At 69.4% G+C, this 51,013-nt stretch carries 41 protein-coding genes and 2 pseudogenes; 17 read left to right on the top strand and 26 right to left on the bottom strand.

The window, feature by feature from the left end; translation table 11 throughout:
- The coding region (locus AB0P17_RS22610; RefSeq protein WP_365813592.1) for a S8 family serine peptidase at positions 1–2,583 on the top strand (2,583 nt) is incomplete at its 5' end.
- A gap of 186 nt (positions 2,584–2,769) precedes the next feature.
- Positions 2,770–4,194, top strand: a pseudogene (locus AB0P17_RS22605) (acyltransferase); the annotation flags it as partial.
- 23 nt (positions 4,195–4,217) lie between these two features.
- Here the strand turns inward: AB0P17_RS22605 and AB0P17_RS22600 are convergent.
- From AB0P17_RS22600 to AB0P17_RS22585, 4 genes are all read right to left on the bottom strand, one after another.
- Positions 4,218–5,867 carry a cellulase family glycosylhydrolase gene (locus tag AB0P17_RS22600; RefSeq protein ID WP_365813591.1) on the bottom strand — a complete coding sequence of 550 codons (1,650 nt, stop codon included), beginning with the start codon at positions 5,865–5,867 and terminating at the stop codon, positions 4,218–4,220.
- 32 nt (positions 5,868–5,899) lie between these two features.
- Positions 5,900–6,988, bottom strand: a complete 1,089-nt coding sequence (locus AB0P17_RS22595; protein WP_365813589.1) for a cellulose binding domain-containing protein — start codon at positions 6,986–6,988, stop codon at positions 5,900–5,902.
- 211 nt (positions 6,989–7,199) lie between these two features.
- Entirely contained in the window at positions 7,200–8,132 is a 933-nt protein-coding gene (locus AB0P17_RS22590) for a M56 family metallopeptidase (RefSeq protein WP_365813588.1), read from the bottom strand.
- Positions 8,133–8,369: 237 nt separating this feature from the next.
- The gene (locus tag AB0P17_RS22585; RefSeq protein WP_365813586.1) at positions 8,370–8,963 is read right to left on the bottom strand and encodes a TetR/AcrR family transcriptional regulator; all 594 of its coding nucleotides are present in this window, start codon (positions 8,961–8,963) and stop codon (positions 8,370–8,372) included.
- Between the two features lie 318 nt (positions 8,964–9,281).
- Here AB0P17_RS22585 and AB0P17_RS22580 point away from each other — a divergent pair, with 318 nt between their 5' ends.
- On the top strand, positions 9,282–11,099 hold the full coding sequence (locus tag AB0P17_RS22580; protein ID WP_365813584.1) for a copper resistance protein CopC: 1,818 nt from the start codon (positions 9,282–9,284) through the stop codon (positions 11,097–11,099).
- Positions 11,100–11,705: 606 nt separating this feature from the next.
- On the opposite strand, the gene AB0P17_RS22575 is transcribed toward AB0P17_RS22580, so the two are convergent.
- Positions 11,706–12,230, bottom strand: coding sequence for a CGNR zinc finger domain-containing protein (locus tag AB0P17_RS22575; protein ID WP_365813582.1), 525 nt, complete (start codon positions 12,228–12,230; stop codon positions 11,706–11,708).
- A 108-nt stretch (positions 12,231–12,338) separates the two neighbouring features.
- On the opposite strand from AB0P17_RS22575, the gene AB0P17_RS22570 reads away from it, so the two are divergent.
- Positions 12,339–13,244, top strand: coding sequence for an alpha/beta hydrolase (locus AB0P17_RS22570; protein ID WP_365813580.1), 906 nt, complete (start codon positions 12,339–12,341; stop codon positions 13,242–13,244).
- Between the two features lie 93 nt (positions 13,245–13,337).
- Here the strand turns inward: AB0P17_RS22570 and fdhA are convergent, their stop codons facing one another.
- Together fdhA and AB0P17_RS22560 are read right to left on the bottom strand one after the other, a co-directional pair.
- Positions 13,338–14,567, bottom strand: coding sequence for a formaldehyde dehydrogenase, glutathione-independent (gene fdhA, locus AB0P17_RS22565; protein ID WP_365813578.1), 1,230 nt, complete (start codon positions 14,565–14,567; stop codon positions 13,338–13,340).
- Positions 14,568–14,759: 192 nt separating this feature from the next.
- A complete protein-coding gene (locus AB0P17_RS22560) occupies positions 14,760–15,398 on the bottom strand; it encodes a TetR/AcrR family transcriptional regulator (RefSeq protein WP_365813576.1) in 639 nt (212 codons plus the stop codon).
- 151 nt (positions 15,399–15,549) lie between these two features.
- Here AB0P17_RS22560 and AB0P17_RS22555 point away from each other — a divergent pair, with 151 nt between their 5' ends.
- The gene (locus AB0P17_RS22555) at positions 15,550–17,901 is read left to right on the top strand and encodes an MMPL family transporter (protein ID WP_365813574.1); all 2,352 of its coding nucleotides are present in this window, start codon (positions 15,550–15,552) and stop codon (positions 17,899–17,901) included.
- Between the two features lie 158 nt (positions 17,902–18,059).
- Here AB0P17_RS22555 and AB0P17_RS22550 read toward each other — a convergent pair.
- Positions 18,060–18,221, bottom strand: a pseudogene (locus tag AB0P17_RS22550) (aldehyde dehydrogenase family protein); the annotation flags it as partial.
- Positions 18,222–18,272: 51 nt separating this feature from the next.
- Between AB0P17_RS22550 and AB0P17_RS22545 the strand changes: the two are divergent.
- From AB0P17_RS22545 to cas2e, 10 genes are all read left to right on the top strand, one after another.
- Positions 18,273–18,563, top strand: coding sequence for a transposase (locus AB0P17_RS22545; RefSeq protein WP_365813572.1), 291 nt, complete (start codon positions 18,273–18,275; stop codon positions 18,561–18,563).
- 20 nt (positions 18,564–18,583) lie between these two features.
- Positions 18,584–19,492 carry an IS3 family transposase gene (locus tag AB0P17_RS22540; protein ID WP_365813570.1) on the top strand — a complete coding sequence of 303 codons (909 nt, stop codon included), beginning with the start codon at positions 18,584–18,586 and terminating at the stop codon, positions 19,490–19,492.
- A gap of 1,572 nt (positions 19,493–21,064) precedes the next feature.
- Entirely contained in the window at positions 21,065–24,064 is a 3,000-nt protein-coding gene (gene cas3 / locus AB0P17_RS22535; RefSeq protein ID WP_365813568.1) for a CRISPR-associated helicase Cas3', read from the top strand.
- 162 nt (positions 24,065–24,226) lie between these two features.
- Positions 24,227–25,996, top strand: a complete 1,770-nt coding sequence (gene casA, locus AB0P17_RS22530) for a type I-E CRISPR-associated protein Cse1/CasA (RefSeq protein WP_365813566.1) — start codon at positions 24,227–24,229, stop codon at positions 25,994–25,996.
- Positions 25,997–26,061: 65 nt separating this feature from the next.
- Complete coding sequence (gene casB, locus AB0P17_RS22525; protein WP_365813564.1) at positions 26,062–26,682, top strand: type I-E CRISPR-associated protein Cse2/CasB; 621 nt, start codon at positions 26,062–26,064, stop codon at positions 26,680–26,682.
- Positions 26,683–26,873: 191 nt separating this feature from the next.
- Complete coding sequence (cas7e, locus tag AB0P17_RS22520) at positions 26,874–28,028, top strand: type I-E CRISPR-associated protein Cas7/Cse4/CasC (protein ID WP_365813562.1); 1,155 nt, start codon at positions 26,874–26,876, stop codon at positions 28,026–28,028.
- Positions 28,025–28,909 (top strand): type I-E CRISPR-associated protein Cas5/CasD, encoded by an 885-nt coding sequence (gene cas5e, locus AB0P17_RS22515; RefSeq protein ID WP_365813560.1) that lies wholly within the window; start codon positions 28,025–28,027, stop codon positions 28,907–28,909. Before cas7e ends, cas5e begins: the two co-directional genes overlap by 4 nt.
- Before the next feature lie 5 nt (positions 28,910–28,914).
- Positions 28,915–29,721, top strand: coding sequence for a type I-E CRISPR-associated protein Cas6/Cse3/CasE (gene cas6e / locus AB0P17_RS22510; protein ID WP_365813611.1), 807 nt, complete (start codon positions 28,915–28,917; stop codon positions 29,719–29,721).
- A gap of 3 nt (positions 29,722–29,724) precedes the next feature.
- Positions 29,725–30,879 carry a type I-E CRISPR-associated endonuclease Cas1e gene (cas1e, locus tag AB0P17_RS22505; protein ID WP_365813559.1) on the top strand — a complete coding sequence of 385 codons (1,155 nt, stop codon included), beginning with the start codon at positions 29,725–29,727 and terminating at the stop codon, positions 30,877–30,879.
- Positions 30,876–31,154, top strand: coding sequence for a type I-E CRISPR-associated endoribonuclease Cas2e (gene cas2e, locus AB0P17_RS22500; RefSeq protein ID WP_365813557.1), 279 nt, complete (start codon positions 30,876–30,878; stop codon positions 31,152–31,154). Before cas1e ends, cas2e begins: the two co-directional genes overlap by 4 nt.
- Before the next feature lie 869 nt (positions 31,155–32,023).
- Here the strand turns inward: cas2e and AB0P17_RS22495 are convergent.
- From AB0P17_RS22495 to AB0P17_RS22430, 14 genes are all read right to left on the bottom strand, one after another.
- Entirely contained in the window at positions 32,024–32,833 is an 810-nt protein-coding gene (locus tag AB0P17_RS22495) for a 3-deoxy-manno-octulosonate cytidylyltransferase (protein WP_365813555.1), read from the bottom strand.
- Positions 32,834–32,867: 34 nt separating this feature from the next.
- Positions 32,868–33,428 (bottom strand): NUDIX domain-containing protein, encoded by a 561-nt coding sequence (locus AB0P17_RS22490; protein ID WP_365813553.1) that lies wholly within the window; start codon positions 33,426–33,428, stop codon positions 32,868–32,870.
- The gene (locus tag AB0P17_RS22485) at positions 33,425–34,546 is read right to left on the bottom strand and encodes an adenosylhomocysteinase (RefSeq protein WP_365813551.1); all 1,122 of its coding nucleotides are present in this window, start codon (positions 34,544–34,546) and stop codon (positions 33,425–33,427) included. Before AB0P17_RS22485 ends, AB0P17_RS22490 begins: the two co-directional genes overlap by 4 nt.
- A gap of 31 nt (positions 34,547–34,577) precedes the next feature.
- Entirely contained in the window at positions 34,578–35,615 is a 1,038-nt protein-coding gene (locus tag AB0P17_RS22480) for an NAD-dependent epimerase/dehydratase family protein (RefSeq protein WP_365813549.1), read from the bottom strand.
- Positions 35,612–36,448 carry an aminoglycoside phosphotransferase gene (locus AB0P17_RS22475; protein ID WP_365813547.1) on the bottom strand — a complete coding sequence of 279 codons (837 nt, stop codon included), beginning with the start codon at positions 36,446–36,448 and terminating at the stop codon, positions 35,612–35,614. Before AB0P17_RS22475 ends, AB0P17_RS22480 begins: the two co-directional genes overlap by 4 nt.
- Entirely contained in the window at positions 36,445–37,101 is a 657-nt protein-coding gene (locus tag AB0P17_RS22470; RefSeq protein WP_365813544.1) for a histidine phosphatase family protein, read from the bottom strand. Before AB0P17_RS22470 ends, AB0P17_RS22475 begins: the two co-directional genes overlap by 4 nt.
- On the bottom strand, positions 37,098–37,859 hold the full coding sequence (locus AB0P17_RS22465) for a phosphotransferase (RefSeq protein WP_365813542.1): 762 nt from the start codon (positions 37,857–37,859) through the stop codon (positions 37,098–37,100). Before AB0P17_RS22465 ends, AB0P17_RS22470 begins: the two co-directional genes overlap by 4 nt.
- Positions 37,856–38,704 carry a class I SAM-dependent methyltransferase gene (locus AB0P17_RS22460; protein ID WP_365813540.1) on the bottom strand — a complete coding sequence of 283 codons (849 nt, stop codon included), beginning with the start codon at positions 38,702–38,704 and terminating at the stop codon, positions 37,856–37,858. Before AB0P17_RS22460 ends, AB0P17_RS22465 begins: the two co-directional genes overlap by 4 nt.
- Positions 38,705–38,735: 31 nt before the next feature.
- Positions 38,736–39,245, bottom strand: coding sequence for a topology modulation protein (locus tag AB0P17_RS22455; protein WP_365813538.1), 510 nt, complete (start codon positions 39,243–39,245; stop codon positions 38,736–38,738).
- A gap of 96 nt (positions 39,246–39,341) precedes the next feature.
- Positions 39,342–40,394, bottom strand: a complete 1,053-nt coding sequence (locus AB0P17_RS22450; RefSeq protein ID WP_365813536.1) for a hypothetical protein — start codon at positions 40,392–40,394, stop codon at positions 39,342–39,344.
- Positions 40,391–42,109 (bottom strand): carbamoyltransferase C-terminal domain-containing protein, encoded by a 1,719-nt coding sequence (locus tag AB0P17_RS22445; protein WP_365813533.1) that lies wholly within the window; start codon positions 42,107–42,109, stop codon positions 40,391–40,393. Before AB0P17_RS22445 ends, AB0P17_RS22450 begins: the two co-directional genes overlap by 4 nt.
- A gap of 8 nt (positions 42,110–42,117) precedes the next feature.
- Entirely contained in the window at positions 42,118–43,068 is a 951-nt protein-coding gene (locus AB0P17_RS22440) for a thymidylate synthase (protein ID WP_365813531.1), read from the bottom strand.
- Positions 43,065–44,816 carry a hypothetical protein gene (locus AB0P17_RS22435; protein ID WP_365813528.1) on the bottom strand — a complete coding sequence of 584 codons (1,752 nt, stop codon included), beginning with the start codon at positions 44,814–44,816 and terminating at the stop codon, positions 43,065–43,067. The genes AB0P17_RS22440 and AB0P17_RS22435 overlap by 4 nt, the downstream gene beginning before the upstream one ends.
- A gap of 92 nt (positions 44,817–44,908) precedes the next feature.
- Complete coding sequence (locus AB0P17_RS22430) at positions 44,909–45,616, bottom strand: HAD-IA family hydrolase (protein WP_365813526.1); 708 nt, start codon at positions 45,614–45,616, stop codon at positions 44,909–44,911.
- Here AB0P17_RS22430 and AB0P17_RS22425 point away from each other — a divergent pair.
- Positions 45,549–45,950, top strand: coding sequence for a hypothetical protein (locus tag AB0P17_RS22425; protein ID WP_365813613.1), 402 nt, complete (start codon positions 45,549–45,551; stop codon positions 45,948–45,950). The two genes, AB0P17_RS22430 and AB0P17_RS22425, sit on opposite strands and share 68 nt — an antisense overlap.
- Before the next feature lie 38 nt (positions 45,951–45,988).
- Here AB0P17_RS22425 and AB0P17_RS22420 read toward each other — a convergent pair whose 3' ends face one another.
- Entirely contained in the window at positions 45,989–46,507 is a 519-nt protein-coding gene (locus tag AB0P17_RS22420) for an ATP-binding protein (protein WP_365813524.1), read from the bottom strand.
- A 130-nt stretch (positions 46,508–46,637) separates the two neighbouring features.
- On the opposite strand from AB0P17_RS22420, the gene AB0P17_RS22415 reads away from it, so the two are divergent.
- Positions 46,638–47,882 (top strand): helix-turn-helix transcriptional regulator, encoded by a 1,245-nt coding sequence (locus tag AB0P17_RS22415; protein WP_365813522.1) that lies wholly within the window; start codon positions 46,638–46,640, stop codon positions 47,880–47,882.
- Positions 47,883–47,939: 57 nt separating this feature from the next.
- Here the strand turns inward: AB0P17_RS22415 and cutA are convergent, their stop codons facing one another.
- The 3 genes from cutA to AB0P17_RS22400 form a co-directional block, all read right to left on the bottom strand.
- Positions 47,940–48,266, bottom strand: coding sequence for a divalent-cation tolerance protein CutA (cutA, locus tag AB0P17_RS22410; protein WP_365813520.1), 327 nt, complete (start codon positions 48,264–48,266; stop codon positions 47,940–47,942).
- A gap of 269 nt (positions 48,267–48,535) precedes the next feature.
- A complete protein-coding gene (locus tag AB0P17_RS22405; RefSeq protein ID WP_365813518.1) occupies positions 48,536–50,257 on the bottom strand; it encodes a relaxase/mobilization nuclease domain-containing protein in 1,722 nt (573 codons plus the stop codon).
- Positions 50,254–50,832: a hypothetical protein gene (locus AB0P17_RS22400; protein WP_365813516.1), complete on the bottom strand. Its 579-nt coding sequence runs from the start codon at positions 50,830–50,832 to the stop codon at positions 50,254–50,256. The genes AB0P17_RS22405 and AB0P17_RS22400 overlap by 4 nt, the downstream gene beginning before the upstream one ends.
- Positions 50,833–51,013: the final 181 nt, after the last annotated feature.

The following is a 51,013-nucleotide window of genomic DNA, read 5'->3' as shown; positions in this document are numbered from 1 at the left end:
GGTGTCGAGGTCGCGCAGAAGGACTTCTCCGGGTCGGGCAACACCGTCGACCACGTCGGGCACGGCACGCACGTGGCGTCGACCGCCGCGGGCTCCGGCGCCAAGTCCGGCGGGAAGTACAAGGGCGTCGCGCCCGGCGCCGAGATCCTCGACGGCAAGGTGCTCGACGACAGCGGCTTCGGCGACGACTCCGGCATCATCGCGGGCATGCAGTGGGCCGCCGACCAGGGCGCGAGGATCGCCAACCTCAGCCTCGGCGGCGAGGACACCGTCGAGCACGATCCGCTGGAGGCGGCGGTCGACCGGCTCTCCGCCGAGAAGAACATCCTCTTCGTCATCGCCGCGGGCAACGACGGCCCCGACGCCGGCACGATCGGCTCGCCGGGCAGCGCGGCCTCCGCGCTCACGGTCGGGGCGGTCGACCGCACGGACGCGATCGCCGACTTCTCCAGTGTGGGGCCGACGGCCGACGGGTCGCTCAAGCCCGACATCACGGCCCCCGGCGTGGACATCGTGGCGGCGAAGGCGGCGCAGGGCCAGCTCGGTGATCCGGCCGCCGACGGATACGTGTCGATGTCGGGCACGTCGATGGCGACCCCGCATGTGGCGGGCGCCGCCGCGATCCTCGCGCAGCAGCACCCCGACTGGAGCGGGCAGCGGATCAAGCAGGCGCTGACCGCCTCCGCGAAGCCGGGCACCGGCCTGACGCCGTTCCAGCAGGGCACCGGCCGCGCGGATCTGGCCAAGGCGATCACTCAGAGCGTGGTGAGCGAGCAGACGTCGGTGAACTTCGGTCTCCAGCAGTGGCCGCACACCGACGACAAGCCGGTGACCAGGCAGGTCACCTACCGCAACACCGGCACCAAGGCGGTCACCCTCGACCTGTCGCTGCAGACCACCGGCCCCCAGGGCAAGCCCGCCCCCGCCGGCTTCTTCACCGCCGACGCCGACCGCGTCACCGTCCCCGCCGGTGGCACCGCGAGCGTCGGCGTCACCTCGAACACCCGGACCGGCAGTGTGGACGGCGCGTTCTCCGGCACCCTGGTCGCCAAGGCCACCGCGGGCGGCCAGAGCGTCCGTACCACCTTCGGTGTGATCCGTGAGGTCGAGTCGTACGACCTCACGATGAAGTTCATCGACACCAAGGGCAAGCCCGCCGGCGCGACGGCCACCGTCTACGGGCACGACGGCGACTTCTGGAAGGACGCCTCCGGCGCCGGCAGTGCCAAGATCCGGGTCCCGAAGGGCACCTACCTTCTCGACGTCCCCGTCGAGATCCCGAAGCCGGGCGGCGGCGAACCGGACGTGGCCCTGATGGTCCAGCCCGGGATCTCGGTCACGAAGAACGCGACGGTGACCTTCGACGCCCGCAAGACGAAGCCGGTCGCCATCACCGCGCCGGAGTCCGCGAAGGCGGGCGACGCCTACCTCAACTACCTGCTGGACACCCCGTCCACCTCGCTCGCCAGCACCTACTTCCTGAACACCTTCAAGGGCCTCAGGACCGCGCAGGTCGGCGCCGCGCTGCCCGGCAAGCAATTCTCCACCCAGCTCAGCGGCCTGTGGCAGAAGGGCAGCACCAGCTACAACCTGCTCTACAACCGGCCCGGTTCGATGTACACCGGCTTCACCCACAAGGCGGCCAAGAGTGAACTGGCCCAGGTCAACCTGAAGATCGGCTCGTCCGCCAAGAGCCGCTACGGCACCGTCAACGCCTTCTGGTCCACCCCGCAGGTCGGCCTCGGCACGGTCACCGCGCCGTTCCCGCTGCCCGGCACCGCGAAGACCTACGTCACCACGCCCAAGGGATTCACGTGGGAGTTCGGCGTCGGCCAGCAGGGCCGCACGGAGGAAGACGGCGGTGAGGCGAACTTCACCGACAAGGCCACGACCTACCAGCCGAAGAAGACGTATGACAAGGTCTACAACGTCGGTGTGTTCAGCCCCAAGGTGGACGCGAACAACCTCGCGCAGCGCCTCGGCAACGAAATGGCCGTCTGCGTCGCTCCGTTCGCCGACGGCGCCGGACACCCCGGCAACTCGTCCGTGACCAAGCAGCGGACCGTCATCAGCGCCGACAGCAAGAAGATCGTCGATGTGAACGGCGAACTCTGCCAGTTCACCGACGGGCTGCCCACGAAGTCGTCCCGCTACGTGATCAGCACGGACGCCACGCGCTCCAGCAAGGTCGCGGGCGTCAGCAGCCGCCTCGTCGCCGCCTGGAGCTACACCTCGAAGAAGACCACCGGTGAGTCGCCGGTGAACCTGCCGCTCTCCACCGTCCGCTTCGCCCCGAAGCTGGACCTGGCGAGCACCGCCGCGGCGGGCAAGAAGCTCACCGTCCCGCTGACGATCCAGGGGCCCGCCGCCGGAAAGGGCTTCAAGTCCCTCGCCGTGCAGGTCTCCTACGACGGCGGCGCGAAGTGGGCCAAGGCGCCCGTCACCACCGCGAAGGACGGCAAGAAGAGCCTGTCGCTGAGCCACCCGAAGAAGGCCACCTCGGTCTCCTTCAAGGCGAAGCTCACGGACAAGAACGGCAACACCTACGACGTGACCGTCCTGAAGGCGTACCTGCTCAAGTAGGCGGGCACGCAGGCAGGACTGGGACGTCACAGATCACCGGCCGCGCCCGGGGAACGGACACCGTTCCCCGGGCACGGCCCTGTCTCTCGCCGCCACGGCCACTGAGTACGCGTACTCAGCCACCCGGTACCGGAGTTGAGTACCCGGCGCGTGGCCGTCCGGCCTCCCGGCCGCCAGGCTGACACCATGAAGCCGAACACACGCGTACCCGGCCCCCGGGCCCGCGACGCGGGGTCTCCCGACCCACGGGTCCTCGCGGCCGCGACCCCCGCGGGCCGGGACCGGTACATCGACCTGCTGCGCGTGGCCTCGCTGGGCACCGTCGTGCTCGGCCACTGGCTGATGGCGGCCGTGACCGTCGACGCGGAGGGCCGCGCGGAGGCCGGCAACCTGCTGGCGGTCGTGCCCTCGTTGCAGATCCTGACCTGGCTGCTCCAGATCATGCCCGTCTTCTTCTTCGTGGGCGGCTTCTCGCACGCCCTGTCCTACCGCTCACTGCACCGCCGGCTCGACGGCCGGGGCGTGTACGCGGCCTTCCTGCGGGTCCGGCTGCGTCGGCTGCTGCGGCCGGTCATGCTCTTCGTCGCGATCTGGGGCGCGACCGCGCTCGCCCTGCAACTCATCGCTCCTGAAAGCCAGTTGGCGAACATCGCGGCACGGCTCGTCGCCCAGCCGCTCTGGTTCATCGGGATCTACCTGGCGATGGTGGCGCTCACCCCGCCGCTGCTGAAGCTCCACGAGCGGTACGGCTGGGCCGCGTTCGGCGCGCTCACCGCCGCCGCGGCCACCGTCGATCTGCTGCGCTTCGCCCTCGGGGTGCCCTACGTCCCGTTACTGAACTTCGCGTTCGTCTGGCTCGCCGTCCACCAGCTCGGCTTCCTCCGCGCGGACGGCCGGCTGCGGGCGCCCCGGCTCCCGGCCGCGCTCGCCATGACCGGGCCGGCCGCCGCCACCGCGCTGGTCGCCCTCGGACCGTATCCGCTCTCCATGGTGGGCATGCCGGGCGAGAAGATCAGCAACATGGCTCCGCCCACCTTCGCGCTCCTCTGCCACGGCGTCTGGCTGGTCGGCGCCGTCGAACTGCTCCGCGCCCCCGCCGCCCGGCTGCTGGCCCGCCCCCGCGTGTGGCGCGGTGTCGTCGCCGCCAACGGCATCGCCATGACCGCCTTCCTCTGGCATCTCACCGCGATGCTCGGGGTGTACGCGCTCGCCCTCGGGCTGGGCGCGCCCTTCCCCGCCCCGGGAACCGGGACCTGGTGGGCCCAGGTCCCGGTCCGGCTGGCCGCGGCGGCGGCGCTCACGGCCCTGCTGGTCGCCGTCTTCCGCGCCGCGGAGCGCCCGCCGGGCCCGGCGCTTCCGGCCGCCGCGCGCACAGCCGGGGCTCCCGCCCCTGCCGCCGGGTCCGGCCGGTGGACCGCCCGGTGGGGCGGCCCGGGCGCGGCCCTCGGTGTCACACTCACCCTGTTCGGGGTGCTCGGGCTGTCGGCCGTCGGCTTCGCCGGGCTGCTGGAGGGGCACTCCGCGGTGCTGGTCGCGGTCCCGGTCACCGCTCCGGTCGCCGTGGCCATGACGGCCGTCGGCTGGCTGCTGGTCGAGGCGGCGGGCCGCCGCGCACTCCCAGCGGCGCCGTCAACTCACGGTGCAGGGGACCCGTTCAGCGTGAAGGCGGTGGGCTTCCCGTTGCTCCCCGTCCATGAGGCCGTGAACCCCACGGCGACCGAGGAGTTCGGTGCGATCACCGCCGTGTACGAGGCGGCGGCGACACTGACCGAGGACGCGCTCTGCGACGCCGTACCGCCCCACAGGTTGGTGATTTGCTGGCCGTTCGGGAAGGCCCAGCCGAGCGTCCAGCCGTTGACGGTGGAGCTTCCGGTGTTACGGATCACGATCTCCCCCTGGAAGCCGCCGCTCCACTGGCCGCTGACCGTGTAGGCGACCGCGCAGGAAGCCGTCGTCCCGCCGCCCGGCGCGGTGGTCACCCGTACGGTCGCCGACCGCGCCGACCGGTTGCCCGCCGCGTCCCGCGCGTAGACGGCGAAGTCGTACGCCGTCGCGGCGGAGAGCCCCGTGACGGTCACCGAGGGGGTGGCGGAGGTCGCCGCGGCCGTCTCGGCGGCACCGCTCACACGCACCACGTCGTACGCGGTCACCCCCACCGCGTCCGTGGACGCGGCCCAGGACAGGGTGACCGAGGTGGCGGTCACGTTCGAGGCGGCCGGTGTCCCGGGGGTGGTGGGCGCCGTGGTGTCGCCGCCGGACGAACCACCGTAGACCGTCGCCTGCTTGGCGGTGGCGGCGATCCCGTTGGCGCCCCGGAAGATGCGCTGTCCCCACGCGCTCAGCGCGTTCGGGTCGAAGCCGGTCGCCATGTCGAGGTACTCGACACCACCGCTGTTGCCACTCCACGACCAGCCGAGATAGCCGAGGCCGAGGGACTGGGTGGTGGACATGATGGCGTCCTCGTCCGGGTCGCCGTCCGAGTGCAGCTGGCCGAACTCGCCGACCAGGATGGGGAGTCCGGCGCTGACGAAGCTGTTCAGATACGAGGAGACCTCGGCCGCCGTGTCGAAGACGCCGTACATGTGGATCGAGAACATGGTGTTGCGGTCGGGGTCGGCGGCGAAGACGGATGCCGCGTTGTCCCGCATGGTGAAGGCCCAGTCCTGGCCCCAGTTGGGCCCGTCGACCATCAGGGTGTGGTCGAAACCGGCGTTCCGCAGCCGCTGGATCGCCGCCTTGGTGTCGGCCGTCCACCCCGCGTAATTGGTGTTGCCGTAGGGCTCGTTGCCGATGTTGACGATGACGTAGTTCTCCTGGCCGGTCAGCGCGCTCTGCACACTGATCCAGTAGTCGGCGGCGCGGGAGAGGGAGACCGCCGCGCTCTGTTCGCCGTAACCGGTGGTGTCATGTGCCTCCAGCACACAGATCAGCTTGTTCTGCTTGCACTGCGCGATGACGTTCGCGACGTCGGTGGCGTCGTTCCTGGTCCACTGGTCGCCGGTGCTGAGCACCACCCGGACGGTGTTGGCGCCCAGCGCCTTGATGTCTTTGAGCGCCGACGTGGTACGGCTCGGGTACCAGGTGTGGGCGTGGTTGACACCACGCATGACGAAGTCGTTGCCGTTGCCCTCCAGCAGCCGTCCGCCGCTGATGTGCAGACCGGTGGCGCGGACGGCCGACTGCGCGGGCGAGGCGGCCAGGCCGAGGGCGAGGAGCGAGAGGACGGAGAGGAGCAGGCCGAGGAGTGTGGCCCGGGACGTTCCGGTGGGGGGTCGCGGTCTCATGGGGGTCTCCCGGATAGGTGGACGGTACAGGGTCAGCCGGCCGTGCAGCCCGTGACCCGCGCGGCCGGAGCGGCGGTCCCGGGCCGGGTGGCGATGAAGCCGAACGCGGTGGAGGCGCCGGAGGCGAGCGCGCCGTTCCAGGACACATGGCCGACCGTCGCGCCACCGGTGGCCGTGGTCAGCACCCCGTTCCACACCTGGGTGATCGCCTCACCGCCCGGCAGCGTCAGCCCGACGGACCAACCGCGCAGCGCGGAGGCCCCGTTGTTCGTCACCGTCACCTCCGCCTGGTAACCGCCCTGCCATGTGGAGACGGTCCTGACCGACGCACCGCACCCGGCGCCGCCCGGCCCGGTCGGGGTCGGAGTGGGCGTCGGATCCGGTGAACCGGGTGTCAGCAGCGCGGTCAGCGCCGGATACCAACGGGCCGCGATCTTGTTGTCACCGGAGCTGTTCGGATGCACTCCGTCATAGGTGTCGGCGGCCGTGCCGAAGCCGGTCCACTGGTCCACGGCGATCACCGGCGAGCGGGCGGTGGTCCGCCCGGCGGCCCACGCGGGGATACGGCTGTTGAGATCCACCACGCGCTGGGCGCACTCGGCGCAACTGCTCGGGTTCATCGGGATGAGCTGAGCGACCAGAATCTTCATGTCGGGATTGCTCGCGCGCATCTGGCCGACGAGCGTGTCGAAGGCGGCCAGGATCCGGTCGGGCGCGATGTTGCTCCACACGTCGTTGGTGCCGAAGTGCATGACAACGATGTCCGGGCGGGTTGCGTCCAGCCAGCCGGGAAGCTGGTTCTGCGCGGCCACATTGGTCGCGAGGAAACCGCCGTGGCCCTCGTTGTCCCCGTCGTGCGGCTGCCCGCACCCCTGCGGGCCGAGGGTGCCGACGAAGTCGATCGAGGTGTAGCCGGAGTCCTGCAGGCGGTTCCAGAGCACGGACCGCCAGCAGCCGGGCGATCCGGTGATCGAGTCGCCGAGCGGCATGATCCGTACGGGGTCGGCCGCCGCGGCGGCGGTGGCGCCCGGGTGCGCGACCACCGCGGTGAGCAGGGCGGCGGTGAGGGCGAGAGCGGACAGGAGCGCCCGTAAAGCTGTGCTGTTCCGCGTATTCCGCATATCCAAGGTCCCTTCTCGTGTATGCGGAGCGAGAGGACAGAGACCCACGAACGATGATGGGAGCGCTCCCACTCGCGGCCGGAGCGGTCGGCGTTTTCTGTCGGGGGCCTGGGCACATCAATGCACCGTTGTCGGATGCACGTCAAGACTTGCGGCACGCGTGACCGCCACCGACCACCTGGCGCGGGCCGGGGGCCGTCGTGCCCGGCCGCTACGCGGCCAGGCCGGGGGCCAGGGTGATCAGCAGCGGGATCAGCGGGGTGAGGGCGGCGAACGTCGCGGTGGCGGCCCGCTGGGTCGCCCCGAGCCGGGGCGGCGGGTCGAGCAGGCGCTCCACGCGGGCGTGGAGGAGGCGGCGCGGACTGTCGCAACTGAGCACGCCGCGATGCTGGTTGAGCTCGATGAGGGCGAGCGCGGTGGTGAGGTGGCCGCAGCGCCGGGAGGCGGTGTCGTCGGCGGCGAGTTCGACGAGGCGGTGGGTCTGGTCGGCGAAGTGGGCGAAGAGCGGGACGCGGGGGAAGCCGGCCGCCAGCGCGCCGGACAGATGCAGCAGCCAGTCGTGGTGGGCCCGCGCGTGACCGAGTTCGTGGGTGAGCACCGCGTCGAGCTGACGGCCGGTGAGGCGCCGCAGCGCACCCGTGGTGATGACGAGCTGGGGTGTGGCACCGGCCAGCAGCCAGGCGTCGGGGTACTCGTCCTCCAGGACCAGCAGCGGCCCCGCGGGGACGGCGAGACCGGCGGGCAGGTCGGGGGCGCGCTCCCTCAGGTGGGCGCGGCGCACCCGGCGGCGGCGCCGGTCGTTGACCAGCTCCCGTGCGAGCATGGCGCCGGTCCATGCGGCGCCGCAGGCCAGCAGCAGGGTGAGCAGAGCCGTCCACGGTGGTACGGACGTGAGGTCGTACGCGTCGACGACCGCGGGCGGGGCCGGGGCGAAGAGGCGGGCGCGGACGGTCTCCAGGAGCGCCGCGGCCCCGAGGAGGAGCGCGGACAGGCAGCTCAGCAGCACGGTGCCGACCAGGCACTGCCACACCCACAGCGCGGTGACCGGCTCCCGCTCCGGCCACCCGGCCCGGAGCAGGGCGCGGGGTGCGAACACGGTCGCGGCGAGGCCGACCGTGGTGAGCAGGAGCAGACAGAGTGTCACGCCACGGACTCCGGGTGTGTGTCAGACGCGGTATCGGGGGTGGTACGGGGACGGTGCGGGGGTGGTACGGGATGGGACGGCGGGCGGTGGCGGCGGTGGAAGCGGTGCCCAGGCCAGCATGACGGCTGCCACGGCGGGAACGACACCCCCTGGACCCGTCGAACACGGTACGGGCGGCGCCTCCCGGGCGGCCTCCGTCGGTCGGGCCCGCAGGGCGACGCGGGCGGGCCCGCGGGTTCAGTCGCCGGCGGTGTCGGCGTCGGTGCCGCTGCCGGCTTCGCCGCCGGTGTCGCTCGTCCCGGGCGCGGTCAGGGCCAGCAGCCGCTCCCGCAGCGCCTCCTCGATGGGCGCGGGCAGATCGAACCCGCTGGTGGCCCGGAACAGCCACCAGCCGTCGGCGGCCAGCCGCGCCAGGAACAGGTCGATCTCTTCCGGATCGGTCGACCGGGGCATCGGGCTCCAGCGCGCCATCATCTCCTCCCACACCGCGGCGAGCTCCGGCTGCGTGACGGACTCGATCATGAACGCCAGATCCGCCTTGCTCGCGCCGCCCCGTGTCCCGACCCGGGCGTACGCCTCGATGGTCTCCCGTACCGTCGCCTCGTCGCGTGGCTTGCCGAGCTCCGCGACGAGTGTCTCCTCCCACGCCGCCGTCAGATGGTGCTGGATCGCCAGCAGCAGCTCGTCCCGGGTGCGGAAGTGGTACATCAGGCCGCCCTTGGTCACCCCGGCCTCCTCGGCCGCCGATTCCAGGGTCAGGCCGGTGATGCCCTCGCGCTCCGTCACGCGGATCGCCGCGTCCAGGATGAGGTTTCTCGAACTCGGTCGCATCCCGTAACTGTACCATCTGGAAGGTTGAACTCCGTCGCGCCGCGGCCCGTCGCCCGCGACCCGCGCCGACCGGCGCCGATCCGGTGAACAACCGCCCGTGCTCAGCCGTATCCCCGCTGAGCGCGCCCGTAACGGACCGGCCCCGTCGGTCCGTTCGCGCCCCGAGACCGGAACAAGGAGAGGCGACGTGCCCCAGCCGCGACCACGAGGCCGAACCGGCCCCCGCGATCCGTCCGTCACGGATCCGTCCGCCACGACCCGGCGGTGGCGGGGCTCCGGCCGCGCCACCGCTCCGAGCGCGCCGGAGGAGGCCCGTTCATGCGTACGCCGACACACCGGGTGAGGAGGCCGGGGACCCTCCTGGCGCTGGTCGGTGCCGTACTCGCGCTTCTCCTCGCCGGGGCCGGACCCGCTGCCGCGCACGCCGCCCTGCGCGGGTCGGACCCCGAGGACGCCGCGGTCCTCGACGCCGCGCCCGAGCAGGTCACCCTGACCTTCACCGAATCGGTCCGCCTCGCCGAGGGCTCCGTGCGGGTGCTGTCCCCGACGAACGAGCGGGTGAACCCGAATCCGGCGGAGCACGTGGCCGGAAAGGCGGACGCCATCCGGGTCGGGCTGCGCGGGAAGCTGCCCGACGGCACCTACACCGTGTCCTGGCGGGTCATCTCGGCGGACGGCCACCCGATCTCCGGCGCGTTCGTCTTCTCCGTCGGCGAACCCTCCGCGACGCGCGCCGAGTTGCCCGCGGAATCCCCCGACGACACCGCTGTGACCAGGGTCTACGACGCCTTCCGCTACGTCGCGTACGGCGGCTTCGCCCTGCTCCTCGGCGTCGCGGTGTTCCTCCTCCACTGCTGGCCCGCGGGCACGTCCCTGCGGTCGCTGCGCAGGCTCCTGGTCGCCGGGTGGGCGGCGTTGCTGGCCTCGACCGCCGTACTGCTGGCGCTGCGCGGGCCGTACGAGACGGGCGGCGGAGCGGCCACGGCCCTCGACCCCGGACTGCTGGGCAGCACCCTCACCGGCCGGGCCGGAATGGCCCTGGGGGTACGGCTCCTCCTCCTCGCGGTGGTGGGGGTCCTCCTCGTGCTGCTCGGGCGCCGGTTCCGTACGGCGGACTCCGCGCCGCCCGTCGGCCCCCGGCTCCGCGTGGCCGGGGGAGTGCTCACACTGGCCCTCACGGTCACCTGGGCGGCGGCCGAGCACGCGTCCGCCGGTCCCCAGGTCCCGCTGGCGATCCCCGTCGCGGTGCTGCATCTGCTCGCGATGGCCGTCTGGCTGGGCGGGCTGGTGGCGCTGGCCGCCGCCCTGTGGCGCGCACCGGCGGACGCGCCCGTCCCCGCGGCGGCGGTCGCCCGTTTCTCCCGGCTGGCCTTCACGGCGGTGGCCGTACTGGTCGTCACCGGCGTCTACCAGTCCTGGCGGCAGGTCGGCTCCTGGGAGGCACTCACCTCCACCGAGTTTGGCAGGACCCTCGTCGTCAAGGTGGTCGCCGTACTCGCCCTGCTGGTCGCGGCGGCGTACTCCCGCCGGTGGACCGGGGGCCCGTCGGCCACGGACGGCAAAGGGGTCTCCGAGGCCCAGGCGACGGACGGCGCGGAACCCCGGCCCCCCGCTCCGTCCGGCCCCCACCGGCGCGCACTGCGCCGCTCGGTGGTGGCCGAGGCGGTCCTCGGCGCGGTCGTCCTGGCGATCACCACGGTGCTCACCGGCACCCCGCCCAGCCGCGCGACCGTGGAGACGACGGCCGGGGCCGCCCTCCTCCAGGAGCCCCCGGTGGTCGTGGCCACGGTCCCGTTCGACGTCGGGACGCCGAACGGGACCGGCAAGGTCCAGCTCACCTTCGATCCGGGGCGGCCCGGCGAGAACGTGGTGGAGGCCCTGGTGTTCGCGGTCGACGGCGGCATCGCCACGGTCCCCGAGCTGCGGCTCACACTCACCCACCGCGCCGAAGGCATCGGCCCGCTCGACGCGAAACTGATCGACCGGCAGGGTTACTGGTGGACGGACAGCCTGCGCCTGCCGCTGGCCGGAACCTGGACCATGAAGCTGTCCGTGCGCACCAGCGAACTCGATCAGGTCACCGTGGAGCAGGACATCCGCATCAGGGACCGGCTCACCGGGGCGGCCGGCGGCTGAGCGCTCAACGCCGCGGAGGCTCCGGCGGGTTCGCGGGGGTCGGTGACGTACGGGAACGCAGGAACACATCCCTCGGGCAACACACAACGGCAACGGACGACGACGAAGGGCGCCAGGGCCTCGGTGGGCGGGTGGCGCCGGGGTGGAATCGCGTTGTCCTGCTACGGCCCGCAGGGCACCAACCGGTGGCGCAGGGCCACGTCCGCGGTCCCCGGAACGAGCGCGTCCGGCGTCAGGGCGCGGTGCCACGGCCGGCCGGGGTCCTCGTGGAGCGCGGGCCGCACCCGAAGGAGTACGCCGACCCCCGCCACACACTGCCGGGCGGGGGCCGCACAGGGCCGGACGACCCGGGACGGCATGGCGCCCGCGTCGCGCAGCAGCCACGCGCGGAGCAGGGCGGCCGCCAGGTTGAGGGCGGGCGTCGCCGCGAGGTTGTGGTGCCGTGCGGTCGGCCAGCGCCTGATGCCCGCCCGGCACGACCGGGCTCGCCCCGGTCGCCGTGAGCCGGCCGGGCAGCACCGCCTGCGCCACCCCGGTATCACCGACAGCGGGTCCCGCCCGGGTCCTTCCGGACTCGTTCCGAACGGCTCCGTGAGCGCGACTGGCTCAGTGAGGGCGTCCCGGCTCGGTCCTCCCGTCGGCCCGACGCTGCCGCTCGTGATGCCGGCGGGCCTTGAGCCGGTTGCCGCAGGTTCTCATCGAGCACCACCGCGCGGTGTTGGCACGGCTGTGGTCCACTAGAAAAAGTCGGCAGTCGCCGTTCGCACACGGGCGGAGCCGGCCGGGCAGTTCGTTCCGGACACGGTCCCAGGTGAGGATCAGTTCGACGGCCGGCCGCCGGTCGGCCTCGACCTCCAGGATCCAGTCCAGGCCGTCCCCGCTCAACCGGGGCACCTTGCGCGCACCCGCGACGATCGCGGCCAGGATCTCCGGCCCGCTCTCACCGCGCACCACCCTCTGCAGCGCGTCGCGGGTCTTCCTGAGCCATACCCGCTCTCCGGGGCCGCCATCCCCACCGCGCTGTACCGCCCACCCGCTCAGCGCGGGGTCGTCCCGCCACAGGTCACGCGGGACTCCGTCCGCCATGGGTGTGCTGTTCAGCGCTTCGAGCAGCACTTCCTCGCTGAACATTCCGCCTCACCTTCACTCGTAACCATCTTGACGCGCTTGACAGGTTACAGGCTCACGAGTCAACCTGGAGAGGGCCCTAACCGCATCAACGTACGTAAGGGGTTAGTCATGACTGAGGTGCGACACCGCTACGCCACCGTGCTCGGGCACCGCGTCTTCTACCGGGAAGCCGGCCCCGCCGACGCGCCCGCCGTCGTCCTGCTGCACGGATTTCCGACCAGCTCGCGCATGTTCCGGCACCTGATTCCCGCGCTGGCCGACCGGTTCCATGTCATCGCCCCCGACCATCTGGGGTTCGGGCACTCCGCCACTCCGCCCGCCGACGAGTTCGCCTACGGTTTCGACGCTCTCACCGAGGTGACCGAAGGGCTTCTCGCCCACCTGCGACTGGAGCGGTACGCGCTCTACGTGCAGGATTACGGCGCCCCCATCGGATGGCGCCTCGCGCTGCGCCACCCCCGCGCCGTCACCGCGATCGTCTCGCAGAACGGCAATGCCTACGACGAGGGATTCGTCCCCGACTTCTGGGCTCCCGTCTGGGCGTACGCGCAGGCACCGGGCCCCTTGACGGAAGCCGCCGTGCGCGGGGCCCTGAGCGAGGAAGCCATCCGGTGGCAGTACCTGAACGGGGTCGCCGAACCGGAACTGGTCGACCCGGACACCTGGGCCGCTGATCACCGGGAGATCTCCCGCCCCGGCCTCGACCGGATCCAGCTCGACCTCTTCCGTGACTACGCCACCAACCTGCCCCTCTACCCCAAAGTGCACGCGTACTTCCGCGCCACGCGGGTGCCGCTGCTGGCCATCTGGGGTGCGGGGGACGAGATCTTCGGCCCCGACGGGGCCCGGGCCTTCGCCAAGGACCTGCCGGACGCCCGGATCCAACTGGTGCCGGGCGGGGGCCACTTCCTCCTCGAAAGCCATCTGGACACGGTCGCGGGCGCGATGCGCGCCTTCCTGGAGCAAGCCCTGCACCAGGACACGCGGGACACCCCGACCCCCGCGCCCGCGTGATCCGGTTCAGACCGTGATATCCGGTTCAGACCGTGATATCCGGCAGGTCAGGCCGTCTTGATGCTCAGGCGGCCTTGACGGGTCCAGCTTCGCTCAGGCCGCCTTGACGTGGTCCAGCGCGTGATTCGGGTTGAGCACGTACTTCCGGCTCGCCCCGTGGTCGAACTCCGTGTAGCCGCGCGGCGCGTCCTCCAGCGGGATCACCGTGGCGTTGACCGCCTTGGCGATGTGGACGCGGTCGTGCAGGATCGCGTTGGCCAGACCCCGGTGGTACTGCATCACCGGGCACTGTCCCGTGGTGAACCGATGGCTCTTCGCCCAGCCGAGGCCCAGCCGTACCTTCAGCGTGCCGGTCCTGGCGTCCTGGTCGACACCGCCCGGGTCCTCCGTGACGTAGAGCCCCGGAATACCGAGCGCGCCGCCCGCCCTGACCGTGCCCATCAGGGAGTTCAGGACGGTGGCGGGCGCCTCTCCGGCGTCGCGGCCGTGGGCGCGTGCTTCGAAGCCGACCGCGTCGATCGCCGCGTCCACCTCGGGCTCGCCCAGGATCTCGGTGATCTGGTCCTCCATCGAGCCCTGCGTGAGATCGACGGTCTCACAGCCGAAGCTGCGGGCCTGGGCGAGCCGTTCGGCGTTGAGGTCGCCGACGATGACGACGGCGGAGCCGAGCAACTGGGCCGAGGCCGCGGCCGCCAGACCCACGGGTCCCGCGCCCGCCACGTACACCGTGGAGCCGACTTCCGTGCCCGCGGTCACCGCGCCATGGAAGCCCGTCGGGAAGATGTCGGACAGCATCGTGAGATCGAGGAGCTTCTCGCGAGCCGCGTCCCGGTCGGGGAAGCGGAGCAGATTGAAGTCCGCGTACGGCACCATGACGAACTGCGCCTGGCCGCCGACCCAGCCACCCATGTCGACATATCCGTATGCCGCCCCGGGGCGGGCGGGGTTGACGTTCAGGCAGATGCCGGTCTTGCGCTCCTTGCAGTTACGGCACCGGCCGCACGCGATGTTGAAGGGCACCGACACCACGTCGCCGACGTCGATGAACTCGACGTCGGGGCCGCGCTCGATGACCTCCCCGGTGATCTCGTGCCCCAGAACCAGGCCCTCGGGAGCCGTCGTACGGCCACGCACCATGTGCTGATCGCTCCCGCAGATATTGCTGGCGAGCACCTTGAGGATGACCCCGTGCCGGCATACGCGGCCCACGTTCTCCTTGGCCACGCCCGGACCGTCCTGCAGTTCGAGCGTGGGGTAATCGGTGGTCCTCACCTCCACCTCGCCCGGCTTGATGTATGCGACTGCCTTGTTTCCTCCACTCATCCTGGCTCGCCGTCCCTTCGGCTCTTCGTCCAGCGGCTGATTCTTCGCGGAACCGCGCGTGTGGTGGTCCTATATAAATCAGCCTAATCCTGCCCAAAGAAGCGGACAAGTGGCCGCAAAACGGTGCCATGCGCCTCGCTGGACTCTGCCGCGGAGGAGAGGGCCGGCGGCTGCCTCGCCCCAGGTCACGGTCTAAGCGCGCGTCACATTGCCGACCGCGGTGCGCAGGTCGTCCTCTCCGGTGCGCAGCGGCGGCAGGGCGGTTGCGTCGGCCGGATTCAGTGAGTCGAAGAGCAAGGTGATGAAGCGGGCGCGCAGGGATGGTGTCGTGCCGGGGAGGGCCAGGCCGGCCACGGCCATGACCAGGAAGTGGGGGATGTCCTCGGCGGTGAGGTCGGGCCGGATCTCGCCCGCCTGTTGCGCGCGTACCAGGAGCGGGTGGAGCGAGGCACTGAAGCGCTGGAGGACATCCACGGCGACATCGGCGAAGTTGCTGGCGAAGGTGACCAGTCCGCGCTCCTCGGTGATCAGGTCGAGCAGGAGTGTGGCGATCTCCTGGAGGGCCTGGCGCGTGTGCGGGGAGTGGGCGGCGCGCTCGACGAGGGGGATCAGGTCGGTATCGAGGATGTCCTCCAGGACGGCCCGGACGACGGCTTCCCGGTTGGGGAAGTGCCGGTACAGCGTGGCGATGCCCACGCCGGCCTCCGCCGCTATCTGCTCCAGGGAGCCCTCGCCCTTGCCCAGCACGGTCCGTCCCGCGGCGGTGATGCGCTCGATGCTGGAGCGGGCGTCGACGCGGCGCCGCGGGGTGCGGTCGTTCTTGGCTGCCATCCGTGACTCTTCCCTGCCTGTTCTGTGACGAGGGATCCCCCTCCGTCCCTGGCAGACTATCGCAGTGATAGTCACCTATCGGTTCGGTAGTACCCTCTCACTTCATGGTGTGGCCTGGGACGTCAGGCCGCCAAGCTCTGGGGAGAAATCTGTGTCCGTTCTGCTGTACCGGCTCGGAAGGTTCGCCTACGGCAAACTCTGGTACGTCATCGGCGGCTGGCTGGCCGTGCTGACGGCTGTTGTGGCGCTGCTCGTGGCCAACCCGGTCAGACTCAGCAACGAGGTGCGCATCGACGGGACCCCGTCCCAGCAGGTCATCGACGAGCTGGCCACCTCTCTGCCGGAGGCCTCCGGCGGCCAGGGCATCCTGCTCTTCAAAGCCCCGGACGGTGCCCGGATCGACGGCGGGAAGGTACGGCCCGCTCTGCTGGCCGCCGTGGACGCCGTCTACCGCCACGATCACGTCATCGACGCCAGGAAGGTGCTGGCGCGGGAAGCCGCCCGGGGGGAGAACAGTCCGCTGCTGCGGGCCCAGGCGGCGGTGGCGCAAGCGGCCGGCCGGTCTTCCGGCAGGAATCCCGTCCCGTTGCAGGCGGGCGGTCAGCCGGTGCCGGGAGTCGTCGTCTCCGCCGACGGCTCGACAGCGTTGATGCAGTTCCAGTTCGACCAGCAGACCTTCGAACTCCCGTCGGGGACGATCGACAGCACCATCGAAGCCGCCGAGCAACAGGCTGCCCGCGCCGGCCTGGAGGTTCTGCCGTCGGCGGCCATGATGGAGATTCCCGAGATCGTCGGCATCGGGGAGATCGTCGGCGTTGCCGTCGCGGCCCTCGTCCTGCTGATCACCCTGGGATCGGTCGTGGCCGCAGGCCTGCCCCTCGCCATCGCCCTGGTCGGTGTCACCGTGGGGGTGGGCGGCGCGTTCACCCTCTCCACCGTGTTCGAGATCCACTCACTCGCCGCGGTGCTGGCGCTGATGCTCGGACTCGCCGTCGGCATCGACTACGCCCTGTTCATCGTCAACCGGGAACGCCGGCTGATACTCGACGACGGCCTGGACGCCCACGAAGCGACCAGCCGGGCCGTCGGGACCGCCGGCAGCGCCGTCTTCTTCGCCGGCAGCACCGTCATCATCGCCCTGGCCGGGCTCCTGGTCATCGGCATCACACTGCTCTCCACCATGGCCCTCGTCGCGGCCGCCACGATCGCCGTCGCCGTCCTGCTCGCCCTGACCCTGCTGCCCGCCCTGCTCGGTCTGGTCAAGGAACGCGTCTGCCCCACCCGGACCCGGCACAAGGCACAGCGGCCCGAAGCCGCCGCCGACCGGGAACGAGCCGTTCGCTGGGGGACCCGCCTGGTCCGCCGCAAGTACGCCGCTCTCGCAGCGGCGATCCTGCTCCCCGTGATCCTCGCGGTGCCCGCCGCCGACATGAAGCTGGGGCTGCCCTCCGGCGCCAGCTACAACCCCGACACCGGGCAGCGCCGCGGCTACGAACTGACCAGCGACGCCTACGGTCCCGGTTACAACGGCCCGCTGCTGATCGCCGTCAACTCCACCGCCAAGGGCGAACTCCTCAGCCCCGCCACTCTCGCCGCGGTCACTTCCGACCTGAAAAGCGTCAAAGGATCGGCCTCGGTCTCCCTGGCCGGGATGAACCGGACCGGCACCACAGCCATCCTGAGCCTGATCCCCAGCAGCGGCCCGAACGACGACGCCACCCAAGAACTCGTCACCGCGATACGGGACAAGAGCGCCGGGATGAGCACGGCGCACGGCGTCACCATGGGCATATCCGGCTTCACCGCCCTCGCGATCGACGTCTCCGACCGACTCGCCGACGCCCTGCCCCTCTACGTGGCCACCGTCCTCGGCCTGTCCCTGATCGTCCTGCTCCTGGTCTTCCGCTCCCTCATGGTCCCCGTGACCGCCACCCTCGGCTTCCTCCTGACCATCGCCGCCACCTTCGGCCTCACCACCGCCGTCTTCCAATGGGGCTGGCTCCAGAACCTGATAGGACTCGACGCCACCGCACCGGTCGTGAGCCTGCTGCCCATCATCATCACCGGGGTCCTCTACGGACTCGCCATGGACTACCAGATGTTCCTGGTGACCTCCATGCGCGAGGCGCACGTGCACGGTGCCACCGCCCTCGACGCCACCGTCACCGGTTTCGCCCGCGCGAGCTCCGTCGTCCTGGCGGCCGCCACCATCATGGTGTCCGTCTTCGCCGGGTTCGTCTTCAACGCCGAACCCATGATCAAACAGGCCGGCTTCGCCCTGGCCGTCGGCATCCTCATCGACGCCTTCGTCATCCGTATGACCCTCATCCCGGCCACCATGGCACTCGCACAGGAGAAGGCCTGGTGGATCCCCGCCTGGCTGAACCGTCTGCTGCCCGACCTCGACGTCGAAGGCGACAAGCTCGCACAGAAGATCCCCCTGCCCCGCCCCACGACCCCATCACCGCACGCGGCGCCGCAGAAGGCCGACAGCATCGGCTGACCGGAGCCACCGTCTGCGTGCCGCCGCTCCGCGCCCGCACCTGCGACGCTGGTCCTGCCGCCCCTGATCATCGTGGTGACGGTTCTCTTCGCCCTGGTCGCATGCCCCGGGACGTTCACGTCGACGCACCCGGCCTCGATGCCGTCCAGGAACGCGCGGGCCTCGTCGATGTCGCCGGTGTAGATGCCGGCGGTCAGTCCCATCGGGGTGGCGTTGGCCGCGCCGAGTGCTTCCTCGAAGGAGGGTACCCGGCTGATCGTGAGGAACGGCAGGAAGTGTTCGGTGGTCGACAGTGTGTGATCGGCGGGTACGGAGGACATGATCTTCCCCTCGTAGCGTAGAGACCGTGACTGCAGGGGAAGTTGGGAGTCATGGCGGGCAAACGACGGAAGTTCGACGCGGAGTTCCGGGCAGGGGCTGTACGGATCGTCACCGAGACCGGTAAGCCGATCGCGCAGGTCGCGAAGGACCTTGGGATCAACGAGACCACGCTGGCTAGTTGGGTGTCCCGGGCTCGCAGGGCGGGCGGGGCCGAGACGGCCGGTGAGAGCGAGGAGCTCGCGCGGCTGCGGCGGGAGAACGCGCAGCTGAAGAAGGACAACAAGGAGCTGGCCATGGAGCGTGATGTGCTCAAACGCTGCATGGTCTTGTGGGTGAAGTAGCTGCGGCGGACCCGGCCGCCGTGGTCGGGGCGATCAGCGACTGCAAGACCGAGGAGAACATTCCGCATCGCATCGCCTGCCGGGCGCTGGGGGTGTCGGAGGCGTGGTTTTACAAGTGGCGCCGCCGCCCGGCCGAGCCGACGAAGCGCGAGGCCAGAAGGGCTGCCCTGGCCGAGCGGATCCGTTACTTCTTCGACCGCTCGGGCAGAACGTACGGCTCGCCGAGGATCACGCTGGATCTGTGGGAGGAGGGCTGGCAGGTGTCGCAGAACACCGTCGCTGAGACCATGTCCGAGCTCGGCCTGCAGGGCCGCACCCCGCCTCGCCGGCGCCGCTCGCTGACCCGCCCCGGCAAGCGGAAAACCACCCCTGACCTGGTGCGGCGCAAGTTCGACGCCATCGCGCCCGACGTGCTGTGGTGGGGCGACATGACGGCGATCGATACCAGCGAGGGCACGCTCTGCCTCGCATCCGTCCACGACGCCTTCTCCCGCCGGGCCCTGGGCTACGCGATGGGCGAGCGGCACGATACCGCGCTGGTCAGCGCCGCCCTGCAGATGGCGATCGCGACCAGAGGCGGCCAGGTCGACGGCGTCATCTTCCACACGGACCGCGGCAGTGAATACACATCCCGGGCGTTCCAGCAGCTCTGCGGCCGCTGGGGCGTGGTGCAGTCGATGGGGCGAGTCGGGTCGGCCCTGGACAACGCCGCCGCGGAGTCGTTCCACTCGGTCCTCAAGGTCGAGTACGTCCACCGGCATACCTTCGCCACGCGGGCCGAGGCGAGGTTGAAGATCGCGACGTGGATCGCGGACTTCTACAACACGAAGCGGCGTCACAGCGCGGCCGGCGGGAAACCGCCTGTCCAGTTCGAACGGATCATTCAGCAGGCGCGAGCCCGGACCGATCAGGAAGGCCGGGCCGCATAACCAACGTCTCTACGAAAACAGGGGATTGACATCTCACTGCTCACCTGACGCGCTACTGAACAGGGCTGCTGCGTATGCGGCGAGCGCCGCGGTCGGCAAACCACCGCCCCGGACGTGGGGGCAGCCGGATGACCGAAGGAGTGCCAGTACGTGTGGAGGTCCGGGCCGGAACTGGCCGTAGCCGTGTGATGCGCGTGCGCGGCGAGGGCTGAACTCCGAATTTAAGGGACGTCAGTGGCGGCGTCGTTGCGGGCATGGCGAGGCCCCTCTGGTGAGCACTCTCCGTAAAGGATGACGGGCAATCAAGCATGTCTGACGCATCGTTACCCATTCAAGATCATCTTGCGCACGCGTTGCACAAAGTAGCGGTGATCAATGGAAGGTCGAGAAAGGGTATAACCGCAGGTCGTCGGGCATTTAGAGGTGTCGTGTCCCTTGCCGCCAAGGGGCACGACACCCCGCCGGTCAGATGTCCCTGAAGAGACCGGGCAGCTTCGTGGCCTGTCATGACGGGTGCTTGAATGGCGCTGACCTGCGTGTACTCCCTTTCAGGTCTTTCACCCTCGTGCCCGCTGATGTGGCTGAAAGTCCCAGAGAAGTCCCAGGAGGCGCATTCGCTTCGTGCTGCCAGGAGTGATCCTCGGTCGCCCTGGAGGACGACCGCCACCCGAGGATCGCAACGTTGAGTTGCGCGGCCAAGGCAACGACCTGGCGAAGTGGCGGTCACCCTCCGGGGTGACCGAGGAGCGCAACGAGTATCGAGCGGCTGATGCGCGGGCCGACATTCGGGCAGCAAGCGACGTGATCCGCTCGATCGGAACACCCTGCAGGCGCGGGGCCGGCACGATGAATCGGGCAAGGCCCACCAGCCGCCCCGGAACACTCCCGCAGGCGCGGGGCCGACGTGCCGTTGGACGGGCTCGCGATCCCGAGCACCGGCCCCCCGCAGGCGCGGGGCGCGGTGACCTTGACCCGCCCATCGGGCAGAGTCGGAACCCCCGCCGCAGGCGCGGGGCCGACAACCAGGACCTGAATGCGAGCGGGCAGATCGTGGGAACACCCCCCGCAGGCGCGGGGCCGACTCACTCGGGGCGAGTTGCTGAGGCGTGGGGGTCGGAACACCCCCGCAGGCGCGGGGCCGACCACGGCATCACGAGCGCGATCAGCAAGGTGTACGGAACACCCCCGCAGGCGCGGGGCCGACGCCCGCCAGCCCGAATCGCCCAGACCATGAGGCGGAACACCCCCGCAGGCGCGGGGCCGACATCGCCGAGGGCTACCTGGAGGACTACCGGCTCGGAACACCCCCGCAGGCGCGGGGCCGACCTCGACGAGTACGGCAACCCCATCCAGCCCGGGGGAACACCCCCGCAGGCGCGGGGCCGACACTTGCTGAGCTGGTCTTTTACCTGCGGGAAGCCTCGATTTCATTCAGTGGGATCCGCTTGAGGCCCCCAAGGAGAATCAGTCGACAGGCGTCAGAAATGAACAATTGCGGTCAATCCCCACTCGTTGCCAGTGCCGCCACTTAAGCTGCGCAATCACCTTACTGAACTGTGTGGAGGGGACGGAGTGTTCCGCAGCGGTGTTCAATCCGGTAGTGGTGCCGATGACCTCCTCGGCGTGCTATGGGGGAAGTCCGAGGAAAAAGCCGGCGGGACGATGAACCTGCTGTTGTCGCACCTCCTGGACACAGCTGCGGTGGCTGAACGTATGTGGGACAACTTCCTTGCGCCGTCCACCAGGCGAAAACTGGATGAGATCGCAGGCGGCGCCGGCCGGGGACGGCGTCTGTTCTCCTGGCTGTGCGGGGTGCATGACTGCGGGAAGGCTACCCCGGCGTTCCAGCGGATGTGGGTGAAAGGTGCTGAGGCGGTGCGTGCCGCCGGGCTGGGCTGGTCCGAGCCGGCCATCGCTCACTGTAGGTGGCGGCATGACCGGGCTGGTGGGTATCTCTTGCAGAAACTGCTGCCGAGGAGCGGCTGGTGCGAAGAACAGGTCTCCTGGGTCTGGCCGTTGGTAGCAGGGCACCATGGCGCCTTTCCCAACCGCGCGACCACCCAGCCGGCGCTTAAGGCGCGGGGGCAGTTGGCCGGTGGCGGTCGTTGGCCCGAAGTCCAGCAGGAATTGGTAGAGCGTTTCACCGAGGACCTTGGCTTTGGTGAGCTGGCTGAGGTGGAGCCCTGCCGGGTTCCATCGCGGGCGACACAGTTGCATCTGAGTGGGCTCATTGTGATGGCGGACTGGATCGCCAGCGACGAGACGCATTTCAAAGGTGTCGATGTCCTGGCGGAGGTGACCCTTGACAACGCCCGGGTGCGCGCCGGACTGGCGTGGGAGGCGCTTGGCCTGCGCGGTGGGTGGGGTCGTCTGGCCGAGCCGGGGCCGGAGGCGTTCGCTGATCGGTTCGGGCAGAGTCCTCGTCCGTCGCAGAGGATGGTCATGGAGGCGGCACGGCGGATGGAGGCCCCGGGGCTGCTGGTGGTCGAGGCGCCGATGGGCGAGGGGAAGACGAAGGCAGCGCTGTTGGCGGCCGAAATTCTGGCGGCGAAGTTCGGGGCAGATGGTGTGTTCGTGGGAATGCCGACACAATCCACCAGCGACCCGATGTTCAGCCAGGTTCGGGCGTGGGTTGCCACGGTTGACGAGGACTTGGCTTCTCAGGTTGCCCTGCTTCATGGCAAACGGATGTTCAACAAGGAATGGCGGCGACTGCTCACGTCGGCTTGCGCCTCGGCTTCCGAGGTCAGGTTCGGCGGGATCGACGAGTACGGCGAGTGCGAGGGCGATGACCTCTACGGCGACGACCTGTACGGGGACCGCGATCCGTACTACGGGGACCGCGAAACCGCGCGAGGTGGTGCGTCGGCTCAGCCGTCGCCGCGTGGGCCCTCGGAGTGGTTCCTGGGCGCGAAGCGTGGGCTGCTGTGTCCGTTCGTGGTGGGAACCATCGACCAGTTGCTGTTCGCCGCTACCCGGACCAGACATGTGATGCTCCGTATGGCCGGCCTGGCCGGCAAAGTCGTGGTGCTCGACGAGATCCACGCTGCAGATGTGTACATGTCCCAGTTCCTCAAGGAGGGCCTGCGGTGGCTGGGGCAGGCGGGTGTCCCGGTGGTCCTGCTGTCCGCGACGCTTCCGCCGAGACAGCGCCGTGAGCTGATCGACGCGTACCTCGCCGGTGCGGTGTCCCGCGAGGAGTTCACGGCCGAGGGCCTCCCTGACCCGGTGGGGTATCCGTCGGTCAGCGCCACGTGGATGGCGCCCGACGGCTCCGGTCCGCATTTCGCTGTCGAAGACTGTGCCGGCTGGCGCAACGATCTCGCCGTCGCTGTCGATTTCATGCCGGAGACGATTCCCGGCCCGCAGACGTCGTACGAACAGAGGGAAGCGATCAAGGCAGAGGTGAACGCTTCGGTCGCCGCGTACCTCGGCCGCGAGCTTGCCGACGGCGGCTGCGCGCTGGTGATCCGGAACACCGTGGACCGAGCGCAGTCTCTTTACACCGAACTCCGCAAGTCCTTCAGTGACGAGGTGCTCCTGCTGCACGGGCGCATCGCCGTCGGACCGCGAGCTGACCGTACGGAAAAGTGCCTGAGCCTGCTCGGCGCGGCGAAGGAGGGCCTGCCCGGCCGACCGGCGCGGTTGATCGTGGTCGCTACTCAAATCGCGGAGCAGTCGTTCGACGTTGACGCGGATCTCCTGGTCACAGACCTTGCCCCGATCGACCTGGTGCTTCAGCGGGTTGGCCGTCTGCACCGTCATGAGGCAACTCGGCGTTGCGGTCGGCTGGTCAGAGCTCGTGTGGTGATCACCGGTTTCGCCCGTGCGGACGGTACGCGCGAGGTCACGGACTTCGAAGGCGGTACGACGGTACTGGAGCGTCCCGCACCGCGGTTTCTCGGCGGGTCCGAGTTCATCTACGGGCGCCACCTGCTTCTCAGGTCGGCCGCGCTGCTGTTCACAGCTGGGGACGGGTGGCGTATTCCGAGGCAGGTTCCGGAACTGGTCGCCGCCGGTTACGGGGAGGGCGAGAACGGGCTGCCGCAGGTGTGGCGCGAGGATGCGGAGTCGGCTCGGCTGCGGTGGGAGGACGAACAGCGGCGCCGGGCTGACAACGCGTCCGGCTGCCTCCTGACCCGGCGTGGTGACAGAGAAGGCACGACTCTGTCCGGACTGCACTATTCCTCGGTTCCGGGTGCGGGCCGTGACACGGACCTGGACGCGGTGGTCCGTGACGGCGAGGCCAGTACGGAGGTCATCGTCGTGACACACGACGGTGAGACGTACCGGACCCTGGCGGGACGTGCCCTGACGGTGAACGGAGACGTTCCGGATGAACTGCTGGAGGAGGTCCTCGGCGGGACGGTGCGGCTTCCTCCGCGCTATACGGCTGCTGCGGCTCAAGAGCTTGCACCACTGCCGGGATGGCTCGGTCACCCGCGGCTCGGATACAGCCCGGCGCTCGTCCTCGACTCCGGACACGGAACGGTTCTCGCCGATCGGGTAGTGCGTTACGAGCAGGACTTGGGGCTGGTGGAGGAGGGGGCTCCTGCCGGGTCCGGGAGATAACGGTAGGGAGAACCGGCTCTCGGCGTTCCGCGGAGCTTGCGGGGGAGAGCGGGAGAGATCTCCTGGATCTCTGTTCGGTCGACATTGCGGCGAACCTTTGGCCATTGATTCGGGCTTATCTGTTTTTCCTCTCGCGTTGCTTTTTGGTGTGTAGGGTTGCTTATGTGTCATGGGGTGGAAAAAGGGCTTGGGGGCACCGAGTTGTTCAATTTACTGGATGAGCCATGGCTGCCCGCAAGGGGCCTGGACGGTTCCGCGGAGCCAAATTCCCCGGATCTTTACGTGCTTGAGGAGGTCGGGCTGCGTCACTTACTCCTGAAGGCGGATCGTTTTCAGGATCTCGTGGTCGATCTGCCGACTCAGAAGCCCGCGATTTTCCGCCAGTTGCTGTTGCCCGTCGTGATGCACGCTCTCGGCCGACCGGCGGATGCCACCCAGTGGATGGAAATGTTCCAGGCCGGCGCTTTCACGCCGGAGCAGAAAAAGAAGCTCACCGGCTATCTGGACGATCACCGTCATCTCTTTGATCTGTTCCACGCTGCCGAGCCTTTCGGACAGGTCGCCGAACTGCACACGGCCAAGGGGGAGACCAAGGGAGCGGCCCTACTCGTCGCGACGGCCGCTACCGGGAACAATGTGCCGCTGTTCTCCTCCCGCACGGAGGGTGATCCGCTGGAGCTGCCCCCCGCGCAGGCGGCCCGCTGGCTTGTGCACACCCAATGCTGGGACACGGCCGCCATCAAGACCGGCGTCGTCGGAGACCCGAAGGCGAAATCCGGAAAGACGACGGGCAACCCGACCGGGCCACTGGGGCAGTTGGGCGTCGTCATGCCGATGGGCAGCACGGTGTACGAGACCCTTCTGCTGAACATTCCCTTTGGGCAGGCGCCTCTGTCGGACGACCTGCCGCAGTGGCTCCGGCGCGCAAAGGAAGGCAGGGTCGAGGACACCCTGTCGTGTGCCACCCCCGCATGGCAGACACGGTCGGCTCGCGGACTGCTGGATCTGTGGACCTGGCAGTCACGGCGTATCCGGCTGATCCCCGAGGAGACCCCTGCCGGGACACGGGTCACCCGAGTCATCGTGGCAGCCGGCGACCGGCTCACCGCAACGCCCGCGGACGAGCCCCACACCACGTGGAGTAGAGACCGGCCCTCATCACGAACCAAGAAGACCGGCACGTCTGGCAAGACCGCAGCACCGACGAGCGAGCGGCCCCGCAGGCATCAACCGGGACGAGCGGCCTGGCGCGGTCTCGAAGCCCTGCTGGCCATCGAGAGCGCCACCATGGACTACGAGGCGACCGCCACCCGCGCCGGTTTCCGCTCCAGTGTCCTGCTCAGCTCCCTCAGTGAAACGGTCGGCCGGATGCCGCAGACGTACCCGCTCCAGGTGGAGCTGACCGGCATCGCCTATGGCAACCAGTCCGCCGTCATCGAAGACGTCTTCTTCGACCGGATTCCCCTGCCGATGGCCGCGCTGGACCCGGACGGCATCATCTACGGCTCGCTTCTGGCCGCTGTGGACCAGGCCGAGAAACTGGCCGCGGCCGTCAACAACCTCTCCGGGGATCTTCGGCGGGCCGCCGGCAGCGAACCGATTCCCTGGGACAAGGGGCAACGCCCCGGCGACACCCTGCTGCACGCGCTCGACCCGGTCGTGCGGCGCCTGCTGGCCGGGCTGCGTGGGGTGGGAGAGGACTTCGACCTGTCCGAGCGCGGGCTTGAGGCATGGGAGGAGAAAGCCGGACGCGCGACATGGAAGGTGGCCGAACAGGTCTTCTCCACCGCTGCGCCCGCCCTGTTCACCGGCCGCTCGGTAACCCGGGACGGCAAGGAGTACGTGTACCGGCTCAGTACCGCTGAGCGGAACTTCCGAGACCGTCTCGACGCGGTCCTCACACGCCGCTCGGCACGGCTCAAGGGCCGGTGAACCACCACGTCGCACGTTCCTGGCACCACTTCGCATCCGATGGCCTCTGACCGAAGGGGACCGCTGTGTCCACTACCCCGCAGACCGACACCACACATGTCACCGCCCCCGACATCCGCCGCTACTGGGCGCGACACGTGGACGGCAATGGTGCCTGGCGCAAGCAGCCGGCGGGCAGGACACCCATGCGCCCACCCGGCGAGGACCTGGCGGCACTGCGCTCCGGACTGGGGAGACCGGCGGGCACCGTACCGGCACTGTGGCGTTTCTACACCAGCCCCGTCGACGGGCGGGTAACGCCGGAGCTCGAAGCCGAACACGCGGCCCTGTCGCTCTACGGCCTGCACCAGCAGAGTCAGAGCCGTCCCATGCACAAGCCCGGTATTCACGTGGGGACCGCACTACGAACGCTTCACCGCAGCGGACGCTTCGGTGAGGAGGCTGTCGACCGCCGCGTCGCCGCGGCGGTTCACACCTCGTCCGTCACCGCTCTGGTCTACCGCTTGCGCGGGCTGGTCACTCAACTGCGCTCGGTGGAAGCGCCGCTTGACTACAACCGTCTGCTCCACGACATCAAGCGCTGGCACTACGCCGAGTCCCGGCAAAGTGTCCGCAGGGACTGGGGCCTCGCCTATCACGAGTGGAGCGCCCGCAGCGACAAGGAAGCCCCGACGGAAGCGCGCTGACCACGCCGCGGCTGCAGGCGGGCGGACCGTGCTGATACCCAGCTTCGGCTCCCGGCCTCGGAGTTTGTATCGCCTCACCTGCAGCGGTCCGCCAGGGCCCCTGTTTCTCGTACCCGCTTGTTCCCGTACCGGCAGCCGGACCCGCTGAAACCGACACAGACGCTGACACCGACAGAACCGCTGGAGGACCCATGGCGCTGCCCGCGTCCCGCACCTACATCGACGTTCACATCCTGCAGACCGTGCCCCCGGCCAACCTCAACCGGGACGACCAGGGCAATCCCAAGGAGGCGTACTTCGGCGGAGTGCGCCGCTCACGCGTCTCCTCCCAGGCATGGAAGCGCGCCACCCGTACCCACTTCACCGAGCGCCTTCCCCAGCAAAACCTCGCCACCCGTACCCGTCGGATCGGCGGCGCGCTCGTCAGACAGCTCGTCTCCGTAACCGACCTGGAAGCCGAGGAGGCGACCCGTCTGGCGGGCGCCCTTCTGGAGCCCTTGAAGATCAGCGCAGGCAAGAAGGAGGGCGACACCGCCTATCTGTTCTTCTACGGCCGCCGCCAGCTCGATTCCGTCGCCGCCCTGGTCAAGGACAGGGCGGCCGAACTCATCTCCCTGGAAGACGAAGACCTGGCTGCTGAGATCAAGCAGTTGTCCGTCCAGAAGCAGTTCAGCTCCGGACACCCCATGGACGTCGCCCTCTTCGGGCGCATGGTCGCCGACATGCCGGCACTCAACGTCGACGCGGCCACTCAGGTCGCACACGCGCTCTCCACCCACGCGGTCGAGCTGGAATTCGACTACTTCACCGCGGTGGACGACGAACAGAAGAAGGGGGAGGAGACCGGCGCCGGCATGATCGGCACCATCGGCTTCAACTCCGCGACCCTCTACCGCTACGCGTCCGTCGGCCTGCATCAGCTTGTGGAGAACCTCGCCGACGAGGAAGCCGCAGTGACTGCGGTCGAGGAGTTCATGACCTCCTTCGCACGCTCCATCCCTTCGGGATACGGGAACTCCTTCGCGCACCGCACCCTGCCCAGCCTCGTCGCCGTCACCGTACGGTCCGACCAGCCCGTCAACCTCGTCTCCGCCTTCGAGGAACCGGTCACCGGATCCTCGGGAATCGCGGCTGCCTCCGCGACCCGGCTGGCCCACGAGCACGCCAGGGCCGTCAGGGCCTGGGGCGACACCCCCGCCTTCACCGCCCTGTGCCACACCTTCCCCACCACGGGCGACACCGCCGAACTGCTGGAGCACACCTTCGGCGAAGCACTCCCTTTCCCTCAGCTCCTCAGCGGCCTTCGCACCCATTTGACCGACACCCTCAAGCAGGCCGTCCGATGACGCCACCCCCCAACTCCACGCAAGCGCAGGCTTCCGCATCACCGCCCGCCCCTCCGGACGAGGGCCAAGCGGTACTGCTGCTCCGCCTCGCCGGCCCGCTCCAGTCATGGGGTTCACGTAGCGCCTTCAACCGTCGTGAGACCAACCCGGAACCCACCAAGTCCGGAGTGATCGGCCTGCTCGCCGCAGCCTCCGGACTCGCCCGCGAGGACGGGCTCGACGAACTCCTGCCCCTGCGCTTGGGCATCCGTGTCGATCAGCCCGGAACCCTGCTGCGCGACTACCACACCGTCAGCGACTACCGAGGCCGTCCGTTACCCCAGGCCGGTGTGAACGCGAAGGGAATTCAGAAGCCGACGTCCCCCGCCAAGAACACCCATGTGACCATTCGCTACTACCTCCAGGACGCGGTGTTCCTCGCCGCGGTGGCAGGCCCACGCCCTCTGCTCACCACACTCGACCTGGCCATCCGCGCGCCCGCGTTCCCCCTCGCTCTGGGGCGCCGCTCGTGTCCGCCCACTCAGCCGGTGTCCCTCGGTGTGCGCGACGGAGCCATCGATGACGTGCTGCGGGAGGAACCCTGGCAGGCGTCCCGACGAGCCCGCGAACAATACGCAGCCCAGCGGGGCCGAGAACGCAACCTGGGACGCCCCCTCCACCCGGCTCGGGTGGACCGCGCCGTCACAGTCGAGGATCCGAACGGGGACGACATCATCCACGATGTCCCCGTCTCCTTCCACCCGCACGCCCGTGGCTTCACGAGCCGACGCGTACGGCACGACTGGCTGAGCATCCCCACCGGCTTTCCCGGAACCCACGACGCCCCCGACGGTTCGGACGACGAAGCCGGACACGACCCCTTCGCCCTGCTGGGCTGGTGATCGACATGACCTATCTCTCCCGTATCCGCGTCAACCCGCTCCGGGCACAGAGCCGTCTGCTGCTCGCCAACCCCCGTGCCATGCACGGCGCCGTCATGGGCGGTGTCCCGGGTGCGGCAGGCAGCGAGCGAGTCCTGTGGCGGCTGGATGCCGACGATGCTCGTCGACCTCATCTGTTCGTCCTCACCAGTTCCAAGCCCGACTGGACACATGTGATCGAGCAGGCCGGGTGGCCCGACGCCGACGGGGAACACGCGGCAGTCCGCGACTACGCGCCCCTTCTTCGGCAGATTGCCGGCGGACGCGAGTTCGCTTTCCGCCTGACGGCCAGCCCCGTGCAGAACACCCAGTCACCCCACACCCCCACCCCCGCCCAGGCCGCCCGCTTGGCCGCCCGTACCGACAGCAAGCGCGAGCGCGGTTTCCGCCTAGGGCACCGCACCGCCGCCGCCCAACTCGGCTGGTTCCTCGACCGCACCGAACGCTGGGGCTTCGACATTCCGGCCTCCCGAAGCGACTCCCCGGCCCTCGGCCTCGACCAGCCGAGCCCGGACACCGTGCTCGACGCACAGGCGGCACCCCGGGACATCAACCCGCTCCGCGAAGTCCGTATCACCGGCCGGCAGCGCCACTCCTTCACCAAGGACGGCAAAGGCCCACGCGTCACCTTCCACAGCGCCACCTTCGAGGGGCGTCTCCGCGTCACCGATCCCACGGTGTTCACCACCCGCCTCCTGGAGGGGATCGGCCCCTCCAAGGCGTACGGCTGCGGCCTCCTCACCCTCGCGCCCCTCCCCGCACGGAAGGACTGAGCCATGGCCGAGCCCTGGTGGAAAGCCGACCCGCACGACCTGCACCGCATCGTGGACCGCGTATCCAGCGTCTACGTCGAGCGAAGCCACCTCGACCGCGACGAGAACGCCGTCGTCATCATCAACAAGCGCGAGACCGTGCGCGTGCCGGCCGCCATGATCGCCGTCATGCTCCTCGGCCCCGGCACCCGCGTCACCCATGGCGCCGTCCGTCTACTCGCCGACTCCGGCACCACGGTCTGCTGGGTCGGCGAACAGGGCGTACGCATGTACGCGGCCGGACTCGGCCCCAGCCGCGGCGCCGGCCTCCTCCACCGCCAGGCATGGCTCATCACACGCCCCAAGGAACGTCTGAACGTCGCCCGTGCCATGTACGGCATGCGCTTCCCCGGCGAAGACGTCTCCAAGGCCACCATGCAGCAGCTCCGGGGCCGCGAAGGCGCCCGCTTCCGCAAGCTCTACCAGGAACACTCACGCCGCAGCGGTGTTCCCTGGGACGGCCGCGTCTACAAGGCCGGAGACGCCTTCGCCGCGGGCGACGATCTCAACCGCCTGCTGTCCGCCGCCAACGCGGCCCTCTACGGCATCTGCCATGCCGTCATCGTCGGGCTCGGCGCGAGCCCCGGGCTCGGCTTCGTCCACACCGGATCGGCGATCTCATTCGTTCTCGACATCGCCGACCTCTACAAGGCCGAGTACACCCTTCCCCTCGCCTTCGACCTCGCTGCCCAAGGACTCACCGACGAACGGGATGCCCGCGTCGGCCTCCGCAACCAGATCGCCGAAACCAAGCTCCTCGGCCGCATCGTGCACGACGTAAAAGCCTTGCTGAATCCATCGGGCACGGATTTCGACACCCCGGAGACCAGCGAACTGTGGGACGAACGACTCGGATCGGTCGCAGCAGGAGTCAACTGGGCCGCCGACGCGCCGCACGACTGGGCGGGTGCCTCCCCCATGGCCGAACCCGCCGATCAAGCGAAACCGGATGGACCTGCCCCGCCGGAACTCACAGAGGCCGGCATGGGCGAGCAGCACATCACCATCATCGGACCAGAGTTCGAGGAACCGCCTTCGTCGGAGTCCGCACCATCACCGGAGGATCCGAACACTCCACAGCCCCCGAAATCGCCGGAACCTCCGGAGCAGACTTCGTGACCGTCATCGTCCTGATCGCAGCTCCCGACGGACTCCGGGGCCACCTCACTCGTTGGATGGTCGAAGTCGACGCCGGTGTATTCGTCGGCAACCCGAGCCGCCGTGTCCGCGACCGCCTCTGGGAACTCCTCGCCACGCGCATCGGCGACGGCCAAGCAGTCCTCGTCGAACCCGCCTCCAACGAACAGGGTTGGGCCGTCCGGACAGCGGGCCGGGACCGCTGGCGGCCAGTGGACTTCGACGGCCTGATCCTCTCGGCACGCAACCGGCGCTGACCATATGAACGTTTGATTTAAAGCCGCAGTTCGGTGGTCGCCCTCATCTTCATGCCCGGCGTAGTCTTTCGTTGAGATCTCGTCGGTATCCAAAAGATTCTTCTGACCCCGCATACGCGGGGATTGCCCTGGCCTGACGACTGGGCGTGCCATGTCACATCGGTTCTGGCCCCGCAGCGGCGGGGGTGATCTCTGCGACCAAGCCACGAAGGCCGTCCGCACTCAGAGTGCGGACGGCCTTTCGTGTGTCTCGTCGATCCCTTCTGGGCGTGCCTAACTGAGGGCAGCATCGTTGAGCATGGCGCCGGGGCGTAAAGACCCCGGTCGTCAGGCCCTTAAGTGACTCACGGAAAGGGGACAAGTCGTGCACCGCAGCTCCGCACGCTCCCTCTTGCGTAACGCCATCAGGATCACGAGGCGGCTCTTCCGCTGCGCTTTCAGCCGCATCCGGACCGCTATCAATCGGAGACGTCGCAGGGCATGCTTCGGTCAGATCCTTTTGGGAGCCTGCTATGGCGCTGGAACCAGCGCTGTCAGCGCCCTTGCTTATTGGGTGCAGAAGCATCTTTGACCGATCACGGGCCTTGACCACGGATTTCAGAGGAAGTCTCACGTGGTGAGTTTTACGAGTCTCTTGTAGCAGGTGAGGACTGCGGCAACGACCGGAAGAGCCGACGTCTGGCCATGGCCAGTGCCCTGAGCTGCCACAAGAAGCCGATGAACTTGCCACGTGAGACAACGTCTTAAGCTACTTCGCTGGGTAACGGCGAAGGGCGTCGTTACTGAGGTCGTGCCGCGTCTCGCTGAGGCCGGTATCTGGAGCGCTGGAGACGGGGTGTTTCAGGAGTACGGACGAGTATCTGCTTGCGTCACATGAGTGCAGACCGCCTCGAGGTTCTATGCATGGGAACCGCTCCGCCGCATCGGTTGAGGAGACGCTCGGCTCGCGCCAAATCTTCCGGCGTGTCTACCGCCACACCGTCGTCCAGGACAGGAACCATGTGTACGGCGTGACCGTGCTCGATGAACCGCAGCATCTCCACACCCTCGGCGCGCTCCAGGGGCCCCTGCTGGAGTTGTAGGAAGCGCTGGAGAGCTGGGCCGGTGAAGCCGTATAGACCCAGTTGGCGTAGGTACCTCGGGCGGTCTCCTTTGGGATAGGGGATGGGCTGGCGCGAGAACATCAGGGCCTCGCTGCGGGCCGTGACGACGACCTTGACGACGTTGTGGTCCAGGACGGCGCCGACGTCGACCAGCTCGGTGTAGGCGTTCACGGCGAAGGCGCCCGGCGGCCTGTACTCCAGGGCCTCGGAGACGTCGTCGATGGCGGTCGGCGAGATGAACGGCTCGTCTCCCTGGACGTTGATGTACCCCTCGGCAGGCAAGCGCTCGGCGACCTCCGCTAGGCGGTCGGTGCCGGTGAGGTGCTCTCCGGTGCGAATGCAGTCGATGCCCAGTTGGCGGCACGCCGCTTCGATGCGTTCGTCGTCGGTCGCCACGATGGCTCCGTCGAGGCGTTTGGTCTCCAGGCAGCGCTGGTGGACGTGCCAGAGCAACGGCTTGTCGCCGAGGAGGGCCAGTGGTTTGCCGGGGAAGCGCGAAGCGCCCCAGCGGCAGGGTATGACGGCGACGTGCCGGCGCGGACTGGCGCCGGTCGGTTTGGCTGTGGTGGCGGCCACGACGTCCTCCTGGTTGTCGGGTAAGAGCGGGGCTTCAGACGAGCTGGGCGAGCTTCGCGCGGACGGTGAGCGAGGCGGCGTTTGCGAACGGCCGCCACTGGTAGCCCTCGACCTCCTCTCCTTGAAGCGTCACCGCGTGTTCTGCCCCGAGTTGGAAAGCCCAGCGGAAGTCCACGTGGTGGTGGGCCGGCTCGTTCTTCGACGGGTTCGCGTCGATCGTGTGCTCGTCGATGTCGAGGGGAACGTTCTCGTAGCCGGCGAGGGGGACGACAGCGCTGGGCGGAATGCCGGCCTCCTCGTGCAGTTCGCGCAGGGCGGCGTCGCGCAGGTGCTGGTCAGTCGGTTCGTTGTGACCGCCGGGAGCCAGTAGTTTTCCGGACGCCTTGTGTGCGATGTGCAGCACGTGCCGTTCGCCGTTGATGAGGATGGCGCTGCAGGTTACGTGGGCGGGGAAGGTCTTACGGCTGGTGGAGGCGTCCGTACCGGCGAGCGCGGCGAACAGCAGGGTCAGGGAGTCACGTTCGTTCGGGTGACGGGCGAGGTGCGCCTCCGTGACGGCGCGGATGTGGTCGGTGGAGGGAGGCAACGAAGTCACCTTTCGAAGTGGCGGAGCCAGATTCTGGCGATGGTGTCGCGGTCGGCCGCCGGCATCTCGTACAGTCCGGGCTGGAAGCGGACGTGGCTGAGTGCGGCGGTGGCGGCGAGTATCTCGGCCTGGACGAGATGGATGTAGGCGCCGACGGCGGCGCCGTGCACGAAGTTGACTGCACCCCCGTCTGCGAGAACGTAGAAGTAGTGGCCGATGACCTCGTATCGCGTCAACTGGGGTCCGACGGGCTGGCGTTCGTAGAGGTCGTGGAGGCTGCCGAGTTCCAGTTCGTCCTCGGAAGAGGTCACCGATCCGAGGTACGCGCCGTTCCGCAGGGCGGCGAAATCCTCGTGCCGAAGGGCGAGATTGCCGGTGGCGCACAGGACGAGTTCCGCGTCGTGGACGGCCGCGGTGGTGGACGCGCTGGTGCGGAAGCCGAGGGAGTGCGCCTGTACCCGCTTCACCGGATCGTTGTCGTACACGGTGACGCGCAGGTCCTGGGCGCGCAGGGTTTGTGCGATGGCGCGGCCGATTTTGCCGAAGCCGATGACGCAGGCGTTGCGGCTGGTCAGGATGTCCCCTCGGGCGCGGACGAGGGCGTCGGTGGAGAACACGATCGACCGGCCGACGAGGTGGTCCTCGCAGTCCTTGAGCGGAGAGCGGGCCACGGACACGACCGGACACGGCAAGGAGCCGAGGGCCGCGTACCGCTGGTGACCGTTCTCGGTGTCCTCGACGACACCAAGGACGCGGCCGGAGAACTTGCTCACGAGAGTGTCGAGGCTGGCCGCGAAGTACCCGCCGATGTCCACCAGGACGACGTCCTGGCCGCCGGCCGTGTCCTCCAGGTAATCCAGGGCTTGCGCCTCGTCGGTGAACCGCTCCCGGGTCAGATCGTGGACCGGCAGGGTGCGCCGGACGGCGTCGAGGGTCGGCTGGTGGATCGACCGGGGCTTGGGCAGTACGGCGCCCACCGTGGACACCGCGGTCATGGCGCGCAGGAATGCCGGTCTTTCCGGGAGCAGGTGCGTGATGACCAGCGTCGTGATCGTTTCGCCGGTGGGGAACTGCGCGGTGATCTGCCGGAAGAAGGCGTCCAGCCGCGCTTGCTCGGGAGTTTCCACTACCACTCCTCTCGGGCTTCGAGGCGTAGGGTTACGCGGCCCGGCTGTAATCCGGAACCTGGGCAGCCAGCGCCTGCATGTGTGCGCGCAGCCCGCTGTGGAGGTCAATTCGCGGCTGCCATCCGAGGACTTCTCGGGCGCGGCCGGGGTCGGCGCGGGTGACGAGGACGTCACCGTTGCGCGCCTGGTCCTGGTGGAGCTGGATGTCGCGGCCGGTGAGGCTGGTGGCGATGTTGATCACGTCCAGCAGCGATGCGTTCGATCCGCCGCCGACGTTGATGGCGCCGTGGGCGGTCGGCACGACGGCGGCGGCGATCGTGGCTGCGACCACGTCGTCGATGTAGGTGAAGTCGCGACGCTGGTGGCCGTCTCCGTACAGACGCAGGGGTTGTCCGGTCAGGGCGGCGTGCAGGGCGCGATGGGTGAACATGTCGGCGCGCTGCCGGGGGCCGTAGACGGTGAAGTACCGCAGGGCGACGACGCTGGGGCCGCTGGGGCGCTCGGCGTAGGCGAGGCAGAGCTGTTCCTCGGCCAGTTTGGTCACGGCGTACGGGGAGGCGGGCTTCGGGCGGTCGGTCTCGAGGCTCGCTCCGCCCTCGGCCGGACCGTAGACGCTGGAGGAGGAGGCGACGACCAGTCGGGGGACGCCGATCCGGGTGGAGGCGTCGAGGACGCGGTGAGTGGCCAGCACGTTGGACGCGAGGTAGTCGCCGAACTGCGGTCCCCAGGAGGGCCGTACGCCGGGGATGCCGGCGAGGTGGAAGATCGCGTCCGCGTCGATCAGGAGAGGGCCGATCGCGCAGTGGAGGAGGTCGGCCGTGACGTGGTGGTATCCCGGGCGCCCCCGCAACGCAGCGAGGTTGGCGGCGGCCGTCGGGTCGGTGGACGGGTCTCGGCGGTCCACGCCGATCACGGTGGTGCCGGCCTGGACGAGGGCGTGTGCGAGGTGGGACCCGATGAATCCGGCGGAGCCGGTCACCACGGCCCGTCGAGGGGCAGCGTTGGTCGGGGGCTGCTCGTGCTGCGGCACGGGGATCTCCAGAGAGGTGTCGTCGAAGAAGAGGGTCAAGTGAGCCGGGACAGGACGGTTCTCCCGTGCGCGCTGAGAGTGGAGTCGCACTCCTGGTGGCCCTTGACCAGGGCCGTGGCCGCCTCGATGGCGCCGAAGGACTCCAGGAGGCGTCGCTCGGTGTCGTTCGGCGGCCGCCCGTAGCCGTCGAAGAAGGCGGTGCGGAGGTGGGGTGCGGCTTGCCAGCGCCGGAATTCGAGCCGGGCGAAGTCACGGACGCGGGCGTCGCGTCGCATGTGCTCGAAGTCGAAAATGCCGAGGGTGTCGCCTATCAACCAGTTACGCGGCTGGTAGTCGAGATGGCAGACCGCACTGTCCATGTGGCTGGTGCCCAGGATCGCCGCGTGGTGCTTCAGCAGGTGCTCCTCGGCCGCGTCGATCAGCGCAGCGTGGGCGGCCCGGTCGATCCACCACTGGAAGCGCTCGGCGAGTGCAGCGCCGACGGCACCGCCCTGGGGCATGGAGGTAGCCCGGTGCAGCCTGCCGAGCACGAGGCCGGCCTCGTGGTGGGCCAGTTCCTCCTCGGGTGAGCCCGGGGCCACGGTGTCCGCCCGGTCGCCTGTGAGCGCGGTGAGCAGCAGGGTGAAGGTGGCGTCGTCGCGGCCGACCAGCTCCGGCGCATGGCCGGTCAGATGGGTGCCCCACGCGCCGTAGGCACCGAGTTCTCCGGCGTACCGGTCCCGCTTCGCGTGCTGCTTGGCGATGAAGTGACGTCCGTCGTCGGCCACCAGGCGCATGACCCGGGGCGGAAGCAGGGGGGCCGGTGCGATCTCGACGGTGCCGAGGCAGTGGTGCGCCAGTCGGATCCGGGGGTCGTCCGAGGTCGCGATCACGGGGTCGGCTCCGGAGTGAGGAGGCTGAGGTGCTCGGTGTCGTTGTGCCGGTCGAGCATCCAGCGGTTCTGGCCCAGGCGGTTGCGGTGGTGTTGCCAACGGGTGATGGAGGCGTGGTTGTGGGTGAAGCCGGCCGGCGAGCCGATCGGGATGCCGAGCAGCAGGGTGTGTGCGGTGATCACCGTCTCACCGTGGGCCGCGAAGACGACGCGCTTGCCGTGGTTCTCTTCGATGAGCTGGTTCAGGTTCCTGCTGGCGCGCTTCAGGAACCCGTTCCAGGTGTCGGAGCCGGCGGCCCAGGGCGTGTCGGGATGCGCGTGCGGTCCGCCGTCGGCCGCCGTCTTCACCGCGTCCCAGGGTTGGCCGTCGGCATCGCCGTGGACCGGGCCGTCGAGACGGTCGTCGTGGCGCACCGGGATCTGGAGCGTCTGGGCGATGATCTCGCCGGTCTGGACGAGACGGATCCGCGGGCCGGTGTAGACGACGTCGAAAGGCTTCTTCAGGTGTTCGGTGGCCAGGCGGCGTGCGGCCTGTTCGGCTTGGGCGTACCCGAGGTTGGTCAGGCCGGTGCAGGCGCGCGGGCCCCCGACGAGGCCGTCGGCGTTGCACTGGGCCTGGCCGTGCCGGACGAAGATGAGTTCGGTGGTGATCATGAGGCTCCTCGGTGGCTGAAACGGAGGGGCAAGCTGTATCGGTAGCCGTTGCGGCCTACGTACGGGGCAGTGAGCACGGCGTGCAGGCCCAGGAAGCTGTCGAGCTGGCCTTGGTCCGTCGTGCCCAGCCGGGCGTCATGGCGTAGGGCTGCCGCGTTGTACGCGAGCAGGGCGGTTCTGACGGCTCGGTCCGAGAGCGGACCGTAGGTCAGGTGGAGTGTCGCGATGAGCTTGGCGAGGTCGTAGCCCATTGGGGCGAGGGACAGGTCGTCGGTGTCGACGGCGACGATGTCCTGCGTGCTGGTGACGATGAAGTTCCGCGGGTTGCTGTCCTTGTAGAAGGCCCACGGTCCCTGGGCGGTCGCTTCCAGCAGGCCGAGCATCGCGTGCAGGGCTGCCTTGTTCGGCAGGTAGCCCTGGTCGTGGCGTCGCCGTAGGGCGAGCTTCCGGGGGCCGAGGTAGTCGTCGAACGTCATGCCGTCCTGGAAGTGGTGCGGGGTATCCAGCGACGCGGACCGCAGGTCGCTGGCCCAGGCGGCACCGTGGGCGTGGCCCAGCAGTTCCGCCATGCGCGGGAGGTCCTCGGGGCGTACGGAGCGGCCCTCGATCCGTTCGAACGTCAGGGTGCCCGGTCCGGCGGTGTGGAGTGTCGGCTGCCGCAGCGGCTTGGCGTGCTCGGTGATCCACCGGTAGTGGCGCACAGCCGCCGCAGCGCGCTCCGGTGTGGCGTAGTGCTTGGTGAAGGGCGTGAGGGTCATGCCGGCCGTCCTTCGATCGGCTGGGCGACGACGAAGGTGATGCGGGACCGGGTGGTCAGCGGCTGGTCGGGAAGGAATTCGTGCAGGGTCGCGGCCAGGGCCCCGGGGTTGCCGTACAGGCCAGGCGCGAGGTCGTACTTGGGGTTGGTGGCCAGGTACTGAGCCGTATGGTCGTGGCCCTCGAAGGTGAAGACGTGCTCCTCGTCCAGGACGGCGATCACGTCGAGCGAGGAGGAGGCCAGGTCGGCGAGGTTGCCGCTGTGGACTGAGGTATAGAGGCTCTCGTGCTGGGCGGCTCGCGGATCGAGGCCGGCGGAGGCGACCAGCTGGTCCATCTCCTGGTAGCTGTCGACGCCCTTGGTGACGAGCACGGCCAGACCCCCGGGGGCGAGGACCCTGGCGATCTGCGCGACGACGTCCTCGGGGCGCGGCGAGTGGTAGAGGCAGAACGCGGCGACTACGACATCGCTCGACCCGGCGGGCAGCGGGAGGTCGTGGAAGTCGCCTTCGAGGAAGTCCACCGTGCTGTCGGGCAGCTCCTTGGCGCGCTCGCGGGCCTGGGCGAGCAGGGAGGAAGCGGCGTCCAGGCCGACGACGCGCTGCGGCCGGAGCTGCTCGGCGATGACGAGGCTGCTCGTGCCGCGACCACAGCCGATGTCGAGCACCACGCCGAGCCGGTCCGGCCTCGGGTGGTGAGTCTGCACGAGGGTGACGATCGTCTCGGGCACGGGGCGGCCGAAGGTCTTGGCACGCATCAGGGTGCTGGTCCGCCCGGCCAGCCGGGAGGCATGCCCGTACAGCTCCCGCTGCCGGGCGGGGTCCAGGAACGGGTTGGGCTCGTTCATGCCGCGGCCCCTGACTGGGGGCGCGGGCCGGTCAGGACTGCTCGGCGGCCACCTTCCGCAGCCAGCGGCGCGTCTGGCGCCGGTTGGCCAGCAGCACCACGTCGGCGCCGAAGCCGAACTCCTCGATCTTCGCCATCACGCGCGGCCGCATCTTGCGCCGGTACGTGGCGACGTACTTGATCACGCCCCAGTGGATGCGGTTGTGCACCCCGTTGCCCTTGTGCCCGGCACCGTGCCGGATCTGCCGGGAGAAGATCCCGTACAGCGCCGCCACGGTCGACACGTCCATCAGGACCACCGTGTCGCAGGCTTCGAGCCGTACCTGCAGCGTCGAGTTGTAGTTGCCGTCGATCACCCACCGCGGCTGCGCGACCAACTCGCGCTGCACGTCCGTGAACTTGTCCATGGGCAACGCGTTCCACTCGTCGTCGTAGAACGCGGCGTCCAGGTGCGTCACCGGGGCGTCGAGGATCGTGCCCAGCTCGCGGGCCACGTGGGACTTGCCGCTGCCTCCGCAGCCGACGATGGCAACCTTCTTCATGGTGCTCCAGCGTAGAGAGATTCGAGTGTTCGGCGGACCCATCCTCCGGGACACGCCCTGATGCTCTGGGCGCCGTGGCCTGTCGAGCGGTCTGCATCAGGCAGCTCCCCGCTCGGTCCTGGGGGCCTGGACGAGGCCGTGCATGACGGATTCCAGGGTGTTGACCTGTCTGTTCAAGCCGAACAGGCGCAGGCGGTCCACACACGCGGCGATCAGGTCGGCATGCTGCTCGGTGCCGGCGATCTCGCGCAGGTAGGAGAGGCGTTCGAGCACGTCGCTGCCGGAGTGCACGACCAGTTCCTGCGGGACGAACCGGTCAGCGAAGCGGATGTCCGCCGGGGCCAGCGGCAGACACCCGGCGAGTACGGCCTCGAAGATGCGCTGGGTCATCTGCCCGACGGCGGCGTACCGCTCAGGCAGCATGAGCACCGTGGCCAGGGACCGGCCGTAGACGCCGACGGCAGCCTCGAACGGGATCCGGCCCACGAAGCGGACGTGCGGCCAGCGGTCGGTCTTCGTCCACTTCCCGGCGACCAGGTGCTCGACGCGGGCGGCGGCCGGGGCGAAGAAGCGGTCGAAGGAATCGTCGCGGTCGTACTGGTTGCCCACGTAGCCGAGCACGAGGTCCCGCTGCTGCGCCGCGAGGGCCGTGGGGTCGGCCTGGGCGACGAGGTCTTCGGCCACGGGGAAGAGGAGAGAGCGCGCGCCGGGGGTCGGCGCGAGGGCGGCCTCGCAGACGCGGGTGTGGGCCGTACGGCGCCACACGCTCTCGGCGCGCAGGGTCCGGTCCTTGTCCCAGATCACGGTGGGCGTTCGGTGCCGGACCGTGTAGTGGTTGATGAGCTGTGCCTGCCGGTGGAGGTCGCAGGTGTGCCCCTCTGTTCCGCAGACCGTGGTGTTGCGCCCGGGGATCGCCCAGCGCCACTCCAGGAACAGGGCGTCGATGCCCGGGAGACCGTCGGCGAAGGTGTACGCGTCGCCGAGGTCGTCGCCGGCTTCGAGGCGATCGCGGTCTGCCTGCAGGAAGACGATCTCGTGACCGCAGGCGAGGAGGGCGTCGATGAAGGGGCGGCGGTGGCTGCGACCTCCGTCCGGGGTGTCGGTGACGCCGTTGCCGAGGAAGCCCCAGAAGCTGTATCCGATCTTCACTTGGTGATCCACCGCCCTTCGAGGAGCAGGGCGTCGAGTCCGGAGTTGGCCATGCAGTCCAAGGCCATTTCGGGTGTACCGCAGATCGGCTTGCCCTTGACGTTGAGGGACGTGTTGATCAGCACGGGTACGCCGGTCCGATGGCCGAAGGCGGTCAGCACCGCGTGCATGAACGGGTTCTGTGACCTGGTGACGGTCTGCAGGCGGGAGGTGCCGTTGGCGTGCACGATGGCCGGCACGCGCTCGCGCGTCTGCTCCGTCACCCCGGAGGCCATGGACATGTACGGCGCCGACTGACCGAGCGTGAAGAACTCGGCGGCGCGCTCGGCCGGGACCATAGGGGCGAAGGGCCGAAAGGATTCGCGGGACTTCACGGTGGCGTTCAGCCGCTCGACGACGCCGGGTTCCAGCGGGGAGGCGAGGATCGAGCGGTTGCCCAGGGCACGCGGCCCGGCTTCGACGCCTCCCTGGAACAGTCCGGCGATCGTGCCGTGGGCCAGCTGGTCGGCGAGGAACTCCGCGGACTCGATGCCCAGGGTCTTCTGGTGGAGGCCGGGCCAGGGGGTGAGGTCGAGGGGCTGGTCCTCGTAGGAGGGGCCGAGGTAGCAGTTGCGGGCGATGCCGACGACCGGGCGCGGGCTGCGCCCATTGACGTGCACAGCGAGGGCTGCCCCGATCGCGGTTCCGGCGTCACCCGGTGCCGGCGGGACGAATACCTCGTCGAAGACGCCAGCCTCGATGATCTTCCCGATGCTCACGCAGTTCGTGGCGACTCCGCCTCCCACGCACAGGCGCCGGGAGCCGGTGAGTACACGGGCGCGGCGGGCGAGGTGGACCATCACCTGTTCGGTCCGCTCCTGGAGGGCAGCCGCCAGGTCTCGGTGGACGTCGGTGAGCGGTTCGCTCGGGTGCCGCTCGGGGCAGGTCTCGGCGACGAACCGCCGGGATGTCCTCGGGTATCCCGACGTGAGGGTGCGCGTCGGGAAGTAGCCGGGGTCGATGCGGAAGCCGGTGACCGTCGTACGAACGGCTCTTGCGAACAGGTGGCGGAAGCGGGCGGGGTCACCGAGGGCGGCCAGAGCCATGACGGTGCCTTCCTCGTCGCCCCGCCGCCAGCCCAGGTGCTCGGTGACGGCGCCGTACACGTACCCGAGGGAGGCCGGGTCGTTGATCGCTTCCAGGGACTGGACGCGGGGGCGACGAGTGCCGTGGCCGTGGGCGATGGTGGTGGTCTGCCGCTCGCCGAGGCTGTCGACCACGAGTACGGCGGCTTCCTCCCAGCCGGAGGCGGCGAAGGCCGTGAGCTGGTGGGCTCGGTGGTGCAGGACCGGTGTGACGCGGGCCGAGGGGAACTGGCTGCCAAGCACGCGCAGCCGCTGCCGGGTCCGCAGAGCGACCTTGGCGAACCCCTGGGCGCGGGCCAGGCTCCGGTCGCGGGTCGTCGGCGAGATCGCCATGCACAGGGCGGCGGGCGACTCGGCGAGGTAGCGGGCGGGCTGGAAGTTGTAGGCGACGGCATGCACGTCGGTGGCGCGCAGCTTGGCCTGGTCGAGAAGCCACCCCACGGCGCAGGCCGGGTAGAGCTTGGTGTGCTTCTGCTCGGAGAGGCGCTCCTCCTCGACGAAACCGACGAGTTCACCGTCCACGAGAAGGGCGGCCGACGAGTCGTGGGTGTACGAGCACAGGCCGAGGACGATGGAAGGTGTGCGCTTCATGGCGGCGGTCACCTTGCCCCGGACGTCGCGGCGCGCTTGGCCGAGCGCCGCTTCAGCTCTCCGTACCAGGCGGTGAGGGCCTGACCGAGGGGTCCGTCGATCGTGTCGGCCGCGCGCCATGCCTGCTCGTGCTTGTCGTCCTTCCAGAGCCGGTAGCTGCGCAACGTCTCGGCCATCGCGTCCCAGCCGGGGTGGCCGGTCACGTCGCGGGCCTCGACCTGGGCGAGCAGGCTGGCGAAGCCCGTCCAGGGCGTACGCAGGTCGGGCATGATCGGGCTCGCCGAGAGCGAGGTCAGCGCGTCGGCCTGCTCGACGTGTTCGTCGTAGATGTGCATCGAGCCGACGTGCAGGTGGAACTCGCCCAGCTCCGCATCGAGCCACCCGGCGACCAGTTCGTGCAGCACGGTGTAGAAGAACACGTCGTACGGCATGCCGATCCACACGTCCTGGCCGCGCATCGTGGTCGCCATATGCAGGCGGCCGACGCGCAGGTGGAACCGGAAACCGAGGGTGCAGGGCACGTCCTTGTGCCCGGAAGAGTCCTGGACCGGGTCGTAGAGCTGGATCAGGGCCCGCCGGGAGTCGGGGTCCGCCTGGAGGATCTCCACGACGCGGGCCAGCTGGTCCACTTTGCCGGCCCAGTTCCGCATCCTGGGTCCGTACGCACCGAGGAGGACGCCGTCGTCGGCGTACTGCCGCAGCCGTTCGTTGTAGTCGAAGATCCACGAGGCGTCGGATCCGGACAGATGCCAGACCGTCTCGGCTACAGCGAAGGCCGGATTCACGATTCGGGACGGCGGGGCGTAGAGCAGGCGGGCGCGCGGCTGGGTGAGCAGCAGGTGGACGTCACGTACTTCGCGGGTCGCCATGCCCCGTGGGCTGACCTTCTCGCCGGACTTGGCCAGCGTGACAGCGCCGGCGAACAGCTCGGCCATGCTGTTGGCGGTGAGGTGTGTCATCGGACGGATACTCCTTCGTCCTGGGGCGACGCAGAGGCGCCCGCATTCTGGTGGTTGAAATCGGCGGCCTTTGGGACGGATGAGGCGCGGTCGGTGATGAGACGAGCGATCCGAGCCGCGCTGTCGCCACGCCACCGGCACACCGCGTCCAGGGACGCCTGCCTGATCGGCGTACGTGCCTTGCGTACGCCGGAGAGCACTTCGGCGACGTCACCGGGGTCTTCGCACCGGGTCGCGAGTCCGTGACCGGCCAGGTCCAGCGTGCGTTCGCCCGGCGGGCCGATTTCGAGTACCGGGACGCCGAGCAGCGCGGCTTCGATCCCGCATGTCGAGTACGCGCTCGCCAGGGCGTCAGCGCCGGCGAGGCAGCCTCGTGCCCCGACCCGGGGATCGGCCACCGCGACGGGCGGCCCGCCGTTCCGCTTCACCAGAGTGGCGAAGGCGTCGGCTCCCTGCGCCGGGTGTGGAGCGATGACGAGACCCCAGTCGCCTTCCGCCTTGCCGAGTCCGTCCAGGAGGAGGTCCGCATGGGACTTGAGGTGATCGGGGCTGAAGGGCTGGCAGGCCCACACCGCGATTCGGGCAGGCGCGCGGCGCTCCCCCCGAGCCAGCAGCTTCTCCAGATACCGCCGCTGCGCCTGGCGGCCCAGACCGGTGAGTACGTCGAAGCGGGGCTGTCCGAGTACGTGCACCTCGGCCTTGGGGTGACGCACCCACGCTCGCCCCAGAGCGAGGTCCCGGTCGCCCATGACGACGATGTCGCGGCTGTGCAGGGCCAACCAGGCGGCAGACTCCGCCGTCCACGCTCCGTGCTGGACGTGCACCGAGTTCGCGCCGTGTCGCTCGGCGGCGTGAGCGGCCAGCACGCCCAGGGGGCTGGTGTCGTTGCTCAGGAGGACGGTGTGCGGCCTGGTGGTCGACAGCATGTCGTCGAGCCAGCTCTCCGCTCGCACCAGGGTCCGCCATGACGGCTGGGTGCAGCCCCCGCTGGTCTCGAGTAACACGGACAAGAGCCTGACGAGCCGCGCGAGTTGAACACCGTGGACCCCTACGTGGACGAAGTGCTCGTCGTCGGGCGGGTGTAGACCCTCGGCGGTGCCGGAGAAGGTGAAGAGGTCGCTCGGAGCCGAGCGCAACTCGACGCCCGTGACCGATCCCGCGCCGCACCGCTCCGCGGGATCGGTGGCGAGATCGAGCAGGAGACTCTTCTGCCCGTCGCCCGCCAGTTCGGTGAGAACCGGCATCAGCGTGGCAGCGTGGCGGGAGGTCCACGACAGTGCCAGAACGTCCTGCCGTCCCAGGTTCAAGGGGAGTGGACTCGGCTCCGTGTCCGCCGTACCTGTCCGGGCGCGGTTGCGCAGCTGGGCGGAGCGGGTCGGGTTGTGCGGTGCCGCAGTTCCGAGCAGGTACGCGACGCCGGACCAGGTCACGGTGTAGGCCAGGTACTCACGCGAGCTGCTCGAACGCAGTCCCACGAGTCCCTCGTACGGGGCCAGGGCCATGGGCCCCGGTGCCGAGGCGAACGGCGCCCATGCGTTCAGGGCCAAGAGCTTGCGCACGATCTCGGCGACGAAGCGCCGGACGGGAACGTGCTGGACGTGGAGCCAGCCGGCTCCGCCCGGAGTGGAGGCCAGCGAGGCGCCGTAGCTGTCGAGGGCAGCCATGGCGTCCTCCACGCAGGCGCGCAGTTCCTGCCGGTCGACGGCCGTGGCTTCCAGTTCCGACGTGTGGATGTGGTCGGTTCTCACGTGCGCCAGGGCGCCGCTTCCGACGAGAGCCCATGTCGGCTTCCCGGCGAAGGCGGAACGAACCAGACCCAGACCACCGGTCGTGCGGGGAGTCACACCATGCTCCCCTCGACGAGCTGCTCGGCGGGACGAAGAAGGCGCAGCAGTTCCTTGGGCGAGGCGGCCGTCTCGGGTGCGGGAGCAGTGGGCTGCCCGTAACCCCATTCAGCGTGGATGAAGGCGACCCCAGCGCGTGCGGCCGACTCCTGGTCGACCGCCATGTCCCCCACGTAGACGGCAGCGGCGGGGTCGACTGCCAGATCGACCAGAGCGAGGAGAAGCGGATCCGGGGCCGGCTTCGTCCGGCCCGATCCTGCGGGGGTACGGATGGTCGTGAAGGGACATCCGAGGCGCGCGAGGAGCGGGGCCGCGCGGTCGACGTGCTTGGACGTCACCACACCCAGCCGCCAGTCGGCGGCCACGAAGGCGTGGAGCGTCTCGGCGATGCCGGTGAACTCCTGCGCGAGGTGCGCGGTGGCGACGGATTCCGCTTCGTACGTCCGGCGAACTGCCTCGGTGTCGGGCACGCCCAGTCGCCGCATGATGTCGCCGAACTCGCGCCCCAGGTGGCGCTCGTAGGAGTGAAACGGAAGGTCGATGCCGTGCAGCTCTTGGACTTTGCGCCACGCCTTCCGCATCACCGGACGGGTGTCGAGTAGGACGCCGTCGAGATCGAGAAGAAGAGCGCGCGACGTGCTGTCGCTGGTTGGGATGCTGCGCGTGGGCGGAGCTGGTGGCGATTCCGGAACGGGAACGGTCATGATCGTCCTTCTCGTCAGGGATGGCATCCGTGCTTCAGAGCGCCGAAAGCGGGTCGAGTTCGCACTCGGAGTACTGGTCCGGTCCGTCGGCATCCTCGAAAACCGCATTGAGCAGGGCCACATGTATGCGGTCGTGCTGGCCTCGGGACTGCAGAGCACGTCCGTGGCCGAGGGGGTAGTACACGCCTTCACGGCCGTGGGGTCCTTCATGAAGTTCTTCGCGTCCTGCCGCAGCACGGCCGGTGTGAACACACCGAGGTCGAGGCCGGTGCGCCAGAGCTCAAGCCACTACTGGCACATCGGAAGAGGACCCGATTTCTCCTCCTTGACGTGATCAGGATGGTTGCGCACCCGAGTCGGATTCACGGGGTTTCAATGCGTCGAAGCCAAGGTTGGCCGCGTCGTGCGGCAACTTGGGGGTGCCTCCGTATGGATGGGGATGACCGCGTATGTAGTCCGGCCGCCGTCGGCCACGCCCCACCGAAGTGACACACACGCGACGAGGAGCAGTCCTCGCCCGCCGTGGTCGTTGGCACCGGTACGTCGCCGTCTGGCCGGGGCGCAGCTGCCGTCCTTGACCTCGATCAGGAGCTGGTAGTTTTCGTGCCGCACCCGCAACAGAACATCCCCAGAGCCGTGGTTGATCGCGTTGGTCACCAACTCTGAGACGACGAGCAGGGCGTCTTCCGCCGTGCCGTCCGGCAACGCCCACTGCCTCAGCATGGTGGCTGTGGTGCCTCGCGCTTGAGCGACGTGGACACTTGCCGGCTCCATGACCATCTCGAAGACGTCAGACGTCAGCGGAAACACCGAGGGTGGGGTGCCGACGACGGTGATCCCGCCGGCGTTTCTCTCAGATCGGGGCGACGGTGCTGCCCGGTGCGTGGTCATGTGCCCATCGCACCGCGGCCTCGGGATTCGGAACAGGGGAAACCTGAGGGGGAAAAACTTGTCAAGGGGGGAAAAGTAGCGGCGAGTTGGGGAGAGGATTGGGTTGCCCCCACCGATAGAGGTCAGACTCATGGCAGCAGATCCGTTCGCCGAGCTACTCCGTAAGCTGCGTCGTAACGCGGACCGATCGCAGGACGAGCAGGCGGATGCGATCAACGCGGCTTCCGGTCGGGCGACGGTGACTCGCCGAGAGGTGAGTCGGTACGAGAACGGCGAGAACGTCCCTACAAATCACACACTGGGACATATCGCCGCCGCCTGTGGCGTCCCGTTGGATCTGCTGCTGCACGAGGCGAAGGCCGCCCGAGCCAGGCGGCGGCGGAGGGACGAGGTTGAAGGGGAGAACCTGGACGACGTGAAGCGCCGAACGCTGCTGGGGGGTGCCGTCGTGGGTGCAGCCGCGGCTGCTGAGCCGTGGGGTCGACTCGCCTACGCACTCAGCAAGGGGGCCAGGATCGACCCCGAGTCGGCGGGCGTGCTCATCGATCACGCGGCCCGGTTGCATGTGGACGAGCTGAGCGAAAGCGCGCGCAGTCTGCAGAATCGGGTTGAGTCGCACCTGGACGCGATCACCGCGGCTCTTCCCCGTGCCGGCACTCATGAGCGAGCGCTGACCATTGCAGCGGGGGAAACCGCAGCTCTTGCCGGGTGGGTCGCTTGGGATCTTGGAGAGCATGACAAGGCTGCCGCCTATTACGGGGTGACCTCGCAGTGCGCGAAGACGGCCGGGCATCCCCCGCTGCGCGCCTTGGCGCTGGGCTACGCGAGCTACGGTGCCGCCACTCCGGCCAAGGCGCTGGAGATGCTGTCTCAGGCAGCTCAGGATGTGCGCGGGCGCGGTAACGCGACCGCCGCGGCGTGGGCCTTGGGACGGTACGCGGAGGAAGCGGCACAATCAGGGGATGACGCCGGCGCTCTCCGAGCCCTGGAACAGGCCCGATTCGCTTACGACTTCGCCGACCATGGGAGTGAGCAGGCGTGGGTCCGTTTCGTGACGCCGTACCGTATGGACTCATTGACGCTCTCGGTGTACGGCGAACTCAAGCGCCAAGAGCTGACGGCCACAGCCGACTCCGCGGTCGAGCGTCTGGGTAAGGAGCTGCCCGACTCCGGAGTGGTTGTCCTCGGGGACTTGGCGTCTGCCCTTCTGCGCGGTGGCGACGTAGACCGCGGGGCCTACGTCGCGCACCAATTTGCTGCGGCAGCGGAGTCCAAGCCGAACACCATGGGGCGTCAGCGGGCGCAGGCCATCGTCGCCTGGCTCCCCGACACAGAGCACGATCTGGCCAGCCATCTGCTGGCGTTCGCGTCGTGAGCCGTCCTGGCGTGCAGGCTCGAAGAGGGCGAGGCACTGGGTGGCGTGCCCGCCCTCCTACTGCGGGTGCGTCTCGTCGACCACCCAGGACAGGTACGCCTCCGACCCTCCGGTCACGGGGAGCGTGACCCACTGGGGGACGTCATACGGATGCTTCTCGTGCAGCCACGCCTCCAGTGCTGGGAGGCGGTCCGCTGACGTCATGTACGAGATGCGCCACTCCTGCGCCGCTTCGACCTTGCCCTTCCACCAGTAGAAGGCGGTGATGGGCGCGTCGATGTGAACGCCCGCTGCCAGCTTGCTCTCAACCGCGCCGCGGGCGAGAGCCTTCGCCTGATCTTCGTTGTCACTGGTCGTCTGCGCGATCACGATTTCGTGGTCCATGCGGCTACCTCTCCAGCTGGGGTACCGCGACCCTATACAGACGTTTGACACAGGCCGGCGGGTGGTAGTCACCGGGTGCGTGTCATGCACTTCGGACACCCAGGGGATGAGCCCCACGTCGGCGCTGTAAAGGCCCCGCAACATGGCGTGGCTTCGGCCCAGAAGGGGTGGCGACCCTTGCTCCATCACGAGACGTCATCCCGGTCGGGGCACGCCGAAAGGCCGAACAGCGGTGTGACGCAGAGACCCGAGTCAGACGGAAGTACAGGTCATGGTTGGCGTCTCGACCTTCTAGAGAGTCGTCGGCCCGGTCGGGCTGCCGGTGCCGGTGCGATGGGGACGCCGAGGGTGGCGTTTGCTCTGGTGAACAGCTCTGCGACCCGGCGTAGTCGCCATACGAGTACGTCGCTTACGGAGTCCTCCGTGCCGAGTTCCCGTCGTGCCGCGGCGTCGGTCAGGAGGGCTGCCGGGTCGTGGCCGGCTGCTCCGACGTCGGTGAGGGTGGCGGCGAGGGCGTACCAGCCCGGCTCGGCGAGGATCCTGCTGGCCAGTTCTGGTACGGCCTCGTGCACCACCGTGCTCTGCTGGTTCAGCCGGGTGCGGCTCAGTTGTCGGCCGCGCCGGTACATGCTGTCGAGGGGTTGGGCGGCGGCGGTCTGGTAGGCGGCGCGCAGGTGTTCCGCAGCGCGGTGTGCGGCGGCAGCCTGCTGGGCGTGGCCCTTCTGGGCGTGCCAGTGGCCGGCCGTGGTGATGAGGAAGAACAGCATGTCGATCGCCATTGCTGTCGTCGCGCCGTCTTCGCCGCGGCCGAGGGCGGGGCCGCCGTGGACGAGGTCGCGGGCGGCCTGGCGCAGGGCGCGGTCGTGTCCGCGCTCGGGGCGGACGTGGGAGCGGGAGGCCCGCTCGAAGGCCCGGGCGGCGTCGCGCAGTGCGGGGCGGGTGTGGGCGGCGGACGTCTGCGCCAGTGCGTCGAGGACCTCACCGGCTGCGGCGATGTGTCCGGCGGCCAGCGTGTCCTCACCGTGCTCGACGACCAGGATGGCCTGCCAGGCGGCGGTGGCGGTGCGGCGGCGGGCGGCAGCTGGGGTGGGCGATGTCTTGCGTCCGGTCGGGTCGGTCGGGCTGGGGGAGGTGGCAGCGTCTCGGGCGGGGACGTCAGTGGTCCAGCGTTCTCGGATGCGGGGGAGGGACAGGTCCGGCGCGAGGCGTGCGCCGGGGTAGAAGACGGGTTGGCCGTCCTTGTTACGGTCGTCGGGGAGGGCGACCTTGTAGCCGAGCAGGTCGCCGGAGGGCGCGGCTCGCTTGCGGATGAGCAGACCGGCGGCGGCCAGCCGGTCGAAGAACTCCTCCTCGCCTGCTGTGCCGGCCACCGCTCGGCGTACCGTCTCGCGCAGTTCCTCCCGCGCGGTGCGTTCCCGACCCAGGCGTTGAGCCTTGTGGCGCTCGGCGCTGGTGGGCCGCTGGGCGGCGGTACCGTCGCCGGGTGTGACCCGGTGCAGGCCGTACTCCTTCTCGATCAGCCGACATTCGGCCTGGGCGCGTTTGCCGGAGCGGTAGTCGTCGGGCCGACTGCCGTCCTCGCAGACCAGGGTGGCGATGATGTGGATGTGGTCGTCGGCGTGGCGCACGGCGGCCCAGCGGCATCCGGGACGGCCGTCACCGGGGTCGATGCCGGTGGCGGCCACTATGCGCCGGGCGATCTCCCCCCACTCCTCGCCGCTGAGTATCCGGTCGTCCGCCGTCGCGCGCACAGAGGTGTGCCAGACGTGCTTGGCGGGGCGGCCGTGCTTCGGCAGCGCATGGACGGGCTGGTCGAGCACGGCTTGAAGGTCCTTGAGCGTGGCGTTCGGGGCCCGGCCAGGATCGGGGGACATGCCGTCGAAGGAGGCGACCAGGTGAGGATCGGTGTGCTCCTCTCGTTTGCCGGGGTCGTAGAGGTAGGTGAGCAGGCCGATCGTCCGGGAGCCGGGTGCGTGTACACGGGGGATCACGAAATGCGCCGCTCGATCAGCCGGGTACAGGCGTCGTGGTTAGCGTCGGCGGCGTGCCGCGCGGCGGCGATGGCTGCCCAGAGTTGTGGGGTGGGCTCGGCACCGGAGTTGAGGGCCTTGACCGCCTGGTTGAGGTTGCTGCCGATCCAGCCGAGCTTGCGACGGCTGTCGAACAGGGCGGTGATCACTTCTCGCTCGTCGGCTATTTCTGCGCTGGTGCGGTCAAGGTCATGGGCGGCGGCGAGGGCGGCGCGGGCGAGGAAGCCGGCAACGGACAAGTTGCAGCGGGCGGCGGCAGACTTGATCACGGCGAACTCTTCGTCGTTGAAGCGCGTGTTGGGCTGGTGCAGGCGCTTCTTATCGCGCGGCTGACGTGGACGCTGACGGGCACGGGTGGCGCGCTCGCGGTGACTGCGGCGCTCGGTCTGCTCCTTCTCCTGCCCCGGCTTCGATCCGCCCTCGGTCGAAGCCCGAACCTGCACCTCCCGGTGCAGGTCCCAACTTGCTCCGCCTGGCGCTGGGATGGCCGTGCTGTGCTGCTCGTCGTCGGGAGTCTGCGGATGCGGTTGATGCATGGAGTCCTCCGAAGGGTGTCTGTGCTGGCGGTGAAAGGCGCGAGGGTGTGGGGGCGGGCGGGACGGTCCTTGGGTGGCCGGCGGTATCACGGGGCTCAGGGACTGCGGCCCCCACTGCACTCCCCACTGCGTTTCTCAAGGCGCGGGCACGAGGGGACCGCGGCGCCAGCCCGGTCCCCGT

The sequence above is a fragment of the Streptomyces sp. NPDC088124 genome, from assembly GCF_040685895.1.
In the GTDB taxonomy this organism is placed as follows: Bacteria; Actinomycetota; Actinomycetes; order Streptomycetales; family Streptomycetaceae; genus Streptomyces.
Note: the sequence above shows the minus strand (reverse complement) of the source record. Positions and strands in the feature narration are given on the sequence as shown.

Bases quoted from the DNA above. Each gene is read 5' to 3' on its own strand.
- AB0P17_RS22440 (WP_365813531.1), bottom strand. From the start codon at position 43,068: ATGACACACCTCACCGCCAACAGCATGGCCGAGCTGTTCGCCGGCGCT.
- fdhA (WP_365813578.1), bottom strand. From the start codon at position 14,567: ATGAGTGGAGGAAACAAGGCAGTCGCATACATCAAGCCGGGCGAGGTG.
- AB0P17_RS22545 (WP_365813572.1), top strand. From the start codon at position 18,273: ATGGCGGGCAAACGACGGAAGTTCGACGCGGAGTTCCGGGCAGGGGCT.
- AB0P17_RS22470 (WP_365813544.1), bottom strand. From the start codon at position 37,101: ATGATCACCACCGAACTCATCTTCGTCCGGCACGGCCAGGCCCAGTGC.
- cutA (WP_365813520.1), bottom strand. From the start codon at position 48,266: ATGGACCACGAAATCGTGATCGCGCAGACGACCAGTGACAACGAAGAT.
- AB0P17_RS22400 (WP_365813516.1), bottom strand. From the start codon at position 50,832: ATGCATCAACCGCATCCGCAGACTCCCGACGACGAGCAGCACAGCACG.
- AB0P17_RS22560 (WP_365813576.1), bottom strand. From the start codon at position 15,398: ATGGCAGCCAAGAACGACCGCACCCCGCGGCGCCGCGTCGACGCCCGC.
- AB0P17_RS22430 (WP_365813526.1), bottom strand. From the start codon at position 45,616: ATGACCGTTCCCGTTCCGGAATCGCCACCAGCTCCGCCCACGCGCAGC.
- cas1e (WP_365813559.1), top strand. From the start codon at position 29,725: ATGGCCGAGCCCTGGTGGAAAGCCGACCCGCACGACCTGCACCGCATC.
- AB0P17_RS22570 (WP_365813580.1), top strand. From the start codon at position 12,339: ATGACTGAGGTGCGACACCGCTACGCCACCGTGCTCGGGCACCGCGTC.
- casA (WP_365813566.1), top strand. From the start codon at position 24,227: ATGTGTCATGGGGTGGAAAAAGGGCTTGGGGGCACCGAGTTGTTCAAT.
- AB0P17_RS22420 (WP_365813524.1), bottom strand. From the start codon at position 46,507: ATGACCACGCACCGGGCAGCACCGTCGCCCCGATCTGAGAGAAACGCC.
- cas5e (WP_365813560.1), top strand. From the start codon at position 28,025: ATGACGCCACCCCCCAACTCCACGCAAGCGCAGGCTTCCGCATCACCG.
- AB0P17_RS22600 (WP_365813591.1), bottom strand. From the start codon at position 5,867: ATGAGACCGCGACCCCCCACCGGAACGTCCCGGGCCACACTCCTCGGC.
- cas6e (WP_365813611.1), top strand. From the start codon at position 28,915: ATGACCTATCTCTCCCGTATCCGCGTCAACCCGCTCCGGGCACAGAGC.
- AB0P17_RS22460 (WP_365813540.1), bottom strand. From the start codon at position 38,704: ATGAACGAGCCCAACCCGTTCCTGGACCCCGCCCGGCAGCGGGAGCTG.
- cas7e (WP_365813562.1), top strand. From the start codon at position 26,874: ATGGCGCTGCCCGCGTCCCGCACCTACATCGACGTTCACATCCTGCAG.
- AB0P17_RS22455 (WP_365813538.1), bottom strand. From the start codon at position 39,245: ATGAAGAAGGTTGCCATCGTCGGCTGCGGAGGCAGCGGCAAGTCCCAC.
- AB0P17_RS22465 (WP_365813542.1), bottom strand. From the start codon at position 37,859: ATGACCCTCACGCCCTTCACCAAGCACTACGCCACACCGGAGCGCGCT.
- AB0P17_RS22575 (WP_365813582.1), bottom strand. From the start codon at position 12,230: ATGTTCAGCGAGGAAGTGCTGCTCGAAGCGCTGAACAGCACACCCATG.
- AB0P17_RS22445 (WP_365813533.1), bottom strand. From the start codon at position 42,109: ATGAAGCGCACACCTTCCATCGTCCTCGGCCTGTGCTCGTACACCCAC.
- AB0P17_RS22595 (WP_365813589.1), bottom strand. From the start codon at position 6,988: ATGCGGAATACGCGGAACAGCACAGCTTTACGGGCGCTCCTGTCCGCT.
- AB0P17_RS22580 (WP_365813584.1), top strand. From the start codon at position 9,282: ATGCGTACGCCGACACACCGGGTGAGGAGGCCGGGGACCCTCCTGGCG.
- AB0P17_RS22415 (WP_365813522.1), top strand. From the start codon at position 46,638: ATGGCAGCAGATCCGTTCGCCGAGCTACTCCGTAAGCTGCGTCGTAAC.
- AB0P17_RS22585 (WP_365813586.1), bottom strand. From the start codon at position 8,963: ATGCGACCGAGTTCGAGAAACCTCATCCTGGACGCGGCGATCCGCGTG.